This window comes from Thalassospira sp. B30-1 (assembly GCF_015767575.1).
Classification (GTDB): domain Bacteria; phylum Pseudomonadota; class Alphaproteobacteria; order Rhodospirillales; family Thalassospiraceae; genus Thalassospira; species Thalassospira xiamenensis.
In genome coordinates, this window is the sequence record NZ_CP065232.1 from 2,965,344 (window position 1) to 3,023,014 (window position 57,671).

The 57,671-nt window shown below is 56.8% G+C and carries 35 protein-coding genes (2 of these 35 cut by a window edge); 24 read left to right on the forward strand and 11 right to left on the reverse strand.

What is annotated here, in order from left to right:
• On the reverse strand, positions 1 to 1,211 hold the 5' portion of the coding sequence (locus tag IT971_RS14170; RefSeq protein WP_063093458.1) for a TonB-dependent receptor. It extends 865 nt beyond the left edge of the window; 1,211 of the gene's 2,076 nt are visible here — the first part of the coding sequence; it begins with the start codon at positions 1,209 to 1,211; the stop codon falls past the left edge of the window.
• A 260-nt stretch (positions 1,212 to 1,471) separates the two neighbouring features.
• Positions 1,472 to 2,128, reverse strand: coding sequence for a siderophore-iron reductase FhuF (fhuF, locus tag IT971_RS14175; protein WP_007090611.1), 657 nt, complete (start codon positions 2,126 to 2,128; stop codon positions 1,472 to 1,474).
• 233 nt (positions 2,129 to 2,361) lie between these two features.
• Between fhuF and IT971_RS14180 the strand changes: the two genes are divergently transcribed.
• Entirely contained in the window at positions 2,362 to 4,071 is a 1,710-nt protein-coding gene (locus IT971_RS14180; RefSeq protein WP_063093459.1) for an ABC transporter ATP-binding protein/permease, read from the forward strand.
• Between the two features lie 70 nt (positions 4,072 to 4,141).
• Here the strand turns inward: IT971_RS14180 and IT971_RS14185 are convergent, their stop codons facing one another.
• Positions 4,142 to 5,641, reverse strand: a complete 1,500-nt coding sequence (locus IT971_RS14185; RefSeq protein WP_063093460.1) for a CoA-acylating methylmalonate-semialdehyde dehydrogenase — start codon at positions 5,639 to 5,641, stop codon at positions 4,142 to 4,144.
• 147 nt (positions 5,642 to 5,788) lie between these two features.
• Between IT971_RS14185 and IT971_RS14190 the strand changes: the two genes are divergently transcribed.
• From IT971_RS14190 to IT971_RS14205, 4 genes are all read left to right on the forward strand, one after another.
• Positions 5,789 to 6,676: a LysR family transcriptional regulator gene (locus tag IT971_RS14190; RefSeq protein ID WP_037992681.1), complete on the forward strand. Its 888-nt coding sequence runs from the start codon at positions 5,789 to 5,791 to the stop codon at positions 6,674 to 6,676.
• A 365-nt stretch (positions 6,677 to 7,041) separates the two neighbouring features.
• Positions 7,042 to 13,443, forward strand: coding sequence for a hybrid non-ribosomal peptide synthetase/type I polyketide synthase (locus IT971_RS14195; RefSeq protein ID WP_063093461.1), 6,402 nt, complete (start codon positions 7,042 to 7,044; stop codon positions 13,441 to 13,443).
• Positions 13,443 to 29,012: a non-ribosomal peptide synthetase gene (locus IT971_RS14200; protein WP_063114494.1), complete on the forward strand. Its 15,570-nt coding sequence runs from the start codon at positions 13,443 to 13,445 to the stop codon at positions 29,010 to 29,012. The genes IT971_RS14195 and IT971_RS14200 overlap by 1 nt, the downstream gene beginning before the upstream one ends.
• Entirely contained in the window at positions 29,012 to 32,533 is a 3,522-nt protein-coding gene (locus tag IT971_RS14205; protein ID WP_063096102.1) for an alpha/beta fold hydrolase, read from the forward strand. Before IT971_RS14200 ends, IT971_RS14205 begins: the two co-directional genes overlap by 1 nt.
• On the opposite strand, the gene IT971_RS14210 is transcribed toward IT971_RS14205, so the two are convergent.
• From IT971_RS14210 to IT971_RS14230, 5 genes are all read right to left on the reverse strand, one after another.
• Positions 32,530 to 33,303, reverse strand: a complete 774-nt coding sequence (locus tag IT971_RS14210) for a 4'-phosphopantetheinyl transferase superfamily protein (protein WP_063096100.1) — start codon at positions 33,301 to 33,303, stop codon at positions 32,530 to 32,532. The two genes, IT971_RS14205 and IT971_RS14210, sit on opposite strands and share 4 nt — an antisense overlap.
• A gap of 99 nt (positions 33,304 to 33,402) precedes the next feature.
• Complete coding sequence (locus IT971_RS14215) at positions 33,403 to 33,963, reverse strand: YcjF family protein (RefSeq protein WP_037992689.1); 561 nt, start codon at positions 33,961 to 33,963, stop codon at positions 33,403 to 33,405.
• A gap of 101 nt (positions 33,964 to 34,064) precedes the next feature.
• Entirely contained in the window at positions 34,065 to 35,318 is a 1,254-nt protein-coding gene (locus IT971_RS14220; protein ID WP_223305173.1) for an SPFH domain-containing protein, read from the reverse strand.
• A gap of 181 nt (positions 35,319 to 35,499) precedes the next feature.
• Positions 35,500 to 35,697, reverse strand: a complete 198-nt coding sequence (locus IT971_RS14225) for a hypothetical protein (protein ID WP_037992693.1) — start codon at positions 35,695 to 35,697, stop codon at positions 35,500 to 35,502.
• A gap of 44 nt (positions 35,698 to 35,741) precedes the next feature.
• A complete protein-coding gene (locus IT971_RS14230; protein ID WP_063094787.1) occupies positions 35,742 to 36,248 on the reverse strand; it encodes a YcjF family protein in 507 nt (168 codons plus the stop codon).
• A gap of 206 nt (positions 36,249 to 36,454) precedes the next feature.
• On the opposite strand from IT971_RS14230, the gene IT971_RS14235 reads away from it, so the two are divergent.
• The 4 genes from IT971_RS14235 to IT971_RS14250 are packed head-to-tail and all read left to right on the forward strand — an operon-like array spanning position 36,455 to position 40,954.
• The gene (locus IT971_RS14235; protein WP_063094789.1) at positions 36,455 to 37,249 is read left to right on the forward strand and encodes a hypothetical protein; all 795 of its coding nucleotides are present in this window, start codon (positions 36,455 to 36,457) and stop codon (positions 37,247 to 37,249) included.
• A complete protein-coding gene (locus IT971_RS14240; protein ID WP_063094791.1) occupies positions 37,246 to 39,264 on the forward strand; it encodes an MFS transporter in 2,019 nt (672 codons plus the stop codon). The genes IT971_RS14235 and IT971_RS14240 overlap by 4 nt, the downstream gene beginning before the upstream one ends.
• On the forward strand, positions 39,261 to 40,286 hold the full coding sequence (locus IT971_RS14245; protein ID WP_063094793.1) for an ABC transporter substrate-binding protein: 1,026 nt from the start codon (positions 39,261 to 39,263) through the stop codon (positions 40,284 to 40,286). Before IT971_RS14240 ends, IT971_RS14245 begins: the two co-directional genes overlap by 4 nt.
• The gene (locus IT971_RS14250) at positions 40,283 to 40,954 is read left to right on the forward strand and encodes a GNAT family N-acetyltransferase (RefSeq protein ID WP_063094795.1); all 672 of its coding nucleotides are present in this window, start codon (positions 40,283 to 40,285) and stop codon (positions 40,952 to 40,954) included. Before IT971_RS14245 ends, IT971_RS14250 begins: the two co-directional genes overlap by 4 nt.
• Before the next feature lie 9 nt (positions 40,955 to 40,963).
• Here the strand turns inward: IT971_RS14250 and IT971_RS14255 are convergent, their stop codons facing one another.
• Positions 40,964 to 42,229: a TAXI family TRAP transporter solute-binding subunit gene (locus IT971_RS14255; protein WP_110252818.1), complete on the reverse strand. Its 1,266-nt coding sequence runs from the start codon at positions 42,227 to 42,229 to the stop codon at positions 40,964 to 40,966.
• A gap of 271 nt (positions 42,230 to 42,500) precedes the next feature.
• Here IT971_RS14255 and IT971_RS14260 point away from each other — a divergent pair, with 271 nt between their 5' ends.
• The 3 genes from IT971_RS14260 (at position 42,501) to IT971_RS14270 (ending at position 47,042) form a co-directional block, all read left to right on the forward strand.
• Positions 42,501 to 43,583 (forward strand): diaminopropionate ammonia-lyase, encoded by a 1,083-nt coding sequence (locus tag IT971_RS14260; protein WP_063094799.1) that lies wholly within the window; start codon positions 42,501 to 42,503, stop codon positions 43,581 to 43,583.
• A 133-nt stretch (positions 43,584 to 43,716) separates the two neighbouring features.
• Positions 43,717 to 45,366: a cyclic peptide export ABC transporter gene (locus tag IT971_RS14265; RefSeq protein WP_037992704.1), complete on the forward strand. Its 1,650-nt coding sequence runs from the start codon at positions 43,717 to 43,719 to the stop codon at positions 45,364 to 45,366.
• 2 nt (positions 45,367 to 45,368) lie between these two features.
• Positions 45,369 to 47,042 carry a cyclic peptide export ABC transporter gene (locus tag IT971_RS14270; RefSeq protein ID WP_063094801.1) on the forward strand — a complete coding sequence of 558 codons (1,674 nt, stop codon included), beginning with the start codon at positions 45,369 to 45,371 and terminating at the stop codon, positions 47,040 to 47,042.
• Positions 47,043 to 47,046: 4 nt separating this feature from the next.
• Here IT971_RS14270 and IT971_RS14275 read toward each other — a convergent pair whose 3' ends face one another.
• Both IT971_RS14275 and IT971_RS14280 read right to left on the reverse strand, forming a co-directional pair.
• Positions 47,047 to 47,787 (reverse strand): thioesterase II family protein, encoded by a 741-nt coding sequence (locus IT971_RS14275; protein ID WP_063094803.1) that lies wholly within the window; start codon positions 47,785 to 47,787, stop codon positions 47,047 to 47,049.
• A gap of 57 nt (positions 47,788 to 47,844) precedes the next feature.
• Positions 47,845 to 48,387: a 4'-phosphopantetheinyl transferase superfamily protein gene (locus IT971_RS14280; RefSeq protein WP_139190032.1), complete on the reverse strand. Its 543-nt coding sequence runs from the start codon at positions 48,385 to 48,387 to the stop codon at positions 47,845 to 47,847.
• A 141-nt stretch (positions 48,388 to 48,528) separates the two neighbouring features.
• Here IT971_RS14280 and IT971_RS14285 point away from each other — a divergent pair, with 141 nt between their 5' ends.
• The 12 genes in view from IT971_RS14285 to IT971_RS14340 are tightly spaced (at most 8 nt apart) and all read left to right on the forward strand, a layout consistent with a single transcriptional unit that may run on beyond the window.
• Positions 48,529 to 48,930, forward strand: coding sequence for a hypothetical protein (locus tag IT971_RS14285; RefSeq protein WP_063094806.1), 402 nt, complete (start codon positions 48,529 to 48,531; stop codon positions 48,928 to 48,930).
• 8 nt (positions 48,931 to 48,938) lie between these two features.
• Positions 48,939 to 49,697 carry a beta-ketoacyl synthase chain length factor gene (locus tag IT971_RS14290; protein ID WP_063094808.1) on the forward strand — a complete coding sequence of 253 codons (759 nt, stop codon included), beginning with the start codon at positions 48,939 to 48,941 and terminating at the stop codon, positions 49,695 to 49,697.
• Positions 49,690 to 50,511 (forward strand): 1-acyl-sn-glycerol-3-phosphate acyltransferase, encoded by an 822-nt coding sequence (locus IT971_RS14295; protein ID WP_063094810.1) that lies wholly within the window; start codon positions 49,690 to 49,692, stop codon positions 50,509 to 50,511. Before IT971_RS14290 ends, IT971_RS14295 begins: the two co-directional genes overlap by 8 nt.
• Entirely contained in the window at positions 50,492 to 50,755 is a 264-nt protein-coding gene (locus tag IT971_RS14300) for a phosphopantetheine-binding protein (protein ID WP_007090636.1), read from the forward strand. The genes IT971_RS14295 and IT971_RS14300 overlap by 20 nt, the downstream gene beginning before the upstream one ends.
• Positions 50,756 to 50,757: 2 nt before the next feature.
• A complete protein-coding gene (locus IT971_RS14305) occupies positions 50,758 to 51,006 on the forward strand; it encodes an acyl carrier protein (RefSeq protein WP_007090637.1) in 249 nt (82 codons plus the stop codon).
• On the forward strand, positions 50,987 to 51,574 hold the full coding sequence (locus IT971_RS14310) for a hypothetical protein (RefSeq protein ID WP_063094812.1): 588 nt from the start codon (positions 50,987 to 50,989) through the stop codon (positions 51,572 to 51,574). The genes IT971_RS14305 and IT971_RS14310 overlap by 20 nt, the downstream gene beginning before the upstream one ends.
• Positions 51,574 to 53,256, forward strand: a complete 1,683-nt coding sequence (locus tag IT971_RS14315; RefSeq protein ID WP_063094814.1) for an AMP-binding protein — start codon at positions 51,574 to 51,576, stop codon at positions 53,254 to 53,256. Before IT971_RS14310 ends, IT971_RS14315 begins: the two co-directional genes overlap by 1 nt.
• On the forward strand, positions 53,253 to 54,974 hold the full coding sequence (locus IT971_RS14320; RefSeq protein WP_063094816.1) for a glycosyltransferase family 2 protein: 1,722 nt from the start codon (positions 53,253 to 53,255) through the stop codon (positions 54,972 to 54,974). Before IT971_RS14315 ends, IT971_RS14320 begins: the two co-directional genes overlap by 4 nt.
• Positions 54,967 to 56,529 (forward strand): histidine ammonia-lyase, encoded by a 1,563-nt coding sequence (gene hutH / locus IT971_RS14325; RefSeq protein ID WP_063094818.1) that lies wholly within the window; start codon positions 54,967 to 54,969, stop codon positions 56,527 to 56,529. The genes IT971_RS14320 and hutH overlap by 8 nt, the downstream gene beginning before the upstream one ends.
• The gene (locus IT971_RS14330) at positions 56,526 to 56,933 is read left to right on the forward strand and encodes a thioesterase family protein (RefSeq protein WP_063094820.1); all 408 of its coding nucleotides are present in this window, start codon (positions 56,526 to 56,528) and stop codon (positions 56,931 to 56,933) included. Before hutH ends, IT971_RS14330 begins: the two co-directional genes overlap by 4 nt.
• Positions 56,930 to 57,556, forward strand: coding sequence for an outer membrane lipoprotein carrier protein LolA (locus IT971_RS14335; RefSeq protein ID WP_063094822.1), 627 nt, complete (start codon positions 56,930 to 56,932; stop codon positions 57,554 to 57,556). The genes IT971_RS14330 and IT971_RS14335 overlap by 4 nt, the downstream gene beginning before the upstream one ends.
• Positions 57,556 to 57,671, forward strand: the 5' end (the start) of a protein-coding gene (locus IT971_RS14340) for an MMPL family transporter (protein ID WP_063094824.1). 2,215 nt of this gene lie beyond the right edge of the window; the window shows 116 of its 2,331 coding nt (coding positions 1–116); it begins with the start codon at positions 57,556 to 57,558; its stop codon lies off the right edge, out of view. Before IT971_RS14335 ends, IT971_RS14340 begins: the two co-directional genes overlap by 1 nt.

Below are 57,671 nucleotides of genomic sequence, written 5' to 3' on the forward strand. Positions count from 1 at the left end.
TCATTAACGAACTCCCAGTTTGCCTCGCCAAACAGAGCATAACTGTCAATTTCAACCTTGCCCTTTTCATTCATGACGGTTGTCCCGCTTACGGCAAGCTTGTCGTCAATATCACTGGTCGTCCGGCCAAGATAGGCACCAAAGAACCCGGTAAGATTTTCATAATCATAACCAAGCCGAACTTCCTGACTGGCAAGGGTCTGTTCATGCTCGCGAAGAGCCGCCTGCGACGTTGTTGGCGTCCTGTCGAAATCAAGGGCAGCACTATAATCAACAAGTGTCGCCGAACTGATGCTGGTCAATGTCCATTCACCATCCAGATACCAGTCGAGCTTGCCCGTTACCGCATTCTGATCAAACTTGTGATAGGTTTCGGTATTCTCGTATACATTGAAGTAATCTGGCACACCGTCATTTGCATCAACCGCATTAAGTCCGGCACGCTGATCATTATGCGAAAAAGTCAGCAGCACATCGACATCATCCGACGGCAGGAACAATAGCTTCCCGCGCACATTGGCCGACCGCAAAGGATTGGCATCATCGCCCAATGTCGGGTTACTGATGTATCCATCCTCGGTTTGATAATCGACGGCCAACCGTCCCGCCAACCTGTCTTCAATCAGTGCACCATTGGCAAGTGCCGATGAACCCTTTTCACCATAGCGGCCAAGATTTCCCTGTACGGCGAATTCGGGGGTAAATGTCGGGTCTTTGGTTTTCATCACCACCGCACCGGCAAGCGAGTTACGCCCTTGTGTGGTCGATTGCGCTCCGCGATAAACTTCAACCTGCTCAACATCCCAGACCGAGAGCGGATTGGCCGTCAGCAGACGGTTACTTTGGATCGCATCGTCAACATAAACCGAAATCGCACCGTTAAGGGCGGCTGCCCCCTGTTCGTCAAACCCTTGGATCGGAACACCGCGAATACCCCAGTTTTCGTTGCCGGACTGAGTATAGACGCCAGGCGTACCACTCAGCACATCCTGAAGGGTCTTCGCTCCTTCTTTGCGGATATCTTCGCTGGTGCTGACCGCAACACTCGAAAGTGTCCTGTCCTGACTGCGCTGGATTTTTTCTCCTGTGACGATAACTTCTTCTAGCTGAATAACTTCCTGCGGCACTTCCTCGTCCGCAAATACCGGCGTGATACCCAGCGCGCTGGAAGCCACCGCCAGCGCCAAAGAGTTTTTACTGAAAACTTGCATTACCTTGCTTCCCATTCAGAACCACATTTTTTCAAGCGTTGCGGTAAAGAAGTCAGAAGGTTCACACTGTCCGTTTCCCGCCTTCCCCCGCTCCCTGAAACATCTGTTGCGAATGATTAAGCACGATCAATTGCAAATGACAATAGTTATTATTCGCTATAATAAGCACGTATTTTCAGTGAATTAGTTTTTTTGAGGAGAAGCACACAGAAGATGCAGATACATACCACCCAGACCGAGCCGATAAGTCGCACCTCAATTCAGCCATGCTCATGGTAAATGGACCGCAGATAGCTCTCCTGTTCGGCCAACGGCTGCCTGTGCAATCGCGGACATGCTTCGCATAAAACCTCCGGCTTTCCGACAACCGGCGTATGAAGCAGATAATGCAGACAGCAATGCTTCCTTAACGGGATGCTTGAACAAATATCCGGGACAGGCGAAGCAACAATACGTTGCAAGCTTCTAATCTTTAACCGGCCATCGGCAACAACCGGCGTCTCCATCCATTGATGGGCCTTGGAAAAGGTTTCGGGGTCCAGCGCATCGCGCAATCTGTCAAACGCCCCGTCCCAGACCGCGATAACGTTTCCCCACAGCACTTTGGTCGATACACCACCCCACGCGGAAATCGTCGCAAACAACGGGTCCAGATGGTCGTTTAACACGCGCTCCCAATAGCCTGCGATCTGGTCGGATGAAAATGACGGAAGCCGTTCCATGACCTTTAATGCCACAGGGCGGGCGTCATCATGCAAAAGTTCGACATCCCCCTCCCAAACCCGAATTTCCAAATTTCGGGCCAATATTCCCGCCAATACCGCCGGGAACAGAACACTAAGGTAATTCATTGACCACTGGGACGCGATGGGTGGTCGCTTTGCTGCCGAATAGACCAAGGCGAACCGATCAAGCATCGGAAACAGAACGTCTTCCCGTGGAAGCTGCTGCAGCCTGACGGAAGAAAACCCGCAATGATCTGTCCGGATGACTTGACGGATGGGGGGCCATGTTTGGCAAAGCCAGTCTGGTAATTCCATAGCAAGCCCCTGCTAAAAAATGAGAACGCCAATCAGTATTATTAGCATTGCGACCATAACGAGCTGCCTCTATAAACTCAATCTGATTTATCCCGATCAGTTGAGGCATCATGAATACTTTGCAGGGCTTCTGGCGACTTGCGCGCCCTTTCTGGACATCGTCTGAAAAAATCCCTGCCCTGTTGTTACTGGCTGCGACCATCCTCATGAATCTCGGGCTTGTCGGGGTCAACATCCTGAACAATTTCTGGAATCTGAACTTTTATAACGCCTTGCAGGCTCTGGATTACGATGCTTTCCTGATCAGTGGCGGCCAGTTCATCCTGTTACAAGTCGCCCTCACGACCTTCACTGTCGCAGCTTTTCACTTTCAACAAAAACTGACGATCCGGTGGCTGCGCTGGTCAATCACAAACACGCTTCAGGATTGGCTGAAAGATCAACGATACCTTCTCTTGCAACTGGACTCTCCGGAAACAGACAACCCGGATCAACGGGTTGCCGATGACATCGACATGTTCATCGTCATTTCGCTCAAACTCGGTCTTGGGCTGATGACTGCTTTGGTGTCGCTCTTCTCTTTCCTGAATATTCTTTGGAACGCATCAGGCCTTGTGACAATTCCATTCGGAACCGAAAGTCTGGTAATCCCCGGACTACTGGTCTGGGTTGCATTGCTTTACTCGATTGCCGGGACGGGTGGTGCATTCTGGCTGGGGCGTGCCCTTCCCGGGCTTAATTTCTTGCAGCAACGCCGCGAAGCTGATTTCCGGTTTTCCCTGATGCGCCTTCGTGAACATGCGGAATCAATTGCGCAATATCGTGGCGAAAAAGCCGAAATGCGGACCTTCTCATCACGATTGGAAGCCGCCCTTCAGAACTTCTGGGAGCTGGTCAAAAAACAGAAAATCGTGCTCGGCTATTCCACATTCTATATGCGTACGGCCACCGTGATCCCAATGTTCATCATGGCACCGCAATTCTTTGCCGGGGCATTTCCCCTTGGCCGCCTGACCCAGATCAGCGCCGCCTTCGGCGAAGTTCACGAAGCCATGGCATATCTTGTCCGGGTCTTCCCGCAAATTGCCGAATGGAAATCTGTCGTCGACCGATTAACCGGCTTCCAGAACAGGCTCGATGCGCTTTCTTGCAATTCCGGCGTCAATATCCGCCATCTACCACATGCTTTCGAAATCAAGAAACTCAACCTATGGCTTCCCGGTGGCGAAAAAACGCTTCTGCGCGATTTTTCCCTGCAACTGACACCGGGGGATAGCCTTCTTATCCGTGCGCCGTCCGGCTTTGGAAAATCCACAATGATCCGTGCTGTTTGCGGCTTGTGGAAACACGCCTCTGGCAGCGCTGCTTACGACACGGAAAACGCTCTTATCCTAACCCAGAAACCATATTTTCCACTTGGAAAGTTGCATGATATTCTCTGGTATCCGCAAATTGCTGATGCCAATAATGATCCGGCTTTGTCGCATGCATTGCAACGGTTTGAACTGGGGCACCTGATTGAACAGCTTGATAGCGAAACCGACTGGTCAAAGAAACTCAGCATTGGCGAACAGCAGCGATGCTCCTTTGTGCGCGCTGTACTGCGAAAACCGAAAATTCTCTTCCTTGATGAAAGCACATCCGCACTTGATGAAAACGCGGAAACCCTCTGTTACCGCTATCTGAAAGAAGAACTGCCTGACACAATTCTGATCAGCATCGGACACCGTGCTTCACTGGAACAATTTCACTCCAGAATTCTGGAACTTGATAAAGATACCATTGCCCTTTCTGCCACCAGTCGCGAAGCATTGGTGTAAAGCAAGACATATCAAAAAAAGTGACAGCCCCTCGGGACTGCCACCTTATGTCTTCACGATCTTGCGAAAATCACTTCATCGTCGGCATGACGAATTCGGCCCCCTTGCGAATGCCCGTTGGCCAGCGCGAGGTAATGGTTTTCAGGCGGGTGTAGAACCGCACCCCTTCCATGCCATGCATGTGATGATCGCCAAACAGCGATGCCTTCCATCCGCCAAATGAATGGAACGCCATCGGAACCGGGATGGGCACATTGATGCCGACCATGCCGGTCTGGGTGCGGTTGGCAAATTCACGCGCCGTATCGCCATCGCGGGTAAAGATCGCAGTGCCATTGCCGTATTCGTGGCTATCAACAAGATCAGCCGCGGTTTCGAAATCATCGGTCCGTACGATCGACAGGACCGGGCCGAAAATTTCTTCCTTATAAATCGTCATGTCGGGTGTGACATTGTCAAACAGGGTGCCGCCAACGAAATAGCCGTCTTCATAGCCCTGCAAACGAATGTCACGGCCATCAACAACCAGCTTCGCGCCTTCTTCAACGCCCTTGTTGATGTAACCGACAACCTTGTCGCGATGCTGTGCCGTCACAAGCGGCCCCATCTCGGCTGCCGGATCTGTCCCCGGTGCAACCCGAAGCTCGTTAATGCGCGGAACAAGCTTTTCAACCAGCGCATCCGCCGTCGCCTTGCCCACCGGCACCGCAACCGAAATCGCCATGCAGCGTTCACCAGCCGACCCATATGCCGCCCCCATCAGGGCATCAACCGCCTGATCCATATCGGCATCGGGCATCACGATCATATGGTTTTTCGCACCGCCCAACGCCTGGCAACGCTTGCCCTGCGCAGTCGCGGTTTCATAGATATATTTCGCAATCGGGGTCGAACCGACAAAGCTGATCGCGCTGACATCCGGATCAAACAAAAGCGCATCAACCGCTTCCTTGTCGCCCTGCACAACGTTGAAAACGCCGTCGGGAAGACCTGCTTCGCTCAGCCATTCGGCAAGTAGAAGCGACGCCGACGGATCGCGTTCGGATGGTTTCAGGATGAAACAGTTACCGCAGGCAAGGGCGACCGGGAACATCCACATCGGCACCATGGCCGGGAAGTTGAACGGCGTAATACCGGCCACAATGCCAAGCGGCTGACGCACCGAATGGCTGTCAACCTTGGTGCCGACATTTTCGGTGAACTCGCCCTTCAAAAGCTGCGGCGCGCCGGTGGCAAACTCAACAACCTCGATCCCGCGGGTGACCTCGCCCAGCGCATCCGAAAGCACCTTGCCATGCTCGGCAGTGATCGCGGCGGCCAGTTCTTCGGAACGGCTTTCAAGGATACCAAGAAATTTATTGAGAATACGGGCACGACGCAGCGGCGTGGTGTTGGCCCATTCGGCGGCCACTGCACGTGCGCTTTCCACCGCGGCACGGACATCGGCCTTCGATGCAAGGTCAACCGTCGCACTCTGCTGACCGGTGGCCGGGTTGAACACGGCCGCTGTCCGGCTGGAAGTCCCGGCGACACGTTTGCCGTTAATGTAATGGGTGATCTGGCTGGACATTCGGCTTCTCCCGATAATCGTGATGATCTTTTGTTGCGGATCATAAGAAGACCGTCCGCAAAGTGGTTTAATTATGGATATGCATATGGATGCACATCAATTATCATTATTGCAAATTCGATGTGCAATTTTTAAAGTCGATAGATCATGGATTGGGATCGCATTCGCATCTTTCTGGCCGTCGCACGCCAGGGGCAGATCCTCTCGGCGGCCCGTCAGCTTGGCCTGAACCATGCCACGGTCGGTCGGCAACTGACCGCACTTGAACAGGAACTCGGCACCAAGCTTGTCGAACGGCGCACCACCGGATCGGAACTGACAGAGGCAGGAAAGGCATTAATGGGTGCGGCAGAGGCCGCTGAATCCGCATTCCTTAAAGTCGGCACCGCCTTCCCCAGCCGAGCAGAAGGCATCGCAGGCACCGTGCGCGTTGGCGTGCCCGATGGACTTGGGAACTATTTCCTGGCGCGTGAACTGGCGGGCTTTGCGGCAAAACATCCCGATCTGGTGATCCAGCTGGTGCCCCTCCCGCGCACCTTTTCGCTGTCCCAACGCGAAGCCGACATCGCCATCACTCTTGATCGCCCCAAACAGGGGCGGCTGGTGATCAAAAAGCTCACCGACTACACGCTTAGCGTCTATGCCTCCCAAAGCTACATAAAACAGTATGGTGCCATCCGGTCTGAACGCGACCTGACCGACCGGCTTTTTGTCACCCATATCGAAGACCTGATTTACAGCCGCGCGCTTGATTACGCCGCCCGCCTTGGCAAACTGATGAAGCGCCGATTTGAATGCGGCAGTGTCGTGGCCCAGATGGAAGCAGTGCGCAACGGGCATGGCATTGGCATCCTGCATGATTACGCCACCCGTGATGTGGCCGACCTGATCCGTCTGCTGCCCGATATCCGCTTTACCCGAAATTACTGGATGCTGCTGCATCCCGATACCAAGGATACCCGCGGGGTCGCCGCCGTCGCCGACCATATCAGCCGGGTCGTCCGCGCCGCGCGTGATCTTTTCGTCGCCGAATGATCAGACGCGAAAATCTGCGAATCTGATCTTCACATATGCACCCAACGGGCTTGCCACGATCAAATCCGGATGACATCGCAACACTATACGAACAGAAATAACCCGGTGCAAAATCCCCCCAGGAACAAGAACCATCAAGCTGTTCAGGTATCTAACCGGCATACCTTTGATTGTATTTTCACAGACTTAACTTGCAATTTTTTACTATGACCACTTGCATTCAGGGCGCGTTCCCGGGCATATTCTTTCGGATATGGTTGGGGATGAGCCATGTGGTTGGGGGCACACAAAAAGCCTGTTGAACAGGATTTCAAAAACCGCTTGCTGCATGGCGCAATCAACGTTTGAAAGGTCAGACGTTGCAGATGCGCACAAACACGTTTGCGCCGGGGACAGAACGGCAGGGAAAACCGCTTACAACGCCGCAGTCGAGCATATGGCTTGACTGGGCCGAGGGCGACGATTGCGCAAATTACAATATTTGCAGCGTCATCCGGTTCGAGGGCGATCTTGATATTGCAGCCCTTTACAAGGCCATTGTCCAAACCGATCAGGAAAATGACGCCCTGCGTCTGCGCTTTGCATCAGAAGGCGGCAAACCGTTTCAGACTTTTGCCGATGACTGCCGCGAAACTGATTTCAGCGTCATCGATTTAAGTTTTACCGATGATCCGGTTCTGATCGCCAATAACGAAGTCGAAGAAATCCGCCGACGGCCACTTGACCCGGAAAACGGATATCATTGCCGCCATCGCCTGTTGCAACTGGGCACGGGACGTTACTGGTGGGTTCGGGTTTATCATCATCTGGTCTGTGACGGATATGCCGGGCATTTGATGGCGCAACGCGCGGCGGAAATTTACAGCGCACTTAAAACCGGTACTGCCGTCCCCGAAAGCACATTCGGGTCCTATGGCGACTTTATCGCTGCTGACGCGACCTATCCCGAAACACCGGCCTATCAACGTGACCTTGCCTATTGGCAGGAACGCCTGCAAAACGATCACGCGATCACGCGGTTTTCATCGGACAAACCGTCGGGCAAACTGGTTCAGGCCCGGCTGGAACAGACGCTGGATGGGCACGACCTTGCCAAACTGATCCACACGGCCAAAGCCTGTGGCACATCGCCCACCGCGATTGTCATGGCCGCCTATTTTATCCTGCTGGGTCAGGTTACCCATATCAAACAACCGACCGTCACAATGCCGCTTCTGAACCGGATGGGGCGGACTGAACGCCAGACACCGGGTGCCTTTTCCTATATCGTACCCTTCGATGCCGATTTAAGTAAACACACACGTTTTTCGGAACTGGCCCGTGATATCTTTGCCCGGGCACGTCGCGATGTCCGTCATATGCGCCTTGGCGCGCCGCGCATGCGTGCAGCACGTCTGGGTGCCCGGGGTCTTTCGGGCAATGGTGCCTTTTTCAACAGTCTGGACGGCGCAGAACCCTTATCCTTTGCCGGGCTGGATACACGCCGGGTCAATATCTATAACGGGCCAGTCACCGATCTTGGCCTGATCTATATGATGCAGGCCATAAGCCCAGACCGGCAGGAAGCCGAAATCATCTGGCAATATGACACCGCTTGCCACGACGTTAAATCCGTTACGCGCATCGCCGAACGTTTCCGTTATTTCCTGTCCCGCGCACTGGACGACCCGGAACAGGATATCGCGGCCATCGCCGCACCGCCGATGAACGAGCTTGCCATTATCCGCACGCTTGAAACCGGCCCGACATTCACAAGGCCGGCTCCGGTACGGCTCATTCCCGAACGCATCGATCATGCCATTGCATCGCGCCCCGGCGATGTCGCCCTGATCACCGAAGATGATCACGAAGTCACGTTTGCAACGCTGGGCCATATGGCCAATGCCGTCGCCCACCACCTGAAACAATGCGGCATTGCACCGGGCGATTTTGTCGGGATGAACATTTCCCCCAGTGCGCAGCAAACGGCCGCTGTGATCGGTATCCTGAAATGCGGGGCAACCTGTGTGCAGCTTGATCCGTTGCAACCTATCGCGCGCAATGCGTCGATGACCCGCCATCTTGATTGCCGTCTGGTTCTGAGTGACAACACCGACACATGGCACAAAATCGGCGACACCTCCATCACGGTAAACGATATCAATGCCGTAACCGGCATTGACGGCAGCATCACCTTTGAAAATATCCATGCCGATATTTGTGGCGACGATATTGCCTTTGTCTTCCATACATCGGGTTCGACCGGGCAGCCAAAACCGGTTCCCGTTCATCACCAATCCCTTGCCGATAAAATCGACGTCGCCATTGCGCAATTCGGTATCGGATCACATGAAAACGGCAACCCTGAAATAATGGGTCTTTTCCCGTCGCTCGGATTTGATCCCTGGATGCTGCAATTCTGCGTCGGGCTGATCCGTGGCCATCGCATGTGGCTGATGACCCACGCGATACTCAGTGACGGGCATAAATTCTGGAACGGTGTGGCACGACATCATGTCACCCACATCATGTCGGTCCCGTCATTTTATGAAAGCGTGATCGATGCCGTTCCGGCAGATGGTGCTTTCAAATTGCGCCGTCTGATCACGGGCGGCGAAATCATGCAGCCAACACTCGTCCGCAGGCTTTATTCCGCGTTCGAAACCGTCGATATCTGGAACTGCTATGGCCCGACCGAGGCGACAATTCATGCCGCCGTGTATCTGATACCAAGGGCCCCCCAAACCAAAAGCATCCCGCTCGGCCGCATCGACAAGGGTGGCTTTGTCCGGATACTTGACGAAGACGGAAAACGGGTACCGCTTGGCGTCCCGGGCGAGATTTACCTTGGCGGCGCAGGACTTAACCGCGGCTATATCAATATGCCTGACGTGACGGAGGAAAAATTCGTCACGGATCCGACGGGCGAGACCGATGAAACCTTTTATCGCACTGGTGATCTGGTTTCCTGGGGCGAAGACGGGTTGCTTTATTTTCACGGGCGCACGGACGAACAGGTCAAAATTCGCGGGCAACGCATCGAAATCGGGGAAATCGAATACCAGCTTTCGCGCCTGTCCGGCGTCGGACGGGCTGCGGTATTGCATGTCAAAACCAAACATGGCGGCGAACTGATCGGTTATCTTCTATCCAACGCAAGCCCGTCGAAACGCCCGGACGCAGCAACCGTGCGCGCAGAACTGGCGCGCCACCTGTCCGATGCGGCCGTTCCGACCCGCATTGAATGGGTGGAAACGCTACCCCTCTTGCCGTCGGGCAAAATCGACCGCAAGGCACTTGCCGAATTCGCCCGAAACCCGGATGGCAAACAGCCTGTTGCATCCAAAGCATCGCCCCCTGCATCCCGTAAACCCGATCAGGCGCGCATCCACCAACTGGCCGGTAAAATTGCCAGAATCTGGATGGAGCTGATCGAAACAGACGAAATTGAATTTGACACCAACCTGTTTGAAGCTGGCGCCCATTCATTGCTGGTACCGCGCGCCCAGTTTGCCCTGTCAAAACTCGCCGGGCGCAACATTGCATCGGTGGAAATATTCCAGCACCCGACCATTAATTCCTTCGCACGTCACCTTTGTGCGGGTGATCAACATGCCCCCGAAACCGCACAAGCCGAACCGGTAAAGCCCCAACGCAATGTGTCTGAAAATCACGACATTGCGATTATTGGCATGGCGATGCGCCTGCCCGGCGCGAATGACCGCGACGCATTCTGGTCGATGCTTGAAAACGGTATCGATCAGATAAAGGACGTCGATATTTCCCGCCTGCGCGCAATGGGCGGCGATCCGTCGGCGCTCGAAGACGCCGATTTCATCGCCCGCCATGGGATTCTTGACGATCTCGATATGTTCGATCCCGCACCGTTTGCCATGACCGCGGGGGAAACCATCGAAACCGATCCGCAACAACGTCTGCTGCTTGAAGTCGCCCTTAGCGCTCTGGAAGACGGATCTTGCGATCCCGCACGTGACGGCCCGGTTGGGGCTTATGTCGGCGTCGGTTTCCCGACCTATCTGGTCGACAGCCTGCGTGATCGCCTGCGCGACCGCCCCGATGCGATCCGGTATGGCATGACACTCGGCAATGACAAGGATTTTGCCGCAACAAGGCTTGCCTACAAGCTGAACCTGACTGGCCCCGCCATCGCATCCTCGACCGCCTGTTCGACCGGGCTTGTCAATCTTGCCCTGGCCGTCAATGCGTTGCGATCCGGTCAATGCCGCGTCGCCCTTGCCGGTGGGGCGGCCCTTGGGCTTAGCCCGGCTGGCGGATATTATTTCACGCAGGGCGGCATCGGATCACGAAGCGGCGTTTGCCGTCCGTTTGACAGCAAGGCAGACGGCGTTGTCGGCGGCAGCGGTGCGGCCATTATTCTTCTGAAACGTCTTGATGATGCCATTGCCGACAGGGACACCATCCATGCGGTGATCAAGGGTGTCGGCATCAACAATGACGGTTCAGCAAAGGCCGCCTTCACCGCGCCCAGTGTCGATGGTCAGGCAAAGGCCATTCAAACGGCCCTTGACGATGCCCAGATCGATCCCTCGACCATCCGCTTTGTCGAAGGCCATGGCACCGCAACCGCGCTTGGCGACCCGATAGAGATCGCCGCACTGAACAAGGTTTATGCAAAAGCCGATACAACGCCAACGCATCCAAAGTGGCTTGGCTCGGTCAAGGGCAATATTGGCCATCTGGACAGTGCCGCCGGAATGGCCGGGCTGATCAAGGCCGTATTGGCAATCCGCCATCGGGTATTTCCGCCGACCTGCCATTTCAATCAACCGAATGAAAACCTTGGTCTGGATCAGGGACCATTTCAAATAAACAACACTGCTCAACCATTATCGAATAATGATGATGAACCGCTGCGCGCGGGCATCAGCAGCTTCGGGGTTGGCGGCACCAATGCGCATGTGATTATCGAAGAAGCCCCCCGTTTCGATGAACCGGCATCACGCCAGACACAAAACGATATTCCCCGTATCCTGCCCTTCTCGGCGGCAAGCGAACCCGCCTTGCAAAAACTTCTGGAAAACACCGCAAGCTGGCTTGACCGCAACGGATCAGACATTGCGATATCCGATGTCGCAAACAGCCTGTCACGGCGTCACGCCTATCGTTTCAGGGCCGCCATCGTTGCCACGAACATCAAGGCTGCGGTTTCAGCCCTGACCCATCCGAAATCGACCGCCCGCCATCAGGCCGTTGCCCAACGCAATATCCCTCCCATCGCCTTCCTGTTCCCCGGTCAGGGATCGCAACGACCGGGCATGGCAAAAGGCCTTTATGAAGTGGATCAAACATCGGCAAAGATGATCCGCGATGCCTGCAAGCATGTGGCACAGACGGGCGGCCCCGATGATCTTTTTGAATTGCTGACCGTTCCCGATGAAAGCCCGGCAACATCAAGCCGCATGGCACGCACCGAAATCGCCCAGCCCGCTCTGTTCATTTATGAATATGCGCTGGCAAACTGGCTGATCGAAAACGGCATTTTGCCCGCAGCACTGGCCGGGCACAGCATTGGCGAATATGTCGCGGCCTGCATTGGCGGGGTCATGTCCTTTGAAGATGCGCTTCGCCTTGTGGTGATGCGCGGTCGCCTGATGGGGCAGACCGAACCGGGATCAATGTTTGCCCTGTCCATGACCGAGGCCGAAGTCGGTGATCTTCTGTCGGCCTTTGGCCCCGATCTGTCGATGGCTGCAATCAACGGCCCGCGTCAATGCGTGGTGGCGGGCAGCACCGAATGCATTGATGCGCTTGAAGAATACATCAAATCACAGGGTAAATCCGGTCGTCGGCTTGTGGTCTCCCATGCCTTCCATTCACGGATGATGGAACCGGTTCTGAATGAATTCCGCCATGTCGTCGCCAAAATCCGGTTGAACGCGCCAACCCTTCCGATCCAGTCCAACCTGACTGGCAACTGGCTGACACCCGAAGACGCCACCAATCCCGATTACTGGGTTCAACATCTGCGCAATGCGGTGCGCTTTGCCGATAACATCAAGGGACTTCTGGCCGAAATGCCCGAAACGATCATGGTCGAATGCGGCTTTGGCAACACGGCAAGCCGCCTTGCCATTGTTAATGGCACAGCGACCGGCAACAGCATTGCCTTGCAACCTGCCCCCGGCCCCGATGCCGCCCGAAAAACGGATGCCGCAATCACCGGGTCAAACGCACTGGCCGTTGCGATTTCCCGGCTTTGGGTCATGGGAACATCGCCCGATTGGGATCGGGTAAACCAAACCCGTGATGCCCATCGCATTCCGTTGCCGACCTACGCCTTTGACCGACGCCGCTTCTGGCCGGAGAAGGCAACCACCGTGAACGCCGATCCCAAATCTATCGCCGTTGCCGCTGCCCCGGTGGAGGCCACATTGCCCCCGGCACGAAACCCGGCACAAAATACGTCCGATGCCCAAACCGAAACACACACGCAATCCGCCATTCTTGCCGTCTGGCGCGATATGTTTGGCGATCCGGCAATCGGCCCCGATGATGATTTCTTTGAACTTGGCGGGGACTCCTTATTCGCCGTACGGATCGCAACACGGCTTTCCGAAGTCCTGACTGCCGAAATTCCCACCGCCGTAATGTTCGAAGGCCGCACCGTTTCAGGTGTTGCCAACCTGCTTGCATCCTTTGAGACAAACAGCCCGCCGACCAATGCCCGATCCGCGCCAACAGCAACGGCAACAGCAAAACCGGCCACAACAGCCCCCCGCCCGTCACGTGAACAGGGAGTTCTGTGATGAATACCGATCAGCTGTCACGCCGCACACAAACCGCGCGCAACCTGCTCGACAAACTCCGTCAGCGCGACATTGTGCTAAGCCTGCATGCCAACGGGCACGATCTTTGTTTTGATGCACCGACCGGTGCATTTGATGATGCCCTGAAATCCGAAACCCGTGACCTGAAGGCCGAAATCCTCAGCTTGCTGCGTGAACCTTCCGATGCCGAAAGTCATGACACCAAAGCAGGTCCGATCCTCAAATCCTTCCCGGCCCATCCCGCCATCGAAGGCCAATGGATTGCAAGACGTGACCAACCGGCAAGTGCCAATTACCATATCGTTACAGGCATCACCCTTCCCAAAGGAACCGGTTTCAATGCGGTCCGCGATGCGATTGCCGCCATCGTCAAACGCCATGATGCCCTCCGGTCCACCTTTCTCGAACAGGACGGGCAGCTGATCCAGCGCGTGCATGCCGATATGCCGGTCACTGTGCGCAAAATCGACACCACCCGAGAAATCCGCCACGATCTTTTTGATCTCGCAACGGGTCCTCTGGCCCGGTTTGGCTATATCGAACATGACGACGGAAAAGCCCCGCAACTGGCCATGGCGATCGATCATATGTGCTTTGATGGCCAATCGATCATGTTGCTGCAAAAAGAGCTTCTTGCCATCCTTGCCGGAAACACGCCCGGAAACATCCCTGATATCGAAAAACTTGTGCGCAATGCACATCGCAATCTGGATCGGGAACGCGGCGAAATCGCGCGAAAATTCTGGTCGGCCCGAACCGATAAACTGTTATCTGCCGGTCTGCCTGACGACCCGGCAGCAGAACGGAATGGCGGCGGCAAACGCCTTCTGATCAAACTGACCGGCAAAGACGCCGAGGCTTTCGCAAAGCTTGCCAGCCATACCCGCAAAACAACCCAGACTACCCTCTGGGCCGCCCTGACCATCGCTGTGATCGCGCGGCACAAGGAAAACGCCACAGCCGTCATCGGGCTGCCTTTTGCCGGTCGCAGGGACAAGGAAACCATGCAGTCGATGGGCTGCTTTGTGAATGTCCTGCCCGTCGCGATCAAACCGGATATGGCAGATAATCTTGATACCCTGACCAGACAGGTCGGGCACGAAGTTCTTTCCATGCTTGACGTGCAGGATTACCCCCTGTCGCGCCTGATGCATGATCTGACACAGGCGGCACAGGGCCCGACCGGCCTGCCATTCGATGCCGTCCATGTGATGGAATCCAGCGACAGCCCCTTCGTGATCGAAGATCTCGACTTCGGGGCGGGCAAATTCCCCCTGATGGTCGGCATGATGAAAAACGGCCCGGAAACATCTCTGGCTGTCGAATATCAAAGCCACGTCTTTGGCGAAGCATGGATCGAACGTTTTGCCAAACGTTTCCTGACCTTTGCGCGTGCGCTTGCCAAAAACCCGGCAATGCCGCTTGGCCTTGTTGATCTGCTGCCTGACGACGAACATGATCACCTGACCGTAGCACTTAACGATACCGCATCGGATTACCCGCGCGATTGCGGCCTTGGCGAATTGCTCGCCCGTCAGGTCACCAACCCGGCCAACGCGGATAAAATTGCCCTGCAGGATCGCGACCGAAAAATCACCTATCGCACGTTGGGGCAACACGTTTCCGCCGTTTCTGCCGGTCTTGATGCCCTTGATGTTGCCCCCGGGTCGATTGTCGCCCTTGCCGCTGATCGTACCCTTGATGCGATTATCACCCTTCTTGGTATCGCATGGCATGGTGCGGCCTATCTGCCAATTGACAAATCTCTGCCTGCCGATGCCATTGCCGCCCTGATGGCAGAATGCGGTGCCCGTACTTTGCTGTGTGACAACGCCGAATTTGAACGCCTGTCGGGCCTGTCTGATCGCGTTCGTATTGCGCAACTGCCCGACGCCAACGCAACATCGGATGCGACCTTCGCCAAACGTACGGGCGATGATCTGGCCTATGTCATGTTCACGTCCGGCTCCACCGGTGCGCCCAAGGGGGTGCTGATCCCCAACCGGGCTGTTGCACGACTGGTGTTGAACAATCGGGCGCTTGCGTTTGATGAAACCGATGTGATGGCACAGGCCGCATCACTTGGCTTTGATGCCGCAACCCTTGAAATCTGGGCACCGCTTCTGAATGGCGGCAAACTGGTTCTGATCGATAACGAAACCCTGTTTGATCCAACCGCCCTTCGCAATGCCCTTAAAGGTGGCGGTGTGACCACCATGTGGCTGACCGCAAGCCTGTTTAACCGTATTGCCGATGACGCGCCAGGTTGCTTTGCCCCACTCAAACGACTGCTTTCCGGGGGGGAGGCACTAAGCCCCCCTCACCTGCAAAAAGTCATGGCCGCCTGCCCGGACCTTACCCTGATCAACGGCTATGGCCCGACGGAAAACACGACCTTTACCTGTATCCATCCGATCACGCCACATGACGTAAATTCGGCCACCATCCCGATTGGCCGGCCGATTGGCAATACGCGCACCTATATTCTTGATACTGGCGGGCAACCGGTTCCGACCGGGATCTGGGGTGAACTTTACGCCGCGGGCGACGGGCTGGCGCTGGGATATTCCGGCGCGCCCGAACGCACCGCCAAGGCATTCGTCACGTTCGATCATTTACCCGAAACCCGCCTTTACAAAACCGGCGACCGCGCGCGTTGGCGCTCAGATGGTGTGATTGAATTTGGCGGCCGTGGTGACGGGCAGGTCAAAATTCGCGGACACCGGATTGAAACCGCCGCCATTGAAAAACGACTGAGCCAGATTGACGGCATCCGCAATGCCTGCGTGATGCCGGTTGGCGTCGGTGCCGATGCCTTCCTTGGTGCGGCCGTCGCCGCCGATCAGGATAACAGCAATGTCTGGATGCAGATCCTTGGCCGCAATCTGCCCGATTACATGATCCCCGAACGGTTTGTGGTGCTGGATCATCTGCCGGTCAATGTGAATGGCAAGGTAGATCGCAAACAGCTCCTTGGTGCCCTGGCCAATACGGCACCGCTTGCTCCCCAAACCGGCAACGCCGCCACCAGCAACGAACTGGAACAGATCGTTGCCGAACAATTCAGGGCCCTGTTTGGCAACCGGGACATTACCGCATCGTCGGATTTCTTTGCCTTGGGCGGGCACAGCCTTGTCGCCATGCGCCTTGCCGGATTGCTCGAAAAATCCACCGGCGTCCGCCCGAAACTTCAGGATATCTTTGTCGCCCGAACAGTCGTCGGGATCGCAACCCTGCTTGCCAACCATAAACAGAATGGCAAACAATTCCTGATTCCAAAGGCAGATGGCCCGAAATTCCCGCTTTCAAGCGGACAGGCCCGCCTTTGGGTTCTGCAACGCATGCAGCCCGACATGGCGGTCTATTCCGTCCCGGCCGCGTTTGAAATCAATGGCCCGATTGATGCCGATGCATTGCAGACCGCCCTTCATAAACTTGAAGAACGGCAACATGCGCTGCGCCTGCGTTTCAAATCCGATCCCCATCATCCTGATGGCGTCAGCCAGTATCTGGCACCGGTCGGTTCATTGAAACTTGGTCGCCATCAAATGGACGAAGGTCCCGCCCGCCTGTTCATCGCACGCGAAACCGTCCGTCCGTTCGACCTTGAAAACAAACCATTGGCACGGGCCGATCTGATCACACTTGCCCCCGACCGTCACTGGATGCTGGTTTCCCTGCATCATGCGATTTGTGATGGCTGGTCGATGCCAACATTACTACGCGATCTTGCCGCCCTTTATGCCGCCGAAACCGGCAGCCCCGCCGCGCCCTTGCCGGAGCTCGACCGGCATTACGAGGATTTTGCAAGCTGGCAACATGGCTATTTAAGCTCAACCGGCGGCAAGGATCTATTGGCCCGCTGGCAAGAACGGCTGTTGCCCCTGCCTGAACCGCTTGCCCTGCCAACGGATCGCCGCCGGCCTAAGGCACGGCGTTTTGCGGGTGATTTCCATGAAATTGCCTTTGGCGAACAAACCGCGCGTCTGATCAATGATGCGGCGGATCGGCATGGCACAACCGCCTTTTCCATTCTGACCGCTTTGGTCCAAATCCTGATGTACCGCCAATGCGGGCAGACCGATATCCCGCTTGGCATGCTGGTGGCGGGCCGTGAACAGACCGCCCTTGATGATGTGGTCGGCTTCTTTGTCAACACCGTTGTCCTGCGTCAGAATGTCGATCCGAACGCCGGATTTGACGATCATCTGGCCCAAACCGGCAAAACCATCATCGATGCCCTGTCCGATCAGGCCGCCCCGTTCGAGGATGTTGTGGCCGCCGTCAATGCGCCACGCGATCCTGCGCGCAATCCGCTATTTGATGTTCTGGTCGCCTGGCAGGACAGCATCCCTAACCTTGGAAAACTCGGCGATGCCGAACTCTCGCTGCTGAAAACAGAATTCCCGTTCTCGAAATTCGATCTTGCATTCTATTTCAGCAAACAGAACGACGCCCTGCTGTGTCAGATCGAATTTGATACCGACCTGTTTGACAAATCCACCATTCAGGCGATTTTCAACCGGCTTGAAATCCTTGCTGCTGCGGCCCTGTCCACGTCATCAAGCGCCAAAATCGCCGAATTGCCGATTTTGCCGGCCGACGAACGCGCCCGGATCGATCAATTCAATGCCACCGATCTTGACCTTGCGATTGAACGCAGCATTTCCGAACCGTTCACCGATCAGGTCCGTGCGACACCCGGCGCACCGGCGGTTATCGGAACATCTGCAACGCTAAGTTATGAACAATTCGCCCGTCGTGCATCCGGGATTGCCGCAAAACTGCGTGCGGCATTGGTTGGTCCGGGTGATGTCATCGGCGTTGCCGTGCGTCGCTCAATCGATATGCTGGCCGCCATTCACGGGATTCTTCTATGCGGTGCGGCATATAGCCCCCTTGACCCCGATCACCCCGAACAGCGCCGCACGGATATGCTTGATGATCTTGGCTATCCGCGCGTTATCACCACCGCCGATCTGGCCGATCTGTTTGACGCCGATAAAGTCCTGATCATCGATGGCAGCGAAGATGCCGATATTCCTGATGCGATCAACGCCCCCGATGACCTTGCCTATGTGCTGTTCACCTCCGGCTCGACCGGTCGCCCGAAAGGTGTCGAAATCGCCCATCGCGGCGTTCTGAACCGCATCCTCTGGATGCAGGACGCCTTCCCGATTGGCCCCGAAGACGTCATTTTGCAAAAAACCCCGATCACATTCGATGTGTCGGTTTGGGAACTGTTCTGGTGGTCATGGACGGGCGCGCGCGTTGTTCTGCCTGATCCGGGTGTTGAACGCGATCCGCAACAACTTGCCCAGGCCATTCGCGATCATGGCGTCACCACCATGCATTTCGTGCCTTCGATGCTGGCAAGTTTCCTGTTCTCGGTCGAACACGGGCTGGTCGACATCGAACATCTTGGCAGCCTCAAACGCGTTTTCGCCAGTGGCGAGGCGCTCGACCCGGCACTGGTAAAGCGCTTCAACGATCTGTTGTTTGATCGCTTCGGAACCGAACTGCATAACCTTTACGGCCCGACCGAGGCGACGGTGGATGTCACCTGGCATGCCTGCTCGCCGCTTGAAAATCCCGATATCGTTCCGATTGGCAAACCGATTGCCAACACCACCATTCGCATCCTTGATGACAGGCTTGGCGACATGCCGATTGGCATTGCGGGTGAAATCGTGCTGGGTGGGCCGCAAATTGCACGCGGTTATCGCAACCGCCCGGAACTGACCGCTGAAAAATTCCCCGACGATCCCCGCAACCCGGGACATAAACTGTATCGCACCGGCGATCTGGGGCGTTTCCTTGCCGACGGATCGGTCGAATATCTTGGCCGGATCGATCATCAGGTCAAAATTCGCGGCTTCCGCATCGAATGCGGCGAAGTCGAAACCACGATTGAAAGCCACGATCTGGTTGAACGCGCCCTGGTCAAGGCGGTGCGGGTTGGCGAACTTGATGAATTGCATGCCTTTGTGCTGGGCGATGGCGACCTGACCATTGGTGTCCTGCGCGATCATCTGCGCACCCGCCTGCCCGAATATATGATCCCTGCGCGTTTCTTTGCCCTTGATCATCTCCCGCTTACCAGCAGCGGCAAGGTCGACCGAAAGACCCTTTCGGGCACACCGATGGCCGGTTCACCCAAAACCGCCAGCCGGAAATCAAAACCGGCTATCGCGGCAAAGCCCGACGCCGAAAATCATGATGTGGCAAATCTGGAACGCGTTCTGCAACGATTGTGGCAGGAAATCCTGCCCGGTGTGATGGCGGATCGCGAAGACGGTTTCTTTGATGTCGGCGGCAATTCGCTTTTGCTGCTGCGCCTGCATGAAAAAATCAATGCCCGCTGGCCCGGCAAGGTCAGCATTGCCGATCTGTTCGCCAGTGCCACCATCGCCCGCCAAGCTGAACTTCTGGCCGGGCTGGATCTCGCAACCGACGATCTTGCGTCGGCGCAGGGTGCCCGGCTTGCCACCGACGAACCGATTGCGGTGATCGGTATCGGACTTCAGCTTGCCGGGGCGGACGATATCGAAACATTCTGGGCCGATGTTGCTCGCGGGGCGGATCGCGTCCGTCCGCTTCCGCCCGAACGCGATCATGAAACCCGCGACATGATGGCCGCCATTGGCCGTTCGGTTCCGGCCCGCTTCCGCGAAGCGGCCTATCTTGACCGCATCTTTGATTTCGATCCGGGCCGTTTCCGCATGGCACCCGCCGATGCCGCCCTGATTGACCCGGAACAACGCCTGTTTATCGAAACCGCCCTGATGGCGATGGAAAATGCCGGTTATGGCGGGCAGGCCCTGCGCGGTAAAAAGGTCGGCATTTTTGCCGGTGGCGGGGCAAACCCGGCATGGCGCGTTGCCATGGAACATGTCGCACGTGACAAGGCCGAACAGGTCTTTGCCCTTAACGTGCCGTCAAACATGGTCACACGCCTGTCCTTCCTAAAGGACTGGCGCGGCCCGGCAAGTATCGTCGATACCGCCTGCTCGTCATCGCTGGTCGCGGTTCATCAGGCCTGCCAGAATTTGCGCAGCGGCACATGCACCATCGCCCTTGCTGGTGGCGCAAAACTGATCCCCTGCCCGCCCGATGCGGACGGCGGCTTTACGATTGATTCTTCCACCGCCCGCACCCGCGCCTTTGACGACGGCGCCGATGGTACCGGCATGGGCGAAGGCAGCGTTGTCTTTGTCCTCAAACCGCTTGGCAACGCCATCGCCGATGGTGATCCCGTCCATGCCATCATCCGCGGCAGTGCCGTCAATCAGGATGGCGCCTCAAGCGGGGCGGCCGCCCCCAACCCAGCCATGCAGGCCGATGTCATTAGGCAGGCCGCGCAAACGGCGGACATCGAACTGGGTTCCATATCCTATATCGAAGCCCACGGTACCGGCACATCGCTTGGCGATCCGATTGAAATCGATGGCCTGACCCGTGCCTTTGCCGGAAGCACGGATGAACATGGCTTTGCCCTGATCGGCTCGGCCAAGGGGAATTATGGCCATCTTGATGGGGCGGCGGGGGCCCTTGGCCTTGCGCGCGCCATCATGGCACTCCGCTTTGATCAAGCCCCGCCACAACCCTTCTTTGAAACCCCCAACAGCAGGATTGATTTCGCCCGGGCCCCGGTGCGCCCGACCAATCGCCTTGAACCCTTGGCAGATCGCGGTGCGCCCAAACGCGCCGGTGTCAGCTCCTTCGGGCTAAGCGGCATCAACGCCCATGTGATCCTTGAAGCCGCCCCGAAACGCAGCGCAAATCCACAGGATGAAACACAGGATGAAGCCGCGCGAAACGGGACCTTCATCCTTGCGCTGTCTGCTGCCAACGAGGCGGCATTATCCGACTATGCCGCCAAACTGCATCGCGACATCGCCAGGGACACCACCCTTGATGTCCGTGACATCTGCCACACGCTTGCCAACGGTCGCGATCAGCTAAAGCATCGCTTCGCCGTTGCGGTGTCGGATCGCGACAGCGTTCTTAACGCTCTTGCCGGATTGATCGCCGGTGAAACGGCAAATTGCGCGGCCCCCAAACCTGCCACTAGGGCATCATCGGTTTCTGCGGTTTCGACCAATCCTGCCGATGCAACCGCCAACGCTCGTGAATGGCTGGCCGGTGCGAACCTGATCTGGCCCGACGACATGCGCGCGCGCCGCGTGTCCCTTCCCCATGCACCTTTTGCGAAAATCGTTTGCAAACCGGTCTTTGGCGACACCCGGGCACCTGATACCGCCATCATGACCGGCCCGGTCGAAACCGAAAGGGGCCGCTGCTTTGCCATTCCGGTCGCCTCCCCGTCCTTCTGGCCGACAAATGAACATCACCTGAACGGACAACCGACACTGGTCGGCATGGCGGTTCCCGCCATGATCGCAGCAGCGGCCCGAAACGGGACAGGCGACCAAACCGTTCATATTTCCGACCTTAAATGGCAAAAGGCCCTTCTTCCCAATGCCCTGCCCGATGGTACGGCAACGCTGCTGCTTGGAAATGACGGTCATGTCGAACTGGGTGGCCGTCTGAAAAATGGCAAATGGTCGGTCTTTGCCACCGCGCGCTGGGCCAATGACGCACCGGAAAAGAACCGGACAGACAATTCGCTGTCACTTGATCATGTGCGGGCAAAATGCACCTTGCAGGCCCATGTTCTGCCCCATGCCCCCCAGATCGGCCCGATTTCGATCAGCGACCGCTGGGATTGCCGGATGTCCATGCATTACAGCGCGGACGAAACCACGGCGATCACGCATCTGAAACTGAAACCGCAATATCATGCCGACCTGCGCGACTGGATCATTCATCCGGCCATGGCTGATATTGCATGCAGCATGATTCTGACGACCGAGGATAATGGCTCTCTCCCCGTCGGCATTGACGAAATCACGCTGCACGCCCCGTTTAGCGGCGATATCATTGTATGTGCCGAACGTCGTCATCCGGGCCAGGCCGACTTCACCTTCTTTGATGCCGACAGCCAAAAACTGCTTCTGACCATACGCGGCATTCGTTTCTCGGGGGATGTTAACGGCAAAGCCGCATCCGCCATACCGGAACTGCTCGAAATTGACTGGTTGCCGGGCACGGTTGAAATGCAACCGGTTCCCGAAAACACCATCATGATTGCCGATGGCGATTTCTGGCCGATCCCGCCTGCATGTCAACGCGTCCATCCCGATATGCTCGGCAAGGATATGCTGGCAAAGGCACAAAACGTCATTCTGGCGTTGCAGCCGGGCGAAGACATCGCCCTTCGCACCGCCCGATGCCTGCGCGATATCCTGCGCTCGATGCGCGGACGGATGCGGCTTGTCGTTGCCGGAAGCGGTGCCTATCAGATCGACCGCGATACCATTCCGGCCTCCCCGGATCAAAGTGCCGCTGCCGGTGTTGCCATCGCGGTGGCCGCCGAAGAACCGCGTCTTGCCCTTTCCTTTACTGATATCGCACCGGCTGATTTCATCGCGCATGTCGGTGGTGAACTGGCAGCCGATCCTGGCCGCGATCCGGTTTCGGTTTATCGCAATCAGGTCCGTTATCACCGCAAACTGCGCCCGATTTCAGGGCACGATAACCTGCCGCAACCCAACTGGCCCGATCATGGCGTCTGTGTCGTGACCGGCGGCACCGGCGGCTTTGCCATAGCCCTTGCCGATGAAATGGCTTTGGGCGGCAAAATCACGCTTGCCCTTCTTGCTCGTCGCGGTGAAGACGGTCTTGATGCCATTGCGCAGTCTAAACTGGCCGACCTGCGCGCCAAGGGTATTAAAGTATCAATCCACACCTGCGACGTTGCCGATAAAAACGCCCTGTCCGATACCCTTGCCACGATCCGAAATAGTCTTGGCCCGATCACCGCCATCGCGCACGCCGCCGGGCTTGCTGATGGCGGATTCCTTGCCGTGCGCGACATGGATGCGTTCGACGCCATCATGGCCGCCAAGATCAACGGAGCCCGTCATCTTGACGCCCTGACCCTTAACGACCCCGTGCAGGCCTTTGTCATGTTCGGCAGCCTGACGGCCATCGTCGGTGTACCCGGTCAGGCCGCCTATAGTGCGGCCAACGCCTTCCTTGACGGTTTTGCCCGTTACCGCAGGTCACAGGGCCGCCCGGCACTGACCATCGACTGGTGTGCCCTTGCCGATCAGGGCATGGCGGCGCGCCACAATGTACCGCTTCAGGACGGGGCCGCCATCACCCCGCAACAGGCCCCGGTCTTCTGGCGCGATGCCATGTGCAGCACCGCTGCACAGCTTGTCGTGCTTGATCCGGCCCTTGCCGGTGAAACAGCCGTACAACCGGAAAAACCCGTGACCACACCGGCATCTGTATCCGTCACGGCACCGGATATCCCGCAAAAGATCGCGGCCATCTGGGCCGAAACACTCGGCTATGATGCCATCGCACCGGATGATGATTTCTTTGCCCTTGGCGGCGATTCCATCACCGGCATGCAAATCGTCGACCGCATGAATGCCGAACTGAACCTGTCGCTGGCGATTTCGGACCTGTTTGCCGCACCGACGGTATCCGATCTGACGGCCCAATTCGCCCCGTCACCGGCGGGCGATGTCAACATACCTGAAATATCCGATCATCATGACGCGATATCGGACGAAAAGGCCACTCCTGCGGAAAAAATTGCAAAAATCTGGGCTGAAATCCTTGGTTATGACACCATCGACCCGGACGAGGATTTCTATGCCCTGGGCGGCGATTCCATCACCGGCATGCAGATCGTTGATCGCATGAATGCCGAACTTTCCTGCAATATCGGTCTTGCCGATCTGTTTGAAACCCCAACGATCACCGCACTGGCCGCAAAAATATCACCATCCGTTGAAACGGCGGAACTTCCCCAGTCATCGGCAAATCCCCCAGCCGAAGAAACATCTCTGCCATCGGCATCAAAACCCGTAAAGGCAGCAACAGAAACCGGGCTCAAAATCGATCCGCGCCGCGCGCCTGAAATGGAATTCTATCCGCTGGCCCCCGAACAGGTTTCCGTTCTGCATGCCGAACATAGCGGCAATATGGGTACGGCCTTCAACCTGCCGCATGCCTTCATGCTTGATGACAGTATCGATCTTGATCGCCTGCGCGATGCCATCTCCCGCCTGACGGAACGCCACGAAATCCTGCGTACCCGATTGATTGCCGATGGCGATGACTGGGCGATGAAAATTCTGCCACTTCATGACGCCCTGCCCGATCTGACGCCGATTGAACTTGATGCTTCGCTATCACTTGAAGATGTCGGCGCGGACCTTGTCATGCCGTTCGATCTGGCAACGGAAATCCCCGCGCGCTGGCGTCTGATCTGCGCTGCCAATGGTCAAAAGGCACTGTTCTTTGATATCCATCACACGGTTTGCGATGGCTTTACCATTGAAATGCTGCTGGGGGATTTGCTGGCCCTTTATCGTGGGCAGGTCTTGGCCCCACTCCCTTATCAGCTTCGCGATTACGCGTATTGGAGCCAGCAACCCGAAAGCCTCAAGCGGCTTGAAACGGCACGTGATTACTGGCTTTCCCTCTATCAGGGGCCGCTTCCGAAACTGGATCTGCCGTCTGATCGCAGACGCCCGGCCTTCCACAGCTTCAGGGGCGAAATCGTCGCGTTTGATATTGATCCGGCCTTGCTGAAATCGGCACGGAAATTCGCATCAGATCAACGCGTCACCATGTTCTCGCTCATGATGGCAACGTGGTTTGCCGTGCTTGGCAGGATCACCGCAACCGACGATCTGGTGATCAGCGTCCCGGTCAACCAGCGCGACGGGACGGGTTTCCGCAACGTGCCGGGCATGATGGTATCGCTTTTGCCGCTCCGCATGCAGATTGCTAATGATGAAACCTTCGCATCCCTACTGCACAAGGTGCAAAACCACCATATCGATGCGCTACGCCACCGGGCCTATTTCCTTGATCTGCTGCTCGATGATCTCTCGCCACCTGCCACCCCCGAACGCACCCTGCTGTCCGAAATATCCCTGTCTTACATGAACTATGCGCAGGGCGATTACGGACCGGATGATCAGGCCAAAGCCATGCTCCCCATCGGCCTTAGCCGGCAGCAATGCAAAAACGATCTGGCGATCTTTGTCCGTGATCTGCCCGAACGAATGTCCATCTCGTTTGACTATTATGCCGATATGTTCGATCAGGCGCGCATGATCGAACTCGGTCACATCTTCACAAAAACCCTGCAAAAACTGGTTACGACGGAAACTACCGCGAAAACCATACCGATTGCCGATCTTGATCTTCTGCCCGATGATCAGAAAACAAATATCGAAATCTGGGAACAGGGTCCGCAACCGGAAACCAGCCTTGATGCGGACACGAATGCCGGGATCTTTGCGATATTCGCCAATCAGGCCTCCGTCACCCCCGATGCCCCTGCCATCCGCGATAGCAACAGCACATGGACCTTTGGGGAACTGCATGCCAAGGCGCGCGCCATTGCCCATTGCCTGCAAACTGCCGGAGTCAAACCGGGCGATCTGGTTGCGATGCATATTGAACGCGGTCGTCCGGCCATTGCGGCAATTCTTGGGATTACCGCCATCGGCGCGGGATATGTCCCGCTTGATCCGGCCTATCCGGCGGCGCGCAATCAATTCATCCTGTCAGACAGCCGCGCCAAACTGGTTCTGGTCGATGACATCGGATATGACGCGCTTGATGCACTGTCCGAAACCGGCGGTCCATCCCCGCAACGGATAAATATCGCGGGCATTGCCCCGGCACCGGCGGACTTCACCCTGCCCGAATTGACCAACCCGGACAGTTTGCCTGCCTATATCATGTATACCTCGGGCTCGACCGGAACGCCCAAGGGGGTTCTGATCGAACAGGGGGCCGTGCATCGGCTGGCATTTGGGGCGGATTACGCCAAAATCGTCGCTGGTGATGTGGTGGCACAGGCGGGGCCGCTGGCATTTGATGCCTCGACCTTTGAAATCTGGGCGACCTTGCTGCGTGGGGCGGAAATCGCCGTAATTGACCGGGATGACCTGCTTGATCCGGCCAAATTCGGCGATGCTCTGTCGCAATTTGGTGTCGCGAAAATGTTCATGAGTGTCGGCCTGTTCAACCGTCAGGTCGATCATGATCCCCGCACCCTTGCCGGACTTGATATCCTGATGATCGGCGGGGATGCCATCAGCAAACAGCATGTCAGAACCTTTATCGCCACCTGCCCCGATGTCACGGTTCTGAACGGCTATGGTCCGACCGAAAGCACCACCTTTGCCGTTGTCGGCCCGATCGCCGAAAATGATCTGTCGGGCGATACCGATGCCACCATTATCGGCAAACCGATCCCCTTCACCAAAACCCTGATCCTTGATCAGAACGGTCAACGCGCGCCCGTCGGCGTCTGGGGCGAATTGATGATTGGCGGCTCACGGCTGGCGCGCGAATACTGGCAACGCCCCGACCTGACCCGCGAACGGTTCATCCCCGATCCCGATCAGCCGGGCCAACGGCTCTATCGCACCGGTGACCTTGCCCGCTGGACCCGCGATGGCCGGATCGAATTTGGCGGCCGCCATGACAATCAGATCAAATTGCGCGGTTTCCGCATCGAACTGGATGAAATCGAACAGCAGCTTCAATCCGCACCCGGCATCAAAAATGCCGTTGCCCTGTTTGATGCCACCGCGCCTGACGGCGGGGCAATCATCGGCTGTATTCAGACGACACAGGATCAGGATATCGATATCCCTGCCCTGATGACGTGGCTTGGCACACATCTGCCAGGCTACATGATCCCGGCGAAATGGCATATCGTCGATACCATCCCGATCACCGCCAATGGCAAGGTGGATCGCAAGGCATTGCTCGAAACGGTGCGCACGCAATCAAGTGCGCTGGCCCTTGACGGCGGCACAGATACCCCGCCCGCCACCCCGGCCGAGGAACTGGTTGCCGATATCTTTACCGAGGTTTTCGCAAACCCCATCCGTAACCGCCACGCAAGCTTCACCCAGCTTGGCGGTCACAGTCTGATGGCAATCCGGATCGTAAACCGCATTGCGGACCGGACCGGCAAACGCATCAGCATGGCCGGCTTCTTTGCCGATCCAACGGTTGCGGGGCTGGCCCGCCATATCGAAAATGCCACCATTGATATCGCCGCCACCGGTAATGGCCAAATCCCGCGCGCCCCGGCAATGGAATATTACCCGGCCAGCCACGCGCAAAAACGGCTTTATCTGCTCTCAAAGATGGACGGCAACAGCGGTGCCTATGGCATGCTTTATGTCTTCCGCTGCACCGGTGATTTGCGGGCCGATATCCTGCAATCCGCCCTGACCCGTCTGGTGGACCGTCATGAAACATTGCGCACGGGCTTTGCCGAACAGGACGGCACGATCACGCAGAAAATCCACGCCACCACGCCGCCTGCCGTCGCGTTTGATGATCTTTCCGGTCATGGCGATCCGGCCCGCGAAGCCCTTCGCCTGACACGGCTTGAAGCCGCAACACCGGTCATCCTTGACCAGCCGCCCCTGATCCGCGGGCGTGTGATCAAGGTGGCGGCAAATGAATGCCTGATGATCCTGATGACCCATCATATTGTCGGCGATGGCTGGTCTTCGCGCATCCTGATCAATGAACTTGGCGCGCTTTATGACGCCGTTGTCCATGAACGGAACGCTGCCCTGCCGCAACTTCCGATCACGTATAAGGATTTCGCCCATTGGCAATCCAAACAGAACTGGGCCGATGCCGCCGATTACTGGCGTCAACAGCTTGCCAATGCCCCGGAACAGATCAATCTGCCAACGGATCGCCCTGTACCGGAAAAACAATCCTTCCGCGGCGCGCATGTACATCTTGCCCTGCCCGATGATGTTTTATCGGGCCTGCATCGGCTTGCCAGCCTGAACAAAACAACCCTGTCATCGGTTGGTCTGTCGCTGTTTTCCGCCGTGCTCTATCGCCTGACGCGCCAAACCGATATGGTCATCGGCATGGGCGTTGCCGGGCGCGAACGCATGGAAACCGAAGGCCTGATCGGCTTCTTCGTCAATGTCCTGCCGATCCGCATGCAGCTTGACGACGACACCGATCTTGGCGATCTGATCCGTACCACCCATATCAATATTGCCAATGCGCTGGACCGGCAGGATTTCCCGTTTGATGAACTGGTCCGGGCCGTCGCGCCAAAACGCAAATCCAACCGTCAGCCACTGGTAAATGTGGTGTTCGAATATCAGCGCTTCGAAGCCGTAAGCGGATTGGCGCAAAACGGCTGGGCTCAATCCGGCCTGCCGTTACTTGCCCCCGATGCTACGGGCATCCTGCCATCCAATATGGATGCCTTTGTCGATAACACGACGGCCAAACATGACATCATTCTGTTCCTGACCGAAGAAGCCGGTCAGGCACGCTTCACCCTTGAATATGATACCGATCTGTTCGATGCGGAAACCATGCAGCGCTGGTTGGCCTTCCTTGGCAAATTCGCCGCTGCTGCCGCACAAAATGCCCAAAGGGACGCATAATGAAAATCGCCGATTTCGATTTCGAAACCCTCGATACACCACCCGGGGCAGACAACCAACCCGATCTCCAGCCATTGGCAACAACCGGCAGCATCACCGATCGGTTTGCGAAGATTGCCGCGGCTCATCCGCATCGCATCGCAACCCGCGATGAAACCGGCGAAATCAGCTATGCCGGACTGGACCGCCAAAGCAATCGTATCGCGCATTTCATTGCCGGACTTAACCTGCCCGTCGGCTCGCTTGTCGGTGTGATGACCGGGCGCAACCGCCATTACATCGCAGCAACCCTTGGCGTCCTGAAGGCAGGCCTCGCCTTTGTGCCGCTTGATCCGAATGTGCCGCTGATCCGCCGCACCACACTGGTCCGCAATGCAGCGCTACCGCTGATCATATCCGAAGGCGCTCATATCGGCGATCTGCACCAGTTGCAGTGGCGCTGCAAAACCGTCACCGATATTCTATGCCTTGACCATGACGATATCGATACCCTGACGGAAAATCACGGCTCCCTGATGTCGGTCGAACTGTGGGATCATCTGGCGGGTGACGATGCCGACAACATTCTGGCGGGTGGCTGGAAAAGTGCATTCACCGGGCAACCAATTGCACAAAGTGCCATGGATGCCTTCGGGGCAAATGCGCGGAACAAGGTCGCCGGTCTGGTATCGCGCGATGCCCGTGTGCTTGAAATCGGCTGTGCGTCCGGCTTCACCATGAAACACGTCGCTCCCGTGGTCGGCACCTATGTCGCGACCGATCTGTCGCGCCGCAACGTCGAACGGACCGAGGCCCTGGCGATCAATCTTGGCATGACCCATGTCATCGGTCGGCAGCTTGGCGCACATGATATCGATGTTTATGAACCGGGCTCATTCGACCTGATCATTATGAACAGCGTCATCGAAAACTTCCCCGGCTACGGTTATCTGCGAACCGTCCTGGCAAAGGCAAAAAACCTGCTCGCCCCCGGCGGGGCCATTTATCTTGGCAATGTCTGGGATGCGGATCGCCGCGATGATTACCTTGCCGATCTGGCGCAGTTTGCCCGTGACACGGCGGGCAAAGGCTACAACACCCGTCTCGATTTCCTCGAAGACCTGTTTGTCCCTCAATGCTTCCTTGAAGACTGGGCACGCGAACAGGGCGGCTTTGCCGCCAAACGATCCGCAATCGATGCGGACGGGTTCGACCCGGCCCCCTACACATTCGATTTCGTCCTGACAACGGATGCGGCCCAACAGCCCGCCCCGTCGCAAAAACGACGCCACGATCTGGCCGCCCTGAATGCCGCAAGTGATGCGCACACTGCAAGCATCACCAACGCAAACGATCTTGCCTATGTCCTGTTCACCAGCGGCACCACCGGCACGCCCAAAGGTGTTCAGATCGAACATGGCTCGGTTGTAAACCTGGCCCAGTCGGTTCTTGATACGCAGTTAAAACAGATCGGTGCCGATGATCCGGACCGCGTCCTGAACCTGACCTGTATCGCGCCCTTTGCCTTTGACGGCTCCATCGTTCAGATTTTCGCCGCCATCCTGAACGGGCATTGCCTGAACATCACCGGATCGGCTACGCGAAGCGACCCCGAAGCCCTGCATAACCTGATGGTTGCCAACGCCATTGATCAGCTTGACGCAACGCCAAGCCTGTTTTCCCTGCTGCTCGACTACTGGGAAGAAAACAGGCTTTCCTGCCCGGCAAGGATGGTGGTTCTGGGCGGCGAAGCCGTGTCCACCCGAATGGTCGAACGTTTCTTTGCCCTGCCCGGCCAGACCGACCGCAAACTGGTCAATGCCTATGGCCCGACAGAATGCTGCGTTTCATCGGCGCAATATGTGATGACCGCGCACAACCATAAACAGATTCTGCCGCCCCCCATCGGCAAGGCCATTCAGGGCGTTCATATTGAAATCTGCGACGATATGGGCCGTCCGTTACCCGATGGGGTTCCGGGCGAAATCCGCATTGGCGGTGCCGGTGTCGCGCGCGGCTATCTGAACGACCCGGCCCTGACCGCACAGAAATTTGTCACCGATCCCAACGGCAAACGGTTCTATCGCAGCGGCGATATGGGCCGACGGCGCAGTGACGGTGAAATCATTTTCCTTGGCCGTGAAGACGGTCAGATCAAGGTCCGCGGCAACCGCATCGAACTGGGCGAAGTCGAACATGCCCTGCTCGCCCATCCCCATATCCGCCGTGCGGCCGTGGTGGCCCATGACCGTCACCAGAACGGCAATGTTGTTCTGGTCGCCTATGTCGTCACCGATGACGATGCCCATGCCGATTTCGATGTCGCGGCATGCCGGGCAAAACTTGAACAGGCCCTGCCGAACTATATGGTGCCCAACCACCTGATCACGATGGATGACCTGCCGCTGACCGTAAATGGCAAGATCGATCTTTCACGCCTTCCCATCCCCGAAAATACCGATCATGCCACAAGCACCACCGCAAAGCCGCTTGGCAGCGACCATGAACGCACCGTTGCCCGCCTGATGGGCGAAGTCCTTGATTGCACTGTGGATGACGCCACCGCCGATTTCTTTGAACTCGGCGGTCACAGTGTTCTTGCGGTTCAGTTCCTGTCAAAAATCAACAAGGTTACCAACGTCAAAATCCCGCTCGGTGATCTGTTTACCTGTGCCTCGGTCGAAAAACTCGCCGCGCGCATTTCCGAACGCGAAAACGAAAGTGACGCCAAAAGCCCGATTGTCACTGTCAATGCTGCGGGTACCAAACCACCGATGATCTGCTTCCATCCGGTCGGCGGCAATGTGCTGTGCTATCAAAACCTTGCCCGTGAATTCGGCCCCGATCAGCCACTTTACATGGTCGAAGCCCAAGGCCTCGAAGAAGGCCAGAATTTGCAGCCAACGGTCGAGGAAATGGTGGCCGCCTACATGCCCGCCATCCGCGAAACCGTTCCCGACGGCCCGATTCATGTCATCGGATGGAGCTTCGGCGGATTGCTGGCGTTTGAGGCCGCCTTCCGCATGCAGCAGGCCGGCATTGATGTACGCAATATCATCCTGCTCGATGCGATTGCCGTGCCCGATGCGGTCCGTGCCATCCTGCGCAAGGGCGAGGCAGAATATCTTGCCGATATCTTTGCCGAGCTCGGCCTTGTCACGGTTGACGAATTGCGTCCGTTAACGCCTGAGGAACGCATCGACCTGTTGCTCGAACGCGGCAAGAATTGCGACCTTCTGCCCGACGAGGCAGATCGCGGCACCATGCGCCGCCTGCTCGCCGTGTTCCAGAATAACGCACTCGCCGCCGTCCATTATGTCCCGCCGAAAATTGACGGGATTGATGTCCTGCTGCTGCGTCCGACAACCGGAACCCGCGCCGCACCCAGCATCGAAGGCGATCAATATAGCGGCTGGCAAAAGGTCGCGGGCGACAATCTGACCCTTGAATGGGTCAGCGGCACCCACGGATCGATGATGTTCGATCCCCATGTGATCGAAGTCGCCGAACGCATCCGCCTTCATATTGAAAAAAAGCTCTAACCCCAGAGCATGCTTGAGAGCAGGCTTGCCGGATCGAACTCCGTTTGATCCGGCAATGTCAGGCCAAGCCACCCCTGCGCACCGGGCCAGATGAGGGTGCGATACTGGCCGAAATTGGCATACCGCACCTCAAAACAGGCCCCCTTGCGATCAATTGATGACGGCGCGTAAAGTTCAAGCGGCGTCATCATCCCCGTGGTAATGGTCTTGGCCAGGCTTTCGCGCGCCACCCAAAGCAGGCAGGCCGCCCCGTGGTCGTCAAGATCATGGGCACGGATCATGTCCCGCACGTCGGGGGCGATCCCGTCAAGAATTGCGGGCACATCCGTGATCGTCGGCAGATCGACATCAATGCCCAACGGATGGGCACGATGAAAAACAAGGGCAACCGCAAACCGATCCGAATGCGACAGCGAAACCGACATGCCCTGCAAATCATCCCCGCCGCCAACAATTATCGGCTGATCAAACACCCCCGATCCTATTTCAATCGATTGCGGATCAATCCCCGGAAAATACGCGCTCAACGCCGCCTTCGCCGCCAACCGTCCATGAATAAAACTTTTCCGGCGGCGATCATGCCGGAACCCCGCCAATCGGGTCTTTTCGGCGTCGTTCAACTGGCTTTCTGCCAGTGCGGTGCACCTGGCATCGTCAAGCCCCTCCAGATCAATAACCGCCAACACCGCGCGCAGGATATCGGACGGTGCAAATGTTCCTGTGCCTTTCGGGCGCTGGAACATAAGGCGATGGGTTGTGATCGGGAACATCCGGGTGGCCTTTTATGCATCATCAACAACAGACAAAAAAGAATGCCCAAAGCACGCTTTGGGCATTCTCGAAATATGGTCTGAAAACCCGACGATCAATCAGGCTTTGGCGGTCGTTGCACCCGCTGCCGGTTTGGCCGTGGTTTTGCCGCCTTTGACAAATTCGGACGCCTTGCGTTTGCCGTCTTCGAATTCGTCCTTGAAACGACCCTTCATTTCATCGGCATCGAAATCATCAACCGTTCCGCCCTTGGCAAAGTGCCAGGCAAAAACACGCCCCAGCGCATAGGTGCAGGCACCAGCAAAGGTCGGCATTGCGACAACGCCAAAGATCGTGCCAACAACCGGAACCTTGCGAACCAGTGCCGCCGTTGCATAACCGACACCGGTCATCGGCAGGACCGTTGCAACTAGGGTCGAAATCGAACTCTTGATCGCGTTCTCAGAGAACGGAACACCGTAAATGTCGCAAAGCTTTGCAAGCATCCGCACCTGGATCGTGCTGCTGGTGGCCATTTCAAGGAACGGGATCGGGACAAGACCACCAACCGCAGCATAAACGCTATGACGATGGATGCAGTCACGGGACTGGGCACGAATTTCATCCGCCTTCGCGACGGCCACTTCTTCAGTCTCTTCGATGGTTTCTGCTTCGCTCATTATCGCCTCTTGAATTTGTACCTGTAAGTTGATGGTCTGCACGCAAAATCTATTCTTCAACTTTACCTGAACTAACCTGAAGTAGCAACGTGCAACACCCTTTATTTGCTACCGGTTTTTGAAATTTCAGGCTGCCCTGCACTCTCACGTGTCGCGGCAGGTTCCATGTCGCTCTGTTTGACAACACCACCCCCGTCACCACTGGACGGATCAAACAGCGGGGCAATCGATTTCAGGACATCGCCGGCCGTTTTACCCGCCGTTGAAACATCCTCTGACGCGCCCGCTGTCGGGGCTGTCGGTTTCATCGACGGTGTTACCGGCGGTGTGGCCGAATTTGCCGCGCCGGGGCGCGCGCGTTTGTCCGACGGATCGACCGGGGCACGAACGCCCGGCGAAATCGCATTTTGCGGCGCGATTTCCTGCGACCGCGCATTAAGCGCCCCGGAATTCGGCAGGCTTTCCGCCGTATCGTTCACAAGCTCCGCCCCCGAATCTGAATCCGTGGTGCTGGCCGTCGGCGAATCTGCGGTATTGAGGATCACGGGCAGGCCATCTTTGCCGCCAATGATGATCGTCTTGCTGTTTTTCGATGTCGCAAGCGTCATGGTGGCTTCGATACCGCGCAGGCGAAGATATTCCTCGGTAATCGTTTTGGCGACGATATCCTGGAATTCCCGAATACCTTCCGCCTCGATCTTCTTGCGTTCCTTTTCCTTTTCCTCGCGCGCCAGACGGAAATCATATTCCAGCATGGCCTGATATTGTTCAGCCTTGCGTTCAATCGCATCCGCAACGCGTTCGGGCAGGATCACGGAACGGATCAGAACGTCTTCAACCGTCACCAGCCGCCCCTGAAAACTCTGATTGACCAGTGATGATCCAAGCTCGTTGACCATCCGTTCAAGGATTTCGGCCTGAATGAAGGCACGGGTTTCGGTATAAAGCTGTTCAGGCGTGTAACGCGAAATCAGTTCACGCGCATGCGATCCGATTTCCGGATACACAAGGATTTCCGCATAATTCGGCCCGACAAGCTTGTGCAGCATCCCGACCGCTTCGCGATTGATCCGATACCGCACCGCAATGTCGACTTCCATCGACAGGCCGTTCGATGAAATGGTGTCATAAACCCGCGCCTGATTTTGCAGACGCGCGTCATAGATATACATTTCATCCCATGGGAAGATCATGTGAATGCCCTCCCCATAGCTTTTGTCAACCACCGTCCCGCCAAAGAACCGGTACCACATCACCGCCACATGCCCGGCAGGCACGGTAATGAAAATCTGCGGTGCCAACGCGAAAATCGCGATCAGCAAAAACAGAATCCCGATCAGAAATGTCGTGCGCAACCGCCGCAGGCGTTCCCCCGCGCTAATGAAAAAGCGCCGCCAAAAGATCGACCACCGCCCTCTTTTGCGGGCGGTTGCGTTTTGGTCTGGTGCACCGGGTGCGACTGTCGCGCTATCAACCATTCATCATCTCGTCGTCGGATTTATCGTGACGCATGCTGATCGCCCGTCAGTCATCATCTTATTCATAATCAAGGTCTTTAAGCTTTTCACGAAGCTCCCGCGACGGGCGCGCAACAATCTGAACCAGAAAATCACCAATCGGGGTGATCACAATCGCCAGCAGGAAATGCCCCAGAAATCCGAACGATGTCCGGCGGCCAAGCATGCCGCAAACAATGCAGGCCAACAGATAAATTACAATCAAAATCAAATGCATCGTTTCGCCACCCGAATTCCTGTTATTGCGCGATTACGCGTTCTTCACGCCGTTTTCTCGTCCTGATCGAATTTCAGGCCTTCCTTGAATTTCCGGCGAAAATCGGCCTCTGCCTTTTGGGCGTCAAAATCCGCCATCGTCCCGCCGGCGGCGTAATGCTGCTGAAAAACCCGACCAAGCGCATAGGTAAATGCCGCATTGAAACCCGGCATGGTCACGATGCTCAGCGTCGATCCGACAACCGGCATCACCTTGGCAATATTGGAAAATATCCCCGTCCCCAAAAGAGCCCGCCCCAAAACGCCGCTGGTAATGCACGCGGTTAAGGCCGCAATCACGGATTTGCCACTGCTTTTATTGAACGCAACACCGTAAACATCGCTCAGTTCCGCCAGCATTTTAAGCTGCACGGCAACCGTCGCCGCAGAATCGAGAACAGGAATCGGAACAAAACCGGTTCCCGCCGCCCAAAGGGCATTGCGTTGCACAACACCACTTGCAATCCGGTGCTGTTTGCGCCGTTTCAGCACTTCAAGCGTTTCAGCCCCCATAACGTCCCCCAGTTTATTGTCCCGCGCCAAATCATAATCGCTAACTATCAGCACTGCAAACCGAATCAAGGTTTTATACAGCCTTGACCCCAACCCCGATGCAATCAACCATATGGTTTGTGAAAGCCGCTTTCTGAGGATATAACCGGCTTAACAGGATCATGTTTTGAAAATATTTTGAAAATATATCTCGCCGGAGACACGTTTTGAAGCTGTCTACCAAGATCGGGCTGGCCCTTTTCCTTGTGCTTGCAAGCGCACTGAGCATGACCACGGTCCTGAATTATCTGCGATTCGACCAGACCCTGCACACTCTTCTGGCCCAGCGCATGACCGTGATCCTCAATGAAACCAGTCAGGATGTCCTTGCCGGGATCGATCTGGGCTTGCGGCTGGAAAACATGGAAAACCTTCAATCGGTCCTGAACCGGCGTCTGGATATGGCCAACGATATCCGCAATGTCGCCGTTCTGGACTGCAACGGCACCCCAATCAGCAACGCCACCCGGTCCCCAGACAGCCCCCCCAATGATCAGGCACTCTCTGGCGCGGCAATATCGCAACAGACACGTGATCATTGGATCGATTTCACACCGGGGATCGCCACCGCCGGACAGGTCCTGCGCGACAGCCTTGGCCAATGCGCGGGTCTGGTCGTCATCACCGCAAACTCGCAGGCCTCCGAAGCCAAACTTGCCAATGCCTTCTCTGAAATGTGGAAATCGGCGGCCTTCGGCATGGGCATGATTGTGCCCATCCTTGGCGTCCTGTTCATTCTGATGCGCCGTCGCCATCGCGTTTTCGAAGAACTGCACGAAGATCTGGCGCGCGCTGTTGCGGGCAAGGCCCCCAATACCCGCCCCCATGATGGCGATGTCCTGACCCAAAGCGAAATCGAACTGATTTCCCTGTACCGCGAAATCCGCGATCAGTTGCCCCACGATACGCAAAATGACGGTACCGAACGCACATCGAAAACCCCGGCGGAGCCCCTGAAATGACCCCCTCTGCCAATCCGAAAACCAAACCCGATACCCCCGCATCCCCTCATGGCGGCAATATCCGAAGCCGCCTTTTCCCCAAGGGCACGATCTGGATTCTGCTGCTGTTCAGCACGATCTCGCTTTGCATTGCCTTGGTCGGGATTTCGTGGCGGGCCGCCGAACTGGCGCGTGCTGATCTGCAAACCGAAATCCGCGAAAAGGCCGAAATCGAAGCCCGGGTTCTTGGCGAAAAAATCGAAAATGCCCTGCGGCTCGGCATTCCGCTCCGCGAGATTGTCGGCTTTGAAGCCGTCGTCTATCAGCTTCGCGATGGCGACCCCGATCTGGTTTTTGCCGCCATCACCGACATGGGGGGCGACATCCTGCATGCGGGCGGCCTGCCATCGGATGAAATCGCCACCGCCCTAACGGCCCCGTCGGGCAACGATACCGCCTATATCGTGACCCGCCTCAACCTGCCCCGCGCCGAGGGGCGCGACGATATCGAGGTGGTCCTTGGCCATGCCCGTGCCGCCCTGATGCGCCCGGTTACTGATAACCTTTATGACATTGCAATCATTTTCATCATAACCCTCGCCCTTTCATTTGAACTGATGTTGCTGGTGTTAACCGTCAATGTCGCCCTGCCAGTAAGGGTTGCGCGCAAGGTGCTGGGCAATGTGCGCGACCGCAAATTCACCCTGCTGCATGGCCAAAGCACCCATGACGAAATCGGCCAGTTCATGGAACGCATCAATTCCCTGATCAACACCACCGCCAAAAAGGTCGGCACACATCCCCAACGCGAACGGGAGGTAAAGCTGATCGGGGTTCGCATGCTGGCCTTCATGTTTGTCCTGGCCGAAGAACTGGCCCGTCCGATCATGCCTGCCTTCTTTAGCCAGGTCACATCCCACAGCATCGACGGGCAGCTTGGCGCAGGCGTGGTCATGGCGGTGCATCTCCTGATGGTTGCCCTTGCCATGCCGATCTGCAGCCTGTTTCAGGAACAGGTCGGGTCACTGCGCATGTATCTGTGCGGCGCGTTTCTGGCGACACTTGGTCTGATCGGTACCGCCTTTGCCGTTGGCATCTGGGATCTTGTCCTGTGGCGCGCATTATCGGGGATCGGTTACGCCACCACCTTTGTCGCCTGTCAATCCTATGTCCTTGATGCCACCAATGACAGCAACCGCACACAGGGAACCGCCATGATGGTCAGCGGCATCATGCTGGCTGATATCTGCGGCCCGGCGATTGGCGGGATTGTCGCTGGCCATTTCGGCCCGGATATGACCTTTATCGCCGGTGCGACCATTGCGTTTCTTGCCGTCCTTCTGGCCTTCTTCCTGATGGATAATATGGTGCGTGGCAAAACCCCACCGCCGGTCCCGACCAGGGCCGCCCTTCGTGCCATGCTCGGCAATCGCCGTTTGCAGGTGCTGATCCTGTTTGCCGCCATCCCCGCCAAACTGATCCTTAGCGGCTTTTTATATTACCTGACCCCGATGATCTTGCTGCAATCGGGTGCGACCACGGCCGAAACCGGGCGGGTGATCATGCTTTACGGGCTGGTCGCGATCCTGACCGGCTGGGCGGTGGCAAAATGGACCGACAAAAGCCAGAACGAAACCCGCGCGGTCGGCATTGGCGGTGGTTTGACCGCCGCCGGATTGTTGCTGGCGGGCTGGCTTCCCGAATATGCCCTGTTTGCGGTTGCCGTCGCCTTGCTAGGCCTCGCACAGGCAACCTCAATCCCGGCACAGCTTTCCGCCAGCCTGAAACTCAGCAAGGATTTCACCAAGGATCACGGCACCGGCCCGGTCCTTGCGGTCCTGCGTCTGGCAGAACGTCTGGGCGGGGCGGCCGGTCCGCTGCTGGCCGCCGGTCTGACCCTTCTGGTCGGAACAACGCAGGCCGTCCTGATTTTCGGGGTTTTTGCCGCCGTTTCGGTTCTGTGCTTTGAACTTCTGATCGGTCATGTGCCCCCAGAACAAAAGGGCGAACAAAAAGCACAAGGAGGGACGAAATGACATTCCCCCGTCCCCCGGCTTTTCGTCTGCTTGGCATTCTTGCGGTCTTGATCGTCGCACTCAGCGCGACGTTATTGCCAACGGCATATGCGCAATCATCAAAGGCCCCGCTTAAAATCGCCATGATCCTTTGGCGGGGTGAAACCAATGTCGAACAGGGATTTCGCGCCTATTTCGACGAAAACAACATCCCCGTCGATCTGACCATTCATGACGTTGCGCGTGATCTGTCGCGCGTGCCTGCCATCATCGATCAGATCCGCAAAGACCCGCCCGATCTGGTTTACACATGGGGCACCGGGATCACATCTTCTGTCGTCGGCAAATATGATGCCGTCGATCCGGCGAAAAACATCACCGATCTTCCGGTGGTCTATGTGATGGTTTCATCGCCTTGGAAAACCGGTATTGCCGCGCCTGCGGGCCAAAGCCGCCCCAATGTCACCGGGGCAACCCACATCGCCCCGCTTGCCGCCCAGATCAATGCCATCCGCGCCTATCGCCCGATGGATAAACTCGGCGTGGTCTATAACAGCCGCGAAGACAATTCCGTTTCCAACGTCGCCGATCTGACCGAACTGGGCCGCGAAATGGGGTTTGACGTTCTGGCCGCCCCCCTTGGCACCGACGACGAACCATCCGCCGATGACATCGCCCCCGCCGTTGCCGAACTGGCGCGCAAGGGGGCCGATATCCTGTATATCGGGCCGGATAACTTCATCGGCAATTATCGCGATACCCTGACCGATGCCGGTTTTGCCAACGGGCTTGCCGCCTTTAGCGCGACCGAACTTGAAGTCCGCGATGGTCACGCCATGCTGGGCCTTGTCAGCCGCTATGAACTTGTCGGCCGTCTCGCCGCCAGCAAGGTCGAACAAATTCTGATCGGTGGCATATCACCCGCCGATATCCCGGTCGAAACGCTTGACCGGTTTTCCTATCTGATCCGGCTGTCATCGGCGCGCAAACTGAAACTCTATCCGCCGCTGTCGCTGCTGGATTACGCGGAGGTCATCGAATGACCCAACTGACCCGGCTTGATCCATCCCATCTTCCGGCCATCATCGCCCTGCATCACAGGGTAATTGCGGACCTGCCGCCGGGCAATGCCGCCACCGAAACCGATCAGTTCTTTGCCGATCATCTGGATGCCTGCGGGCAGATTTTTGGGGCCTTTGACGGGGACCGTCTGATGGCCTATTGCGTGCTGGGATTACCGCGCGAAACCGATCCGAATTTCGGCACCGACCATCACCTTCCCCCCGATCAGTTGGGCAAGGTCGCCCATATCGACGGGGTCGCGGTTGATCCGCAATGGCGCGGACAGGGGTGGCAACGCCGGATGGTCGAACACCGCATCGAAATCGCCCGGAAATGCGGGCGCACCATCGCACTCAGCACCGTCGCCCCAACCAATTTCCCAAGCCTGATCAGCACGGTCTCAACCGGCCTTGCCATTCATGGATTGATCGCGAAATTTGGCGGGAACCGTTTTCTGCTGCGCCGGGATATCGGCCCCGATCAGGATGCAAAATTCCCGTCCGCACCCGATCGCGCAATCTGGTGCGCCAGTGACGATCTTGCGACCTGCCGGAAATTGCTCGATGACGGGTTGATCGGCCTGTTTTGCCAATCATCACCCCATGGCACGGCGCCGCGCATCGGCTGGGTTCCGGCCATACCCGCTTAATAACGCTGCTTATTGCTGATAACTGTAATTCCATTTGCTCGGCCCTTTCGGGTCGGCCTGCTGATAATAGGGTTGCCAGTCACAGGCATGCGCATCTGTTTCCCAATAACATGCCGCCCCCTTATGGAACGGCAGGAAATTGCCCTTTTCATACATATCGTCGGCAACCACGCTTCGGAATGTCGGATACATTTCCTTCATCCGGTCGATATTTTCATGAACGATCCGCGTGATCCAGTACACCACATACGGATCGGCCGGTTCATAGGCGATAAGGGATGCCTTGAACCCATAGGATGCAATCGCTTCTTCCTGCGCACTATATGTCTTTGCTGGCAAAACCTGATTAAAGAAATACTGGTTTGCCCGCACCATCTCATCTGTCAAGGGGCCGCCCATGCCGACAACCCGCGCCCCGCAGCCAAGCGTATCTTCAATCAGCGTCGCCGGATGCCCGATCCACAGACCGAACGCATCAATATAATTCTCGCAGATGCCAAGTTCGTTATAATCCTGCGCAACATTGTAAACGGTATCAAGATCCTCAAGCGTGATATCGTACCGCGACAGAAGCTCAAGCCACAATTCCCGCGATGCCGACCCTTCCGGCCCGATATTGATGCGTTTGCCGCGCAGATCGCCAACCGATTCAATGCCGGAATCATTGCGCACCACCAGCAACCCCATTTCATCATGCAGCGACATCACCGACCGCGCACCGGGGATCGGCGCAATGCCTTTCTGCGCTTCCCAGTTATTGTTCGACTGCACAATGGCAAGCTGCACCCGTCCTTCCTTCATCAGGCGGATATTGCTGCCGACACCCTGGGATCGCAACGGCACGCAATGCACGCGATGGCGCTCAAAGGTACGGCTCATCATCTCGCAAATCTGGGCTGCAACCTTGAAATACACGCCACTCGTGCTGCCGCTGTAAATCGCCGCGTAATAGGATCGTTCGGTCTGGCCATCACCGGCAATCACATCGGTGTTGCTCAACACCGCCAGACTTTCCGGGTCGGTTGTCCGGCGACGATATTGCGACAACGGAATGGCATCGGGCTTGTAAATCAGGCCATCAATCAGGTCCGGGTTGGATTTTGCCGGGTCGATGATCGCATCGTCATATGTGTCGACATCGATATCAGGCAGGACGTCAACCGGCGACATATCGGCACTTGCATCCTCGGCAACGGTGCCGCTTTCCTGCGCATACGCACCCGCCGCCCCCGCCGACAGCAGAATTGCCAGCATACCGGTCGCAATCATTCTCATGCCGATCTCAAAACGCAAAACCGTCCACTCATCGTTTGTGATGAACCAATCCTCGCATCCCAACGGCCATCCTAAAGGATCGCCCGGAAGCCCGTCGAGAGCGAAGATGAATTAATACCCTTATTCTCAGCGATTTAACACAATCGTCTTCACCGCAATCCTCACCGATCGTCGATATTCAGATTGTGTTTGACGCAACATCATACGCCCCTCATAAACCAGAAGACCATATAACAGAAAACCGGACCACGGCCAGATTTCGGAGAAGACGATGACGTCCATCATCGCCCTTGATCCCGGGCGCAACGATATTTATCAGGCTTTCGACCTGATATCCTCCTGGCCGGAATACCGCCAAAGCCCCCTGATCCGCGCCACCGGTCTTGCCCGCGAACTCGGTCTTGGCACTGTCTGGATCAAGGATGAAAGCAAACGGTTCGGTCTGGGCGGGGTCAAGGCACTTGGTGCCCCCTATGGCCTGAAACAGCAGCTTTTAAAACGCGGAATCACTCCCGGAAGCCCCCAATGTGCGGGCTATACCGCCGTTGCCGCAACCGATGGCAATCACGGCCTTGCCGTGGCATGGGCGGCCCAAAAATTCGGCTGTCATGCGCGGATTTATGTCGGAACCGAGGTCGATCAGGCCCGCATTGCCCGCATCACCGATAACGGGGCTGAAATCGTCCGGGTGGATGGCACCTATGACGATGCGGTCCTTGCCGCCGAAAATGCCGCACAATCGCCCGACGTGCTTCTGATCACCGATACCGATTATGGCCATGAACTCGACGTTACCCGCGATATCATGGCGGGTTATGCGGTTCTCGGCATCGAATGCGCCCGCCAGCTTCGGGCTGAAAACATCACCCCCGATCATGTTTTCCTGCAATGCGGGGTTGGCGGCATGGCAGCGGGTTGCGCCATCGGGCTCTGGCATGAAAGCGGTCAAAAACCTAATGTCTGCACGGTGGAGGCAACAAACGCCGCCTGCCTTCAGGCAAGCCTTGCAACCGGTGAACTGACATCGGTTCCGGGCAAGCTCCTGACCCGCATGATCGGACTGTCCTGTGGCAAACCGAGTCTCCCGGCGTTTGAAATCCTGCGCGAAGTATCCACCCACAGCATCGCGATTAATGATGACGTGGCGCTTCTGGTCCAAAACACGCTTTCCGCCGGGATCAATGGCGACGCCCCGCTTGAAACATGGGATACCGGCATTGCAGGCATCGCCGGGCTTTGGCATGTCGCCAAAAACCACGACCTTCGCGCCCGTTTTGGCCTGAATGCCCAAAGCAACGTGCTCGTGATCAACAGCGAAGGCCCCATTCCACTGCCATACCGCGCAAATATCTGAATTCTTTCGACGCGAAAAAGGCTTTCCGTTATGCCACCAACTGGACAGCGACTGGACAGCCCTGCCGGGCATCGGTACAGTCGCGCCAGACCGTGCAAATGCCCACGTCGGGTTCTATGGGGACTGCAAACAGATGAAATTGCTCGAACTGTTGTCTTGGGGGGATAACAGACTGATGGCCCGGCTTGCCTTTGCCGGTGCGTTATCAGGTGCGGGCAGTGCGGTCCTGCTGGGGCTGGTCAATACCGCCGCCGAAGGCATTGCCGATAACGGTGTCGATCAGGTCGACTGGCTTCTGGCCGGCGGCTTCATCGCCCTTGCCGTGGTCTATTTCCTGGCCGAGGTTTTCCTTCTTGCCAACATCTCGACCCAGATCGAACAGGGCATCGACAAGGTGCGTCGCAAACTGCTGGGTCAGATCGCCCATGCCGACTTTGCCCGGCTAGAAACCTTTGGTCAGGCCCGCCTGTTTGACAGCATCACCCAAAGCACTCAGGTCATTTCGCAAAACTCGCACATGATCGGCATGTCGTTCCGATCCCTTCTGCTGGTCGTTGCGGTGATGATCTATGTCTTCTGGCTCTCCACGCTGGCCTTTTTCCTGATCGTGATGGTGATCGGGGCCGGGATTGTCATTTACCTGCAGATGGGCAAACAGCTCGGCATGTGGTTTGGCAAACTCCATCTCGCCGAAACCAGCCTGTTTGGCAAGGTCGCCGACCTGTTTTCGGGCATCCGCGAAGTTCGCATGTGGTCATCGCGCAGCAGCACCCTTTTCAATGCCTTTTCGGAAAACTCGCTGACAAAGGAACAGATCACGGCAGAAACCCACAGCCTGATGTTCCGTCAGATGATCATGGGCATGACCGCCTTTTATGTCCTGCTTGCGGTGATCGTCTTTATCGTGCCGGTCTATACCGATAATTTCGGCTCCACGGTTTCCAAGGTCAGCACCGCCGTCCTGTTCATGATCGGCCCGATCAGCACTGTGGTGCAGGCAATGGCGGTTCTGGGGGCGGCCGAACAGGCCGCCGCGCGCATGGTAACCCTGTCACAGGATCTGGACGAAATTGCCGAACCGATTGACGAAAACGGTACAAAGCTGCCCGATACATTTTCAAACATCGCGTTTGATGATGTCTGCTTTACCTATCCCAACCGCGACCCGCGCCACGGCTTTGTTCTTGGCCCGATCAGCCTTTCGGTAAAAAAGGGCGAACTGATTTTCATCACCGGCGGCAACGGGGCGGGCAAATCCACCCTGATCAAGCTTCTGACCGCCCTTTATCGCCCGGTATCGGGTGCCATCCGGTTTGACGATATCCAGCTTGGCGCGCAAAATATCGCTTCTTTCCGCGATAAAATCGCCACCGTGTTTTCCGATTTCCACCTGTTTTCCGAACTGCACGGATCGGCCGAAATTGATCCCGACGAAGCAGATTACTGGCTCAACCTGTTTGAACTGTCCCATGTGACGGGTATTCGCGACGGCAAATTTGTTTCCATCGCCCTGTCGGCCGGGCAACGCAAACGTCTTGGCCTGATCACCGCCATTCTCGAACATCGCCCGATCCTTGTTCTTGATGAATGGGCCGCTGATCAGGACCCCTATTTCCGTAAAAAATTCTATTACGAAATCCTGCCACAGATCAAAGCACGCGGCATAACCATCATCGCCGTCACCCATGACGACCATTATTTCGATGCCGCCGACCGCCGCCTGCATCTCGAATCCGGCACCCTGCACGAACTTGACCGCAACGACCCGCGTGGAAGGATCTGATCATGCTGCTTATTGATCTTCTGCGATCCCGAACCCGCATCGATCTGCGCCATGCCGTCGGCCTGCTGTCGCTGGCATCAATTGCCACCACCATGGTGCTGATCATCGTCAATCTGGCCGCCGAACAGGCCGAAGACGGTGTGGCCAGCATGCGCTATCTCGGCATGATGGCTCTGTCGCTGATCGGCTATATCTGGGCCCAGAAAAAATCCAGCGACTTGATCGCCGCCGAGGTGGAACACATCCTCCATCAACTCCGCCTCAGCCTGTTTGATCGCGTGCGAAAAGCCGCCCCCGATACGCTGGCCAAGGTCGGACAGGGGGCGGTTCAAACCGCCCTCACCCAGGAAATGCAAACCGTATCGGCCGCCCTGCCCCTGATGTTGAATGGTGTGCAGCAGGTGGTCCTGATCATCTGTGTCGCGGCCTATCTCGCATGGCTCTCGACCTTCGCCTTCGTGATGATTTCCGTTCTGGCCGTTGTGGTTTCAACCATCCATCTGCAACGCATGCGCAAAATCAACGCCGCAACCCGTGACGCGATTGACGATGAAAACCTGCTTTTTGGCGGCCTGACCGATCTGTTGCATGGCTTCAAGGAAGTCAAAATGAACAGCCGGCGTCGCGACGCACTGCTCGGCGCACTCAATGACCGCTCCATCCGGGCACGCGACACCAAATCCGTGGTCAAGGCCCAATGGTCGCGCGAATTCGCCCTGATCCAGTTGGCCTTCTACGGCATGATGGCAGCCATGGTATTCATCGTTCCGATCTTCACATCGGATTATCATGACGTTGCCGTGCAAACCACGACCGCGGCCCTGTTCATGATCGGCCCGATCGGGGCCGTGGTTGCCTCAGTCCCCAGCTTCACCGATTCCGATGTGGCGCTCCGCAAGATCAACGATATCGATCACCAGCTCGAAGACGCCCTTGACGCCCAACATGCGAACGAGGCCGCGAACGGCACCTCATCGCCCGAAACTCTTGATAAATTGCGCGGTGCCCTTGGCAATATCGCCGAAATCAGCCTGCGCGACGTTCGTTTCGCCTATCCCGGCACGACGGATAGCCCCGGCTTTGCCGTCGGTCCGATCAATGCCACCTTCAAAAAGGGCGAAATCACCTTTATCACCGGCGGCAACGGGGCTGGCAAATCAACCATCATCGCCGTTCTGACCGGCCTTCGCCCGGCGGCAGGCGGTTCGATCATGGTCAATGATTGCCCGCTCCCGACCGACGCCCTGCAGCTTTATCGCGATCATTTCGCGACCGTGCTGTCGGACTATCATCTGTTTCGCGAACTTTACGGCATTGATGAGATCGACCCGAAACGGGTTGAACCCCTGCTCAAACAGATGGAAATCGATGACAAGGTCGAAATTGATGACAACGCCTTTTCAACGACGTCACTGTCACAGGGGCAACGCAAACGCCTTGCCCTGATCGCGGCCCTGCTCGAAGAAAAGCCGGTTCTTGTCCTTGATGAATGGGCCGCCGATCAGGACCCGCATTTCCGCTCGGTCTTCTATGAAAAAATCCTGCCATCCTTACGCAAGCAGGGCAAGATCATCATCTGTGTCACCCATGATGACCGCTGGTTTGACGCGGCCGATACGATCTATCACGTCCGCGACGGCGAATTTGTCGACGGGCGTCAAACCACCTCCGCCTGATCTGTTACGCCACCATCAGCGCGTCCCGGACCACGTGCACGATGTCATCCCCGCCATCGCGCAGGAAAAAATGCCCGCCGGGCAAAACATGCTTGGCAAAATCACCCGTGGTCGCCGCCGCCCAGTCATCCAGTTCATCCGGCACCGGGTTCGGGTCATCCGCCCCGCCAAAGGCGGTAATCGGGCAGGACAGTTTGGGCAATCCGGTCGAAACCGCGGTTTCCGACAATCTGAAATCCGCCCGAAGCCCCGGCTCGAACAGGGCGCGATATTCCGCATTTTCCAGAATTTCGGTGGGCGTCCCGCCATAATTGGCAATCCCCTGCCAGAACTCATATGATGACAGATGATGCAACGGTGCCCGATGCCCCGCCATATTCGGCCCGCGCCGTGCGGCAACAAACAGATGAACCGGCGTTACCATCCCCGCCTGTTGCAGATGACACGCCAGATGATGGGAAATCAGCGCCCCCATCGAATAACCGAAAAACGCAAATGGCCGATCCATAACCGGCTTTAACCCATCGGCCACCGCCGCAACCATCGCCGAAAGATCATCAATCACCGGATCGCCAAACCGCTGCTCACGCCCCGGCAGATTGACCGGCACCACATCAATGTCATCGGGGAACTGTGTCAGCCACGGCCGATAGGCCAACGCCCCACCACCGGCAAACGGAAAACAGAACAGCCGCATCCGCGCCCCCGCCGTGATATTCTGACCGACCCAGACATTTTGCGTCATGTTTCTTTCCGCCCCAATTGCCGACTGCTTTACCTGTCGCAATAATATCGCGCAAATTCAAGCCGCTAAACGCGCCAGCGCGCCAGAAAACCCATCCATCGTTTCAATCGCGATCAATGTGGCCCGTGACTGCATCACCGGGTCGGTTTCGCCCGTCGCCTTGAATGCCGCCTCGTAATCGCACCAGCCCTGATAAAAATCCCGGCCATCCGCATCCCCGTCAAACAGCCAGCGTGACAGGGCGTCGATATCACGGCTCGGGTCACGATACTCGATATCAATGCCGATCATGGCATCCGGGTCTTTGGCAATCGCCACCGCCACAAGATCGCGGCTGTGGCTGATACTCGCACAATGGGTCACACCATCGATGATCAGGCCTGGCTGCCCCGAACTTTGCCGCACGGTTTCATATGTCCCATCCCCGGCGATATCCGGCCAGATATAATGTCCAAGATCGCCCAGCATCTGCCACGCTTGGGCCGAACTTTGGCGGCGTTTTTCCGTGCGGTCGCCCTTCAGATCATCGACCCGCTGCCAGCACCATAAAACGCTGCCCCCAAACGCGGTCTTGACATCGATGATTGCGTTTTTTTTCATGTATGTGGCAAGTTTTGGTTGTTTTGTTGTCGACGGGTTCATTAAATCAGGGACGTCTGCCCGGCTCGGGCAATAAAAAAAGCGATAATTGATCCGATCAACCGGATCAATCTGATAATATCAATAAAAGGCAGGTTGGATATGCGCAGTTTGAAATTTGCAGTCGTCGGTTTGCTGGCACTTGTTGTTGCCGCGTGCCGCACCGCCCCGGTTCAGAATGTCAGCAGTCAGCCCTTCCCGGCTGATGCGTCAAAACTCAGCATGGCACAGATCGAAGAAAGCATCATCAAGGCCGCAGGCGAACGTGAATGGATCGTTCAACGCAAGGCCGAAGGTGAACTGATCGCCACCTATTCCCCACGCGATCATCTGGCCAAGGTTGAAATCGATTTTGACCAGTCCGAATTTTCCATTTCCTATGTCGACAGCACCAATCTGAACTATGATGGCACCTCGATTCATTATAATTACAATCGCTGGGTCAATAATCTGCGACAGGATATCTTGCGCGAAGTCTCGGCAAAGGCCGTACTCGCGAACTAGGTTTGGATATGAGTTTGCTGCACGCCAGAATTTCGCACTGGGCTTTCTGGGAAGACCGCGATGATCGCGCGGTCCTGAAATCCGGAACAGCCGGGCATACCGAAATCCCGCATACCGCAATCCCGATTGACGATATGACCGGTGCCAATCTGGCGCGCTGCCTCAAACCCGCCTGGCGGCGGCGTCTGGATCTTTATGGTCGCGCCGCCGCCGAGGTGCTCGGCCATACCATCCGTGATGGCGATAACCCGCATATCGTTTTTGCCTCCCGCCACGGCAATATTGATCGCACGCTGAAACTCCTCCATCAGGTCGCGACAAACGAAACCCTCTCCCCCGCCGATTTCAGTATGTCGGTGCATAACGCGCTTGTCGGGGTTGCCTCGATCAACTGGTCGATCACCCAAAGCCACACCGCGATTTCGGCCGGGAATGACAGCCTGATAGCCGCCCTCACCGAAACATTATGTCAGCTCACAAGCGAGGATGGCCCGGTCATCCTGTGCTATGTCGATCTGCCACTGCCCGATATCTACCATGACGAGGACCCGGACGACATTTCCGGCACCGCCCTTGCCATCCGCTTTGACCAGCCAACGAAACCGGACGGCAAAATGTTCTGGTTCGATCCGATCCCCGATCATGATCCCGCCCCCATGCCACACCGCCAGGCACGCGCCATCGCCGCCTGTCTGGGGGCATCGTCAAAAACCGGGTTGAACCTGCCGGGGAAATCCGGCGGCTGGGCCATGCAACCGCATGGCTGATAAACACGGCAGGCCGATACGGTCGTCAAAGGGCTTTAACTGGTATTGGCGGCTACTGGCGACCGGCTTTGCCTTTTCATCCTTTGGGCTGGGCGGGCTTTTGCTGGCCATCACCATTTTCCCCGCCATGATGATCATCCTGCGCGACCGCGCCAAACGGCGCAAATACGCCCAGTTTGTCATCTGTCGCGGTTTTCGCCTTTTCACATGGATGCTTGATGTCACCGGTGTGGCCGTCGCCCAGACCGAAAATATTGAACGCCTGCGATCCGCACGTGGTGCGCTGATCATCGCCAATCATCCGACATTGCTCGATGTCGTGATGATCCTGGCCCAGATGGATCGCTGCCAGTGTGTCGTCAAACACGAACTGTTTCGCAATCCGTTCATGGCCGGTGTGGTACGTGCGGCTGGTTTCATTCGCAATAATGATGACCCGGAAAACCTGATTTCGCAGGCGCGCGATCATCTGGCAACCGGTGCCTGTATCCTGATTTTCCCCGAAGGCACGCGCACGCCCAGCCGCCGCAAACTGGGCCAATTGCAACGCGGGGTAGCGAATATCGCGATAGAAACACAAGTCGACTTGATTCCTGTGGTTGTGCACTGTAATCACGATACCCTGAAAAAGGGGGTACCGTGGTATCGCATTCCGCCGTCGAAAATCCGTTTTCGCCTCGTGGTCGATGCACCGCTATCATTTGGGGACATTGCTGATCCGACGTTAAGCCGTGCTAAACAGGCCCGTTTGCTGACCCGGATCATCAAGGATTATTATCTGGACAGACTGACGCATGACCTCGCTGGAAACTGAGCTTAAAGCCTTCATTATCGAGACGCTCAATCTCGAAGACATAAGTGTCGAGGATATCGACAGCGAAGAAGCCCTATTTGTCGATGGGCTCGGCCTTGATTCCATCGATGCCCTTGAACTTGGCGTTGCGATCCAGAAAAAATATGATGTCCGGATTGATGCCAAAAACGAAGATGTGAAAACCCATTTTGCATCGGTACGCAATCTGGCGAAATTCATTCAGGCATCGGGCAAGGAGGGGTAATCATGCACAGTCGCCAGGACGTCTATCAGCAGCTTCACGATTACCTTGTCGAACTTTTCGAAGTCCCGTCCGAGGATATCACCCCTGATGCCCGCCTGTTCGAAGACCTTGACCTCGACAGCATCGATGCCGTCGACCTGATCGTCAAATTCCAGGAAATCACCGGCAAGAAAATCCCGGCCATGGAATTCCGGTCTGTCCGCACCGTCGATGACGTCGTCGAGAAGATCCATGTCCTGGTCAGTTCCTAAACGGATCGCGGCCCTTCTGCTTGGCGTACTGGGTGTTACCTATCCGGTTCTGGTCTATTTCGGACTGTCGGCATTTTCGCCGCAATTCATCCTGATCGGCCTTTTGATCGTGGTGCTTTTGCGTGCCGTGACATTTGCGGTGCAAAAACGTTATGGGCCTGCCGGTCTTGCGGTTCTGGTCGCGGGTATCGTTGCCGCGGGTGGTCTGGCAAGCGAACTTCTCGCCATCCGCTTTTATCCGGTAATTGTCAGCCTGACGATGGGGGCGGTTTTTACCGTCACGCTCTTTACCGACCGACCGATGGTCGAACGCCTCGCCCGGCTGAAAATGCCCGATCTTGACGACTATTCGATTGCCTATACCCGCAAACTGACCAAGGTCTGGATCGGGTTTTTCGCGGTCAACGCGATGATTGCCACATGGACGGCACTTTATGCGAGCATGGAAATATGGACGCTTTATAATGGGTTTCTGTCCTATCTGCTGATCGGCATTCTGTTTATTGGCGAATGGCCGGTCCGCCGCATTCTGCGCGCCCGCCATGACCGCAAGATCAAAGAGTCCTGATGACCGGCTTTATCGAAAAACTGCATGATCCGCAAAACGCCGATACCGCCCTTTGCATCGAAGGCGACCGGCTGTTTTGCGTTGGCGATCTGCGTTCCGATATCGACCGTCTTTGCCCCACCCTATCCGCATCTTCGCGCATCGCCATCCATTGCCAGTCGGCCCGCTTGTTCCTGATCGCGATCACCGCCGCATGGCGCGCGGGCGCCACCGTGATTTTCCCCGCGACGGATCGGCCGGCCTATCTTGATGGCATTGCCGATCAGTTCGATCTCTATCTCGACGATACTGCAATCCTTGCAAAGCTCGCCAAAGGCAATGACGCGACGCTGTCAACCACACTGCCCGCCGCATCCGATTGCAGGGCGGTGTTCTTTACCTCCGGCTCGACCGGGGATGCCAAACCCATCGCCAAGACCCTCGCCCTGATCGAAGCCGAAATCACCATACAGGAACCACTTTGGCAGCCGCACATCCCTAATGGCGCGCGCATTGTCGGGCTGGTATCCCATCAGCATATCTATGGCCTGATTTTCCGCATCGTCTGGCCGGTGATCACGAGCCGTGTCTTTACCGCCGATCCCGCCCCCTATTGGGAAATGATGCAGGGCGATATCAATAATGGCGATGTCCTGATCACAAGCCCCGCGCACCTCAAAAACCTGCATCCCGATCTGGCCGGTGTGCCGCGCCCGTCCCTGATCTTCTCCTCGGGTGGCCCGCTTGACCTTGCCGCCGCGACCGAAACCACTGCCATGCTCGGCATCAGCCCGACCGAAATTTACGGCAGCACCGAAACCGGCGGCATCGCCCATCGCCAACAGACCGGCGACAACTGCCCGTGGCATCCGCTGCCCGGTGTCGACATTGGTCTGAATGACGCCCGATGCCTTCGCGTGCGCGCCGCCCATATCGCGGGCGATGACTGGTATCAGACCGAAGACATCGCAAAGATCAATGACGCAACCGGCACCTTCACCCTGCATGGCCGGGCCGACCGGGTGGTCAAGGTCGAAGGCAAACGCATTTCGCTGGGTGCTGTTGAACGCCATCTGCGCCAAAGCGATATGATCGAAGACGCCATTGCGCTGATCCCTGATGAAAATGACCGCCGCCTTGGCGTGGTGGCCGTGCTGTCGCCTGCGGGTCGCGATATGCTGGCCGATATCGGGCGGTTTCGCATGGGCCGGCAATTGCGGCGTGAAATCGCCAAATTCGAAGACGACGCTGCTTTACCGCAACGCTGGCGCTTTGTCGATCGGTTACCATCCGACAGTCAGGGCAAACGCCCGCTTCATTTGCTGCGTGCGCTTTTTGCCGATATGGAACCTGTGACACCTGAAATCGTTATACAAAATCGCGATGATGACCGCGTCAATCTGGCGCTGCGCCTGCCCAAGGATCTGCTTTATTTCCGGGGCCATTTCCCCGGCATGCCGATCCTGCCCGGCGTGGTCCAATTGCATTGGGCGGTGGATCAGGCCGCAACGCTTTTTGACGTACCGGTCACCATCGGCGAGGTGACACAACTGAAATATCGCAAACCGATTGCACCGGGGTCAAAACTGATGCTTGAACTTGATTGCAACCGGGAAAACAGAAAAATCAAATTCCGCTATCATTCCGACGCCGAAGGCGATCACAGCTCCGGTATTCTGAAATGGCGCGAGGCCCCCTCATGAAAATCTGTGCCGTCATCCCGACCCATAACCATCATGATGTACTTGGCGATGTGGTGGCGCGTCTGCGCGAATATGACCTTCCGGTGATCATTATTGATGACGGGTCAAACACGCAAACACACGATGTTGTCGCCGCCCTGCACGATCCCGAAAACGACATCACTTGCCTGCATCTGGACGAAAATGGCGGCAAGGGTGTGGCGGTAATGACCGGCCTTGCCATGGCCGAACGCGCCGGTTTCACCCACGCCATTCAGGTCGATGCCGATGGGCAGCATAACCTTGACCGGATCAAGGAAATGATCCGCATCGCACAAGAAGACCCAACGGCGCTTGTCACCGGCCTTCCGGTCTATGATGACAGCATCCCGCAAAAACGCCGTATCGGGCGCTGGATTTCCCATGTCTGGGTCTGGATCGAAACATTATCCACCCACATCCGCGACAGCATGTGCGGCTTTCGCGTCTATCCCGTCTCCGAAAGCCTCGCGGTCTGGCGCGAAGAAGGCTGCGGCCATAAAATGGATTTCGACACCGAACTGATGGTACGCCTTTACTGGCGCGGTGTTCCGGTCCATCACGTCCCGACCGAAGTCACCTACCCCGAAAACAACACGTCTAACTTCCGCATGTGGAAGGACAATGTCCTGATAAGCTGGATGCACACCCGGCTGTTCTTTGGCATGCTGGCCCGCCTGCCGGGATTTATTGCGCGTGGTGGCCATTTCGGGCAGAAACACCGCACTGGTATTGATGCCGAAAAACATCCCGAAACCATCGGAGCCCCCGCCAAACACTGGTCGGAAATTGACGAACGCGGCATTTACTGGGGCATCCGGTTCCTCGGCGCGGTTTATCGTTATGGCGGGCGTCGGCTGTGTCTGGTGGTGATGTTTCCGGTCATCACTTATTTCTTTGCCACCGGACGGGTCGCGCGCCGCGCATCGCAGGATTTCCTGTCGCGCGTTGCCGCCATCACTGGTCAACCCAAACCGGGCCTGCGTGACAGTTTCCGCCATTTCATGAATTTCGGCGAAAGTGCACTGGATAAAATCGCCGCATGGTCGGGCGAAATGAAGATTGATGATCTTGATCTGCCCAACCACGCCGACAGCCTGTTTTCCTATATCCCGCGTGATCAGGCCGTCATCCTGTTCGTGTCCCATTTCGGCAATATCGAACTGGTGCGTGCGATTGCCAGCCGCGACCGCGATTTTCGCGTCAATGTGCTGCTGCATCAAAAAAACGCCGCCCGCTTTGGCCGCGTCTTGCAAAAATTCGCCCCGCAAAGCCAAGTCGATCTGATCGAAGTCACCGATATCGGCCCCGATACCGCGATGCTGCTGCGTGAAAAGGTCGAACGCGGTGAATGGGTCGTCATTGCCGCCGACCGCGTTGCCATTGGCGCACGCGATAAATCGGTGCGCGTCCCGTTTCTGGGTGATCCGGCTCCGTTCCCGCAGGGGCCGTTTGTTCTGGCCCATCTGCTGCAATGCCCGGTCTATATGGTTGCGGCATGGCGCAATGGGAAACGCTTTGAAATCGTCTGGGAAAAACTGGCCGATCAAATCACCCTGCCGCGCGCCAACCGGATCGGTAAAATCACTGAATATGCCGGGCAATATGCCAACTGGCTTGAAAAGCTTGTTGTTACAAAACCGCTGCAATGGTTCAATTTCTATGACTTCTGGGCGAAGAAAAAGGACGAGAATGAATAACAGCCGCACCACTGTGCAGTTTGGCGATGAAAACCTGCGCATCGAAGATATCGTTGCCCTTGCCGAACAGCGTGCCCTGCCCGTCCTGTCATCCGACCCGGAATTCACCACCCGCATTCAGGCCGGGGCCGATTTCCTTGATCGGGAATTGCGCGATCACGGCCATATTTACGGGGTCACCACCGGCTATGGCGATTCCGTATCGCGCCGCGTCCCGCCCGAACTGGTCGCCGAATTACCACTTCATCTCAGCCGGTTTCACGGTTGCGGCCTTGGCGATATCCTGCGCCCCGATCAGGCGCGCGCTGTCCTTGCGGTCCGGCTTGCATCCCTTTGCACCGGCTATTCCGGTGTCAGCCTTGATCTTCTGCGCCAGCTTGCAGGTCTTCTCGAACACGACATCACACCCCTGATCCCCGAAGAAGGATCGGTCGGCGCCAGCGGCGATCTGACCCCGCTTTCCTACGTGGCCGCCGCCCTGATCGGCGAACGCGACGTGCTGTATCGCGGCCAGAAAATGACCGCATTGGATGCCCTTGCCACCTCCGGGTTAACGCCGTTAACGCTCCGCCCCAAGGAAGCCCTGGCGATCATGAATGGCACATCGGTCATGACCGCGATGATGTGTCAGGCATTCGTGCGTGCGGATTACCTCTGCCGCCTGACCGCGCGCATCACAGCACTTGCCTCTATCGGGTTGCTGGGCAATCCCGCCCATTTTGACAAACGCCTGTTTGCCGCCAAACCCCATCCGGGGCAGGCCCGCATCGCCGCCTTTATCGAGGATGACCTTGCCGATCTCGGCACCAATTATGCCCCGGCCCGGTTGCAGGATCGTTATTCGCTGCGCTGTGCGCCGCATGTCATCGGCGTTCTGGCCGACATGATGCCGACCTTCCGCGCAACGCTTGAAACCGAACTCAATAGCGCCAATGACAACCCGCTGATCGATGTCGAAGGCGAAACCATCCTGCATGGCGGTCATTTTTATGGCGGGCATGTTGCCTTTGTCGCCGATGGCATGAAAACCCTGATCGCCAATCTCGCCGATCTGATGGACCGGCAAATGGCGCTTCTGGTCGATACCAAGTTCAATCATGGCCTGCCATCGAACCTGTCGGGATCGGATGCGGATCGCGCCTCGATCAATCATGGGCTAAAGGCCGTGCAGATCGGCGTTTCCGCCTGGACGGCCGAGGCACTTAAAAACACCATGCCCGCCAGCGTCTTTTCGCGTTCGACCGAATGCCACAATCAGGACAAGGTCAGCATGGGAACGATTGCCGCGCGTGATTGCCTGCGCATCCTGCAACTGACCGAACAGGTCGCGGCTGCCAACCTTATCGCCGTCAAACAGGCGATCACGCTGCGCCTTAAAAACGGTGACATCAAACCCGAACAACTTGGCAGTGATATCACCGCCTTCCTTGATGCGCTTGGCAACGACATCCCGTTTATCGCCGAAGACCAGCCGCTCGAATCAACCCTTCGCCTTCTGATCGACCGCATTCAATCGCGCCACTGGGCGCTTTATGGCGGGGATCTGGCATCATGATCAGCGCATCGGTCAGTGAAACCATCCAGTTCTATCACCTCGATCCGATGAATGTCGTCTGGCACGGCAATTACGTGCAATTCTTTGAAAATGCCCGCTGCGCGCTGCTGGATCAGATCGACTACAATTATCCGCAAATGGATGCGTCGGGCTATGTCTGGCCGGTGGTGGATATGCGGGTCAAATATGTCCGCCCCTGCACCTTCGGGCAGAACATCACGATCACCGCGACGCTCCGCGAATATGAAAACCGGCTTAAAATCGACTACCTCATCAGCGACACCAAAACCGGTCAAAAACTGACCAAGGGCTTCACCATTCAGGTCGCGGTCGAAAAATCCAGCGGCGAAATGCTTTATCGCAGCCCCGATTTCTTCATCGCAAAGATGGAGGCCCTTGTTTGATCCCGATCCGCCGCCTGATCGTATCCGTCGCCCTGCTGACTGCCAGCATGACCGGCACCGCACGGGCGGATGATATTCCGGCCCCGGCCAACATCGGCACCGAACAATATCTCGGCGGCTCCTTCACCATGGACCGCCATCTTGACGGCTTTGAAAAACCGCTCACCTCGAACGGCGATTTCGTCCTGTCCCCGGCACGCGGGCTGGTCTGGCGCACGTTGCAACCCTTCCCCGGCACCACGATCCTTGATGATCACGGCATCACCCGGATCGATGATCAGGGCAACCGCGATGAACTCGCCCGCGGCGATCAGTTCCGCCAGTTTGTCGAACTGATTTCAGCCGTTCTTGCCGGAAACTGGCAACCGCTGGAGCAGCGTTTTGACATCACCAGGGACACAACCGAACAGGGCGCATGGCAGGTCATCCTGACGCCCAAGGACGGAAGCAATATCGCCCAACAGATCAGTAAAATCACCGCCGCCGGTACTGATTTTGTCGAAGCCGTCCGACTGGAAAAACCGACCGGCGACCATGATGCCATCACTCTTGCCGATCAGGCATTGCAAAGCCTGCCGCTGCCGCCCGAATTTGCCGCCCTTCTGACCGGCGCGGATCAGTAATGGCATTGCGCGCAACCCTCTGGGCCCTGTGCCTGATCGCGATGGCGGTTTTTGCCACTTGGCAATTGCGCGGCGGCCATACCGGGATCGATGCCGATATCCTGTCCCTGATCGG

Bases quoted from the DNA above. Each gene is read 5' to 3' on its own strand.
- fhuF (WP_007090611.1), bottom strand. From the start codon at position 2,128: ATGCTTGATCGGTTCGCCTTGGTCTATTCGGCAGCAAAGCGACCACCC.
- IT971_RS14180 (WP_063093459.1), top strand. From the start codon at position 2,362: ATGAATACTTTGCAGGGCTTCTGGCGACTTGCGCGCCCTTTCTGGACA.
- IT971_RS14185 (WP_063093460.1), bottom strand. From the start codon at position 5,641: ATGTCCAGCCAGATCACCCATTACATTAACGGCAAACGTGTCGCCGGG.
- IT971_RS14190 (WP_037992681.1), top strand. From the start codon at position 5,789: ATGGATTGGGATCGCATTCGCATCTTTCTGGCCGTCGCACGCCAGGGG.
- IT971_RS14195 (WP_063093461.1), top strand. From the start codon at position 7,042: ATGCGCACAAACACGTTTGCGCCGGGGACAGAACGGCAGGGAAAACCG.
- IT971_RS14200 (WP_063114494.1), top strand. From the start codon at position 13,443: ATGAATACCGATCAGCTGTCACGCCGCACACAAACCGCGCGCAACCTG.
- IT971_RS14205 (WP_063096102.1), top strand. From the start codon at position 29,012: ATGAAAATCGCCGATTTCGATTTCGAAACCCTCGATACACCACCCGGG.
- IT971_RS14210 (WP_063096100.1), bottom strand. From the start codon at position 33,303: ATGTTCCCGATCACAACCCATCGCCTTATGTTCCAGCGCCCGAAAGGC.
- IT971_RS14215 (WP_037992689.1), bottom strand. From the start codon at position 33,963: ATGAGCGAAGCAGAAACCATCGAAGAGACTGAAGAAGTGGCCGTCGCG.
- IT971_RS14225 (WP_037992693.1), bottom strand. From the start codon at position 35,697: ATGCATTTGATTTTGATTGTAATTTATCTGTTGGCCTGCATTGTTTGC.
- IT971_RS14230 (WP_063094787.1), bottom strand. From the start codon at position 36,248: ATGGGGGCTGAAACGCTTGAAGTGCTGAAACGGCGCAAACAGCACCGG.
- IT971_RS14240 (WP_063094791.1), top strand. From the start codon at position 37,246: ATGACCCCCTCTGCCAATCCGAAAACCAAACCCGATACCCCCGCATCC.
- IT971_RS14245 (WP_063094793.1), top strand. From the start codon at position 39,261: ATGACATTCCCCCGTCCCCCGGCTTTTCGTCTGCTTGGCATTCTTGCG.
- IT971_RS14250 (WP_063094795.1), top strand. From the start codon at position 40,283: ATGACCCAACTGACCCGGCTTGATCCATCCCATCTTCCGGCCATCATC.
- IT971_RS14255 (WP_110252818.1), bottom strand. From the start codon at position 42,229: ATGAGAATGATTGCGACCGGTATGCTGGCAATTCTGCTGTCGGCGGGG.
- IT971_RS14260 (WP_063094799.1), top strand. From the start codon at position 42,501: ATGACGTCCATCATCGCCCTTGATCCCGGGCGCAACGATATTTATCAG.
- IT971_RS14265 (WP_037992704.1), top strand. From the start codon at position 43,717: ATGAAATTGCTCGAACTGTTGTCTTGGGGGGATAACAGACTGATGGCC.
- IT971_RS14270 (WP_063094801.1), top strand. From the start codon at position 45,369: ATGCTGCTTATTGATCTTCTGCGATCCCGAACCCGCATCGATCTGCGC.
- IT971_RS14275 (WP_063094803.1), bottom strand. From the start codon at position 47,787: ATGACGCAAAATGTCTGGGTCGGTCAGAATATCACGGCGGGGGCGCGG.
- IT971_RS14280 (WP_139190032.1), bottom strand. From the start codon at position 48,387: ATGAAAAAAAACGCAATCATCGATGTCAAGACCGCGTTTGGGGGCAGC.
- IT971_RS14285 (WP_063094806.1), top strand. From the start codon at position 48,529: ATGCGCAGTTTGAAATTTGCAGTCGTCGGTTTGCTGGCACTTGTTGTT.
- IT971_RS14290 (WP_063094808.1), top strand. From the start codon at position 48,939: ATGAGTTTGCTGCACGCCAGAATTTCGCACTGGGCTTTCTGGGAAGAC.
- IT971_RS14295 (WP_063094810.1), top strand. From the start codon at position 49,690: ATGGCTGATAAACACGGCAGGCCGATACGGTCGTCAAAGGGCTTTAAC.
- IT971_RS14300 (WP_007090636.1), top strand. From the start codon at position 50,492: ATGACCTCGCTGGAAACTGAGCTTAAAGCCTTCATTATCGAGACGCTC.
- IT971_RS14305 (WP_007090637.1), top strand. From the start codon at position 50,758: ATGCACAGTCGCCAGGACGTCTATCAGCAGCTTCACGATTACCTTGTC.
- IT971_RS14310 (WP_063094812.1), top strand. From the start codon at position 50,987: ATGTCCTGGTCAGTTCCTAAACGGATCGCGGCCCTTCTGCTTGGCGTA.
- IT971_RS14315 (WP_063094814.1), top strand. From the start codon at position 51,574: ATGACCGGCTTTATCGAAAAACTGCATGATCCGCAAAACGCCGATACC.
- IT971_RS14320 (WP_063094816.1), top strand. From the start codon at position 53,253: ATGAAAATCTGTGCCGTCATCCCGACCCATAACCATCATGATGTACTT.
- hutH (WP_063094818.1), top strand. From the start codon at position 54,967: ATGAATAACAGCCGCACCACTGTGCAGTTTGGCGATGAAAACCTGCGC.
- IT971_RS14330 (WP_063094820.1), top strand. From the start codon at position 56,526: ATGATCAGCGCATCGGTCAGTGAAACCATCCAGTTCTATCACCTCGAT.